At 50.6% G+C, this 57,671-nt stretch carries 46 protein-coding genes, 1 tRNA gene, 3 rRNA genes and 2 riboswitches (2 of these 52 cut by a window edge); of the genes, 20 read left to right on the forward strand and 30 right to left on the reverse strand.

Annotated elements, in window-relative coordinates; translation table 11 throughout:
• Both malF and malG read left to right on the forward strand, forming a co-directional pair.
• Positions 1 to 602: the final stretch of a maltose ABC transporter permease MalF gene (malF, locus tag J1C60_RS16950; RefSeq protein ID WP_128175741.1), read on the forward strand. The gene continues 934 nt to the left of window position 1, outside the view; only the last 602 of its 1,536 coding nucleotides appear in the window; its start codon lies off the left edge, out of view; it ends in the stop codon at positions 600 to 602.
• A 16-nt stretch (positions 603 to 618) separates the two neighbouring features.
• A complete protein-coding gene (malG, locus tag J1C60_RS16955) occupies positions 619 to 1,509 on the forward strand; it encodes a maltose ABC transporter permease MalG (RefSeq protein WP_128175743.1) in 891 nt (296 codons plus the stop codon).
• Between the two features lie 72 nt (positions 1,510 to 1,581).
• Here the strand turns inward: malG and psiE are convergent, their stop codons facing one another.
• From psiE to pgi, 6 genes are all read right to left on the reverse strand, one after another.
• Positions 1,582 to 1,980 carry a phosphate-starvation-inducible protein PsiE gene (gene psiE / locus J1C60_RS16960; protein WP_128175744.1) on the reverse strand — a complete coding sequence of 133 codons (399 nt, stop codon included), beginning with the start codon at positions 1,978 to 1,980 and terminating at the stop codon, positions 1,582 to 1,584.
• A 175-nt stretch (positions 1,981 to 2,155) separates the two neighbouring features.
• Positions 2,156 to 4,246: a YjbH domain-containing protein gene (locus J1C60_RS16965; protein WP_128175745.1), complete on the reverse strand. Its 2,091-nt coding sequence runs from the start codon at positions 4,244 to 4,246 to the stop codon at positions 2,156 to 2,158.
• On the reverse strand, positions 4,246 to 4,989 hold the full coding sequence (locus J1C60_RS16970) for a capsule biosynthesis GfcC D2 domain-containing protein (RefSeq protein WP_128175746.1): 744 nt from the start codon (positions 4,987 to 4,989) through the stop codon (positions 4,246 to 4,248). The genes J1C60_RS16965 and J1C60_RS16970 overlap by 1 nt, the downstream gene beginning before the upstream one ends.
• The gene (locus tag J1C60_RS16975; protein ID WP_128175747.1) at positions 4,986 to 5,633 is read right to left on the reverse strand and encodes a YjbF family lipoprotein; all 648 of its coding nucleotides are present in this window, start codon (positions 5,631 to 5,633) and stop codon (positions 4,986 to 4,988) included. The genes J1C60_RS16970 and J1C60_RS16975 overlap by 4 nt, the downstream gene beginning before the upstream one ends.
• 77 nt (positions 5,634 to 5,710) lie before the next feature.
• Positions 5,711 to 5,956 (reverse strand): exopolysaccharide production protein YjbE, encoded by a 246-nt coding sequence (gene yjbE, locus J1C60_RS16980; RefSeq protein ID WP_128175748.1) that lies wholly within the window; start codon positions 5,954 to 5,956, stop codon positions 5,711 to 5,713.
• Positions 5,957 to 6,493: 537 nt separating this feature from the next.
• Complete coding sequence (gene pgi, locus J1C60_RS16985; RefSeq protein WP_128175749.1) at positions 6,494 to 8,140, reverse strand: glucose-6-phosphate isomerase; 1,647 nt, start codon at positions 8,138 to 8,140, stop codon at positions 6,494 to 6,496.
• A 378-nt stretch (positions 8,141 to 8,518) separates the two neighbouring features.
• Positions 8,519 to 8,685, forward strand: a riboswitch (Lysine riboswitch).
• A 240-nt stretch (positions 8,686 to 8,925) separates the two neighbouring features.
• Between pgi and lysC the strand changes: the two genes are divergently transcribed.
• Together lysC and aqpZ are read left to right on the forward strand one after the other, a co-directional pair.
• Positions 8,926 to 10,281, forward strand: coding sequence for a lysine-sensitive aspartokinase 3 (lysC, locus tag J1C60_RS16990; RefSeq protein WP_128175750.1), 1,356 nt, complete (start codon positions 8,926 to 8,928; stop codon positions 10,279 to 10,281).
• Positions 10,282 to 10,504: 223 nt separating this feature from the next.
• Entirely contained in the window at positions 10,505 to 11,203 is a 699-nt protein-coding gene (aqpZ, locus tag J1C60_RS16995; protein ID WP_128175751.1) for an aquaporin Z, read from the forward strand.
• A 228-nt stretch (positions 11,204 to 11,431) separates the two neighbouring features.
• On the opposite strand, the gene J1C60_RS17000 is transcribed toward aqpZ, so the two are convergent.
• Positions 11,432 to 11,653 carry a hypothetical protein gene (locus J1C60_RS17000; RefSeq protein WP_128175752.1) on the reverse strand — a complete coding sequence of 74 codons (222 nt, stop codon included), beginning with the start codon at positions 11,651 to 11,653 and terminating at the stop codon, positions 11,432 to 11,434.
• A gap of 104 nt (positions 11,654 to 11,757) precedes the next feature.
• On the opposite strand from J1C60_RS17000, the gene panS reads away from it, so the two are divergent.
• A complete protein-coding gene (panS, locus tag J1C60_RS17005) occupies positions 11,758 to 12,675 on the forward strand; it encodes a ketopantoate/pantoate/pantothenate transporter PanS (protein ID WP_128175754.1) in 918 nt (305 codons plus the stop codon).
• A gap of 53 nt (positions 12,676 to 12,728) precedes the next feature.
• On the opposite strand, the gene J1C60_RS17010 is transcribed toward panS, so the two are convergent.
• The 6 genes from J1C60_RS17010 to J1C60_RS17035 form a co-directional block, all read right to left on the reverse strand.
• Positions 12,729 to 14,354: a Na/Pi cotransporter family protein gene (locus tag J1C60_RS17010; protein WP_128175756.1), complete on the reverse strand. Its 1,626-nt coding sequence runs from the start codon at positions 14,352 to 14,354 to the stop codon at positions 12,729 to 12,731.
• A gap of 138 nt (positions 14,355 to 14,492) precedes the next feature.
• Positions 14,493 to 15,485 (reverse strand): ABC transporter ATP-binding protein, encoded by a 993-nt coding sequence (locus tag J1C60_RS17015; protein ID WP_128175758.1) that lies wholly within the window; start codon positions 15,483 to 15,485, stop codon positions 14,493 to 14,495.
• Positions 15,486 to 15,487: 2 nt separating this feature from the next.
• Positions 15,488 to 16,273, reverse strand: coding sequence for an ABC transporter permease (locus J1C60_RS17020; RefSeq protein WP_128175790.1), 786 nt, complete (start codon positions 16,271 to 16,273; stop codon positions 15,488 to 15,490).
• Complete coding sequence (locus J1C60_RS17025; RefSeq protein WP_128175760.1) at positions 16,273 to 17,115, reverse strand: ABC transporter permease; 843 nt, start codon at positions 17,113 to 17,115, stop codon at positions 16,273 to 16,275. The genes J1C60_RS17020 and J1C60_RS17025 overlap by 1 nt, the downstream gene beginning before the upstream one ends.
• A complete protein-coding gene (locus J1C60_RS17030) occupies positions 17,112 to 17,933 on the reverse strand; it encodes an alkaline phosphatase family protein (RefSeq protein ID WP_128175762.1) in 822 nt (273 codons plus the stop codon). The genes J1C60_RS17025 and J1C60_RS17030 overlap by 4 nt, the downstream gene beginning before the upstream one ends.
• Before the next feature lie 14 nt (positions 17,934 to 17,947).
• A complete protein-coding gene (locus J1C60_RS17035) occupies positions 17,948 to 19,009 on the reverse strand; it encodes an ABC transporter substrate-binding protein (RefSeq protein ID WP_128175764.1) in 1,062 nt (353 codons plus the stop codon).
• A gap of 205 nt (positions 19,010 to 19,214) precedes the next feature.
• On the opposite strand from J1C60_RS17035, the gene J1C60_RS17040 reads away from it, so the two are divergent.
• Positions 19,215 to 19,922 carry a UTRA domain-containing protein gene (locus J1C60_RS17040; protein ID WP_128175766.1) on the forward strand — a complete coding sequence of 236 codons (708 nt, stop codon included), beginning with the start codon at positions 19,215 to 19,217 and terminating at the stop codon, positions 19,920 to 19,922.
• Positions 19,923 to 19,933: 11 nt separating this feature from the next.
• On the opposite strand, the gene metH is transcribed toward J1C60_RS17040, so the two are convergent.
• The 8 genes from metH to J1C60_RS17080 form a co-directional block, all read right to left on the reverse strand.
• The gene (metH, locus tag J1C60_RS17045; protein WP_128175768.1) at positions 19,934 to 23,617 is read right to left on the reverse strand and encodes a methionine synthase; all 3,684 of its coding nucleotides are present in this window, start codon (positions 23,615 to 23,617) and stop codon (positions 19,934 to 19,936) included.
• A 145-nt stretch (positions 23,618 to 23,762) separates the two neighbouring features.
• On the reverse strand, positions 23,763 to 24,692 hold the full coding sequence (gene metA, locus J1C60_RS17050; protein ID WP_128175769.1) for a homoserine O-acetyltransferase MetA: 930 nt from the start codon (positions 24,690 to 24,692) through the stop codon (positions 23,763 to 23,765).
• 271 nt (positions 24,693 to 24,963) lie between these two features.
• Positions 24,964 to 26,049, reverse strand: coding sequence for a porin (locus tag J1C60_RS17055; RefSeq protein ID WP_375139781.1), 1,086 nt, complete (start codon positions 26,047 to 26,049; stop codon positions 24,964 to 24,966).
• A 387-nt stretch (positions 26,050 to 26,436) separates the two neighbouring features.
• A complete protein-coding gene (gene tnpA / locus J1C60_RS17060) occupies positions 26,437 to 26,871 on the reverse strand; it encodes an IS200/IS605 family transposase (protein ID WP_182611452.1) in 435 nt (144 codons plus the stop codon).
• A gap of 168 nt (positions 26,872 to 27,039) precedes the next feature.
• Positions 27,040 to 27,155 (reverse strand): 5S ribosomal RNA (rrf, locus tag J1C60_RS17065).
• A gap of 100 nt (positions 27,156 to 27,255) precedes the next feature.
• A 23S ribosomal RNA gene (locus tag J1C60_RS17070) occupies positions 27,256 to 30,163 on the reverse strand.
• A 215-nt stretch (positions 30,164 to 30,378) separates the two neighbouring features.
• Positions 30,379 to 30,454 (reverse strand) — tRNA-Glu (locus J1C60_RS17075).
• Between the two features lie 105 nt (positions 30,455 to 30,559).
• A 16S ribosomal RNA gene (locus tag J1C60_RS17080) occupies positions 30,560 to 32,101 on the reverse strand.
• Together the 16S, 23S and 5S rRNA genes with 1 tRNA gene alongside form the textbook arrangement of a ribosomal RNA operon.
• A gap of 599 nt (positions 32,102 to 32,700) precedes the next feature.
• Here J1C60_RS17080 and purH point away from each other — a divergent pair.
• Both purH and purD read left to right on the forward strand, forming a co-directional pair.
• Positions 32,701 to 34,290 carry a bifunctional phosphoribosylaminoimidazolecarboxamide formyltransferase/IMP cyclohydrolase gene (gene purH, locus J1C60_RS17085; protein ID WP_128176738.1) on the forward strand — a complete coding sequence of 530 codons (1,590 nt, stop codon included), beginning with the start codon at positions 32,701 to 32,703 and terminating at the stop codon, positions 34,288 to 34,290.
• Positions 34,291 to 34,311: 21 nt separating this feature from the next.
• On the forward strand, positions 34,312 to 35,592 hold the full coding sequence (gene purD / locus J1C60_RS17090) for a phosphoribosylamine--glycine ligase (RefSeq protein ID WP_128176740.1): 1,281 nt from the start codon (positions 34,312 to 34,314) through the stop codon (positions 35,590 to 35,592).
• A gap of 61 nt (positions 35,593 to 35,653) precedes the next feature.
• Here purD and J1C60_RS17095 read toward each other — a convergent pair whose 3' ends face one another.
• From J1C60_RS17095 to nudC, 6 genes are all read right to left on the reverse strand, one after another.
• Positions 35,654 to 36,301, reverse strand: a complete 648-nt coding sequence (locus J1C60_RS17095) for a DUF1481 domain-containing protein (RefSeq protein WP_128176742.1) — start codon at positions 36,299 to 36,301, stop codon at positions 35,654 to 35,656.
• A gap of 161 nt (positions 36,302 to 36,462) precedes the next feature.
• Positions 36,463 to 36,735 carry a nucleoid-associated protein HU-alpha gene (gene hupA, locus J1C60_RS17100; RefSeq protein WP_002438605.1) on the reverse strand — a complete coding sequence of 91 codons (273 nt, stop codon included), beginning with the start codon at positions 36,733 to 36,735 and terminating at the stop codon, positions 36,463 to 36,465.
• Between the two features lie 187 nt (positions 36,736 to 36,922).
• A complete protein-coding gene (locus J1C60_RS17105) occupies positions 36,923 to 37,513 on the reverse strand; it encodes a YjaG family protein (RefSeq protein WP_128176744.1) in 591 nt (196 codons plus the stop codon).
• Between the two features lie 65 nt (positions 37,514 to 37,578).
• The gene (gene nfi, locus J1C60_RS17110) at positions 37,579 to 38,247 is read right to left on the reverse strand and encodes a deoxyribonuclease V (RefSeq protein ID WP_128176746.1); all 669 of its coding nucleotides are present in this window, start codon (positions 38,245 to 38,247) and stop codon (positions 37,579 to 37,581) included.
• 2 nt (positions 38,248 to 38,249) lie between these two features.
• A complete protein-coding gene (gene hemE / locus J1C60_RS17115) occupies positions 38,250 to 39,317 on the reverse strand; it encodes a uroporphyrinogen decarboxylase (protein ID WP_128176748.1) in 1,068 nt (355 codons plus the stop codon).
• An 88-nt stretch (positions 39,318 to 39,405) separates the two neighbouring features.
• Positions 39,406 to 40,179, reverse strand: coding sequence for an NAD(+) diphosphatase (nudC, locus tag J1C60_RS17120; RefSeq protein ID WP_128176750.1), 774 nt, complete (start codon positions 40,177 to 40,179; stop codon positions 39,406 to 39,408).
• Between the two features lie 287 nt (positions 40,180 to 40,466).
• Here nudC and rsd point away from each other — a divergent pair, with 287 nt between their 5' ends.
• From rsd to thiH, 7 genes are all read left to right on the forward strand, one after another.
• Positions 40,467 to 40,973: a sigma D regulator gene (gene rsd, locus J1C60_RS17125; protein ID WP_128176752.1), complete on the forward strand. Its 507-nt coding sequence runs from the start codon at positions 40,467 to 40,469 to the stop codon at positions 40,971 to 40,973.
• 77 nt (positions 40,974 to 41,050) lie between these two features.
• Positions 41,051 to 41,151, forward strand: a riboswitch (TPP riboswitch).
• A gap of 92 nt (positions 41,152 to 41,243) precedes the next feature.
• Positions 41,244 to 43,178 carry a phosphomethylpyrimidine synthase ThiC gene (gene thiC, locus J1C60_RS17130; protein WP_128176754.1) on the forward strand — a complete coding sequence of 645 codons (1,935 nt, stop codon included), beginning with the start codon at positions 41,244 to 41,246 and terminating at the stop codon, positions 43,176 to 43,178.
• Positions 43,175 to 43,819 carry a thiamine phosphate synthase gene (thiE, locus tag J1C60_RS17135; protein ID WP_128176756.1) on the forward strand — a complete coding sequence of 215 codons (645 nt, stop codon included), beginning with the start codon at positions 43,175 to 43,177 and terminating at the stop codon, positions 43,817 to 43,819. The genes thiC and thiE overlap by 4 nt, the downstream gene beginning before the upstream one ends.
• Positions 43,809 to 44,558, forward strand: coding sequence for a HesA/MoeB/ThiF family protein (locus J1C60_RS17140; RefSeq protein ID WP_128176759.1), 750 nt, complete (start codon positions 43,809 to 43,811; stop codon positions 44,556 to 44,558). Before thiE ends, J1C60_RS17140 begins: the two co-directional genes overlap by 11 nt.
• Positions 44,555 to 44,755, forward strand: a complete 201-nt coding sequence (thiS, locus tag J1C60_RS17145; protein ID WP_128176761.1) for a sulfur carrier protein ThiS — start codon at positions 44,555 to 44,557, stop codon at positions 44,753 to 44,755. The genes J1C60_RS17140 and thiS overlap by 4 nt, the downstream gene beginning before the upstream one ends.
• A 1-nt stretch (position 44,756) precedes the next feature.
• Complete coding sequence (locus J1C60_RS17150) at positions 44,757 to 45,533, forward strand: thiazole synthase (protein WP_128176762.1); 777 nt, start codon at positions 44,757 to 44,759, stop codon at positions 45,531 to 45,533.
• Position 45,534: 1 nt separating this feature from the next.
• Complete coding sequence (thiH, locus tag J1C60_RS17155; protein WP_128176764.1) at positions 45,535 to 46,662, forward strand: 2-iminoacetate synthase ThiH; 1,128 nt, start codon at positions 45,535 to 45,537, stop codon at positions 46,660 to 46,662.
• A 767-nt stretch (positions 46,663 to 47,429) separates the two neighbouring features.
• Here thiH and uraH read toward each other — a convergent pair.
• Positions 47,430 to 47,846: a hydroxyisourate hydrolase gene (gene uraH / locus J1C60_RS17160; RefSeq protein WP_128178947.1), complete on the reverse strand. Its 417-nt coding sequence runs from the start codon at positions 47,844 to 47,846 to the stop codon at positions 47,430 to 47,432.
• Between the two features lie 648 nt (positions 47,847 to 48,494).
• Here uraH and J1C60_RS17165 point away from each other — a divergent pair.
• From J1C60_RS17165 to J1C60_RS17180, 4 genes are all read left to right on the forward strand, one after another.
• Complete coding sequence (locus J1C60_RS17165) at positions 48,495 to 48,755, forward strand: hypothetical protein (RefSeq protein WP_128178946.1); 261 nt, start codon at positions 48,495 to 48,497, stop codon at positions 48,753 to 48,755.
• 18 nt (positions 48,756 to 48,773) lie between these two features.
• Positions 48,774 to 50,171 carry a ShlB/FhaC/HecB family hemolysin secretion/activation protein gene (locus tag J1C60_RS17170; RefSeq protein WP_128178945.1) on the forward strand — a complete coding sequence of 466 codons (1,398 nt, stop codon included), beginning with the start codon at positions 48,774 to 48,776 and terminating at the stop codon, positions 50,169 to 50,171.
• Positions 50,172 to 50,454: 283 nt separating this feature from the next.
• Complete coding sequence (locus J1C60_RS17175) at positions 50,455 to 50,664, forward strand: filamentous hemagglutinin N-terminal domain-containing protein (RefSeq protein ID WP_164877303.1); 210 nt, start codon at positions 50,455 to 50,457, stop codon at positions 50,662 to 50,664.
• Positions 50,665 to 50,702: 38 nt separating this feature from the next.
• Positions 50,703 to 51,668, forward strand: coding sequence for a two-partner secretion domain-containing protein (locus J1C60_RS17180; RefSeq protein WP_235859181.1), 966 nt, complete (start codon positions 50,703 to 50,705; stop codon positions 51,666 to 51,668).
• 113 nt (positions 51,669 to 51,781) lie between these two features.
• Here J1C60_RS17180 and J1C60_RS17185 read toward each other — a convergent pair whose 3' ends face one another.
• Positions 51,782 to 51,922, reverse strand: coding sequence for a hypothetical protein (locus J1C60_RS17185; protein ID WP_154325459.1), 141 nt, complete (start codon positions 51,920 to 51,922; stop codon positions 51,782 to 51,784).
• Between the two features lie 103 nt (positions 51,923 to 52,025).
• Here J1C60_RS17185 and J1C60_RS17190 point away from each other — a divergent pair, with 103 nt between their 5' ends.
• Positions 52,026 to 56,072 carry a coiled-coil domain-containing protein gene (locus J1C60_RS17190; protein WP_128178942.1) on the forward strand — a complete coding sequence of 1,349 codons (4,047 nt, stop codon included), beginning with the start codon at positions 52,026 to 52,028 and terminating at the stop codon, positions 56,070 to 56,072.
• 216 nt (positions 56,073 to 56,288) lie between these two features.
• Here J1C60_RS17190 and rpoC read toward each other — a convergent pair whose 3' ends face one another.
• Positions 56,289 to 57,671, reverse strand: the 3' portion of a protein-coding gene (gene rpoC, locus J1C60_RS17195; RefSeq protein WP_128178941.1) for a DNA-directed RNA polymerase subunit beta'. It continues 2,838 nt past the right edge of the window; 1,383 of the gene's 4,221 nt are visible here — the last part of the coding sequence; its start codon lies beyond the right edge, outside the window; the stop codon is at positions 56,289 to 56,291.

The raw sequence follows: 57,671 nt of genomic DNA on the forward strand, positions 1-57,671 counted from the left end.
GCGCGGTTTATCGGCTACTTCTCATTTTGCCTTATGCCGTTCCGGCCTTTATTTCAATATTGATTTTCAAAGGCTTATTTAATCAAAGCTTCGGTGAAATTAACCTGATGCTCGGTAGCCTGTTCGGGATTAAACCGGCGTGGTTTAGCGATCCGACGATGGCACGCACAATGCTTATTATCGTCAATACCTGGCTGGGTTACCCCTATATGATGATTCTGTGCATGGGCCTGCTCAAAGCGATTCCTGACGATCTGTATGAGGCATCAGCCATGGATGGCGCGACGCCGTTTCAAAACTTCTTCCGTATTACGCTACCGCTGCTGATCAAACCGCTAACACCGCTGATGATCGCGAGCTTTGCATTTAATTTTAATAATTTCGTGCTGATACAGCTGTTAACCAATGGCGGGCCAGATCGGCTGGGAACAACGACGCCGGCAGGCTATACCGATTTACTGGTGAGCTACACATGGCGCATCGCCTTTGAGGGCGGCGGCGGTCAGGACTTTGGCTTGGCGGCAGCAATCGCGACGCTGATTTTCCTGTTGGTGGGGGCGCTGGCTATCCTCAATTTGAAAGCCACACGCATGAAGATTTAGTAAAGGAGCGTCATATATGGCTATCGTACAACCAAAATCACAAAAGCTGCGTCTGGCGATCACGCATTTGCTGCTGTTGGGATTTATTGCACTGATAATGTATCCACTACTGATGGTGGTGGCCATTTCTTTGCGTCCCGGTAACTACTCCATCGGTAGCCTGTTTCCGGAGCAAATTTCATGGGATCACTGGCGCCTGGCTCTGGGTTTCCCGGTACAAAATGAAAACGGCAGCGTCACGCCGCCACCGTTTCCGGTACTATTGTGGCTATGGAATTCGGTAAAAGTGGCCGCCATTACCGCTATTGGTATCGTTGCGCTTTCCACCACTTGCGCCTATGCCTTTGCCCGCATGCGCTTTCGCGGGAAGGCCAGTTTATTGAAAGCCATGTTAATTTTTCAGATGTTCCCGGCGGTGCTTTCGCTGGTCGCTCTTTACGCATTGTTCGACCGGTTGGGCCAGTACATTCCGTTTATCGGCTTAAATACGCATGCAGGGCTGATCTTTGCCTATCTGGGCGGCATCGCCCTGCATGTCTGGACCATTAAAGGATATTTTGAAACCATCGATGGCTCGCTTGAAGAAGCGGCTGCGCTTGATGGTGCCACGCCCTGGCAGGCCTTCCGACTGATCCTGCTGCCGCTATCGGTGCCTATCCTGGCCGTGGTATTTATTCTGTCGTTTATCGCTGCCATTACGGAAGTCCCCGTAGCCTCGCTGCTGCTACGCGACGTAAACAGCTATACGCTGGCCGTTGGTATGCAACAGTATCTGAATCCTCAGAACTATTTATGGGGCGATTTCGCCGCCGCTGCCGTACTTTCTGCCTTACCCATTACCCTTGTTTTTTTGCTGGCACAACGCTGGCTGGTTAATGGTTTAACGGCGGGAGGCGTCAAAGGCTAAGGTTTCATTGTTGTTATTTGCCACTGCTATTGCTGTAACTGTGTTTAGGCGGCCCTTTATCGGCCGCCTTTTTTATTCCCGTTTTAAGCGATTACTGTTTGCCAACCATAGCGTTATCACCAAAACCAGAATCGCCCCAGCGTAGCACAGCGTATCGAAAGGGTTTTTATGATCGACAATGATCAGACGGATGATGGCAGTAATACCGATGTAAACGAAATAGCGTAACGGGAAATGATAACCAGACTGGAAATACTTCACGATAAGCGCAATGAATTCGAAATAAAGGAAGTAGATAACAATCCCTTCAACCAGTAAATAAGCGGACGCCTCTTCCCCGGTATTCAGTAGTACATTGGCTAAATGCACCGTCTCTTTGCCCAGAAAGATGATCAGAATGACCGCGAGAATAAGTAAGCCAATGTTCAGCACCATCTGCAACACTGTTGCAATGCGGATGCCAGTAATCATGTTCACACCTCAGAAAAGTTATCGTGCTGCCTCGGCAGCGCCATAGCTTTAGTGTGACAGCGATCACAATAAAATGATATACGCTCAAAATAATGAGCATCGCAGCGGGATAAAAGAACAAGTTGGTGTATGGACCGGCCCATCCATGGGCCCTGAGTCATCCGTTGTCTGGGGATTATTTAAAGTTAATATCCCGTTCTGAGGTCATATCATACAGCTGATATTTACGGCCCAGCATCTGTCCGCCATCACGCGTTAACGGCGTCCAGTTCACCTGAGCACGCCCGCGCGTCGGTGTTACGGTCAACAGATCCATTGGGATAGAGATGTAGAAACCTTTGGTGAAATCGCCCTCACCAAACTCTTCCGCAGAAACGTTGGTGCGCGTAGCATAAGCTCCAACAATCACGCCACTGTCGAACTGTTTAGAAACATCAACGGTACCGCCTTTATCTTTCGCAAGATATTGACCCACGCTCATTTTCACCAACACACCATTCATAAACGATGGTCTGTAGTAGGCGGTTAAATTACCGGTCGCCGCTTTGTAATCGGTAAACTTCATCATGTTGTCCCAATCACGCTGTTTCACGTAGTTCGCATCGACACCAAATGCCCACTGCGAATCCACAGGGCGGTAAATGACTTCGCCACCGACGCCACCATACATGGTCTCCAGATAACCACCGTAGACCTGACCATAGAAGCCATTGCCAAAATACTGCAGGTAGTTGGCTTGCAGATTGTTGACATAAAAATCGTTTTTAACGTAATCACGAACATGGGTGCGCACCCGTGGCAATGTCGAATCTGCTGGTGCACCATCAAAGTTAAACTTATCGTAATTATTCGCGACGTTACCAAATAAACCACCCGCGACCACCAGGTGATTGGTCAGCCAGTAATCAGCATTAGCCATTACGCCCAACTGATACATGTAGAAGCTTTCCGGCCCCCCCACAGACTGGTTCAATACCGGTGACAGGCTGTAATTCAGGCTGTCTTTCTCAATGTAATAGCCCTGCTCTGTTTTGCCGGGATCAACCGGATTAACACGCTGCTGATCCAGCGGCTGCTCATGGCCTAACGGATAGCCTTCCAGCTGTTGGCGCAGACTACTGACTTTGGTTACCGTCGTCACCTGAGGCAGGTTATAACGCGTCTGGGTAACATTCAGCGTATCAATATTTTCCGGTAGGTTATTGATTAAAATACGATTAGCACGATCGACGCCTTCCCGGGTATCGCGGTATTTATATTGCTCCCCCGTGAGGTACATCGTATTGCCTTTGACCTGCAGGTTGGGTGCATCAAAACCTGCATTGTATTTCAGGTCGGTCAATTGATTAGCAACCACCGTATGCTGCAGTATTGGCGATTGTGCTTGCGGCCGATAGGCGGGTTCAGGAACATCAATGTGTGACGGATGCAGTTCGTCAAAGTTCGTGCGCAACGTAAAGCCCGCCATCAGGGTATTACCGCGCTCATAACTGACGTTGATATCGGCCCAGTCGGTAATTCGATAAATGGCACCGACGTTAACTTTACTGTCCTGTTTCAATTTGCCAGCAAAATCGCCCTGATAATCATTACCTTCATACTCCAGTTTCAGGCGTAGTGGCTGCCAGGGCGTTTGATACTCAACCCCGCCAAAGAGCGCGGTGGGGCCATGGAACATATCTTTTCCGCTAATGGCACCTGCGCTTCTGCTTCCACCTCGGTCACAATAGCTGTCTTTCGCCTCACAGAATGGGTTCTTAATGGTGCCACTATTACCGATATAGCCCCAACCCATACCGAGGGTGAAATCCAGCGGCCCCCAGGCTTTCGTGGCAACTACGTATTCGCTGTCAAACAGGCCGGTGCCGCCAAGATCGCGGGTCCCGACAGACACTTCAGGTAGCCAAAATCCCTCTTCCCACAGACGGAACTTTAGGTCAAAAGCCTTATCTTTATAGGTCTGCTTGCCACTGAACCCTTCGTCTCCACTGAATAGACGGGTTCGAACATCGGTATAACGGACGCTGGCCTCCATCCATGGGAAAAGTTGAACCGACGTGGAATAGAAACGGTATTGATCGTTCCAGCGATAGTTAAAGCTGAATTCACCCTCTTTGGCCATACGCGCAGTGGGTACCTGCAGCAGACCAGCGCCGCCAAAATCTGACTGAGAAGGCCCAATCGGATCGGAATACGTTGCCGCCTGAGCCTGACAGGCGCAGGCAACGGAAATGGATAATAGGCTGAACAGATAACGTTTTTTCATCAGTCAGGGATCCGGTGCGTCAAAACAGAAATGATTTGTTGGTTGAGGTCTTCATACTCACTCGGCAACGACCACGAAGAGAAACCGATATAGAGAATGCTCCCCGGCTCCATTTCCGCATGGCGGTGGTTCCAGTACGCAACAGGAACTTCACTTACCGCGCCCAACGGTGAAATAACCACCGCGATGTTACGATCGCCACCGTCCAGACGACGATGGCCGCTCAGGTAATCACGCGTATCAAGTCCTGGCTGCCAGCTTATCTTTCCGGCCCCCTCAATCGCACCAAATAACGTGACAGACGTTGGCGGTTGTAGGGTATATACGCTGTACTCCCCGGACAAACGCCGGTTAGCTCCGGGACGCAGACGTATCCAGTCGGGGTCAAGGTTAGCTATCTGACGGCCCGTGACATTAACCGCAGATAGCTGCTGGATAACGTTATTAATTGCAGCCGCTTTATCCCCGTCGCTGGCAGCAGCATAAGCTTTAAGCCTTGCCATTACCTGCTGATATTGCTGCTGTGCACTGGCCGTTGCCAGCTTCTCAGCGATAATGGTACCGGGCCACCAGGTTTTACCGTTCAGCGCCGGGCTCGCTACCAACTGGGCGATATTCTCTGCACCGCTAACAATGGCTTTCTCACTCTTCCCAGGGTAGTAAACCGTGACCTGGCTGCTGGCTAGCGCGCTAAACGACAGGCAGGCCGATATCCCTGCGAGCAAAAGTTTATTTTTTTTCATGATTTTGCGGGCTTCAAGAGTGTGGTTTCCACAGAGATATAGTCGGCTCCGAGAGACTGTTGTCCCTGACGAACCTGTCCTGTGCTGGCATCAACCCAGAACGTGTTTTCCCATGACTTGCCGTCAGCGGCAATTTCAACTTCTTCACGATAGACGCGGCAGGGAACTGCCCTTCCAGCAATAGTCAGGACTTCATCTTTAGCGCGGGAAAAATGTGATACTGCTGTCCCCGAACGCAGGCGCCCGTTTTCTGTCCAGCTCAGCGTGCGTGTCCAGCGAGAGCTTTCCGTTATCTGCAGTGCATTAATCAACGGGTCTTGTTGAAGGTTATTTACATCACGCAAATTATCACTCAGCCCCAACGTTTTGACGATGCGCCCGTGCTGCGTGACCACCATCGCTTTATCCTGCGTAATCCATTTCTGTTGGCCCTGCTCGTCATAGCCCAACACGGTAAAGATACGCTGCCCCCCGTTAAGCCGCAGATACATACTGGCGTAAGGCATTTCCTGCACCTGTTCATCCGTTAACGCGACATCATCAACGCCCAGAAAAACATATTTGATCGTTTCTCCAATCCCTTTTTGGGTTTGGGTACAGGCCTGAAGTAACAGGCAAAGTAGCAGCAATGGAATATGGCGCACCTGTGTATCCCTGAGCAAATCCCGACGGAGTCAAAAAATAACCACACGAGTGTGTGGTTATGATTAATGGTTTCAACTTAACGAGAGGTACTCGTTGTTGTTGTGGTAGTTGTACCGGTATTTGAGCCGTCGCTATTAGAGGTTGCCAGCGCAACGCCCAATAATGCGCCCAGCGCGCCAATACCAACAGCCGTTGATGCGCCTTCAGAGAGCGTATCTGCCTCGGCACCGGCTGCTGCGCCAGCGTCACCCGGCGCGGCGAACGCGGCAGATGCGGCAGCGAAGTACATTATGGCTGCAGTAGCACATAACACTTTTTTCATAGCTTACTTCCCTTCATTAGATGAATGGATAACGAGCCTGGATGGTTTCAGGCTCGTTCAGTATAGGGCAACAAATTACCAGAAATCAGCGTGCGGGAGGTTCTTAAAAAGCCAGATACGATATATGCCATTTCATAAAAAAACAGCGAGCATTGAAAACATAAGACTGAATGCAACAAAAAAACGACATACAATGAAGAAAACTAACAGCTTAGTAGTTTAATATTCTATAAAGATGCAATTCTTTGCGATAGGGGAAAAAAAGCGAGGTCTTTAAGAAAGGATAACATTTAATATGATTAAAATCATAGGGTTAACTCTACATAATGCGTTAACAGCCATGCCTATCCGTTAAGGGCAATTCAGATTAATCCCGTGTGAAAAGTTCATCTTAGCCTGGCTTTTCGGATAAAACTGAATACGACATTGTATGATTTTACCAATTATCCATACAAAATTTGCGAGATCCGTCGCGTAAAAAACGTAGCTGATAAAATAAGGACGGGTACGGTACCCGTCCTCCAATAACAATTACGCTCAGCGCCAGGATTTATAGCGGTTAATTAAACCATTGGTGGAGCTATCATGGCTGGTCACAGCCTCGCTGCTTCCCAACTCTGGTAGGATCCGATTGGCCAGCTGTTTGCCTAGTTCCACACCCCATTGATCAAAGGTGAAGATATTCAGAATCGCTCCTTGGGTGAAAATCTTATGCTCATAAAGCGCGATCAGCGCACCCAGGCTAAATGGCGTAATATCACGTAGCAGGATGGAGTTAGTCGGCCGGTTTCCCTCAAACACTTTGAAAGGCGCGACATGCTCAACGGATTTCGCATCTTTACCTTGCTCGGCAAATTCCTGCTCGACCACTTCACGCGATTTACCAAATGCCAGGGCTTCAGTTTGTGCAAAGAAGTTAGACAGCAATTTTGCGTGGTGGTCGCTGAGTGGGTTATGCGTGATGGCCGGTGCAATAAAGTCACAAGGTATCAGCTTGGTGCCCTGATGGATCAGTTGATAAAATGCATGCTGACCATTAGTTCCTGGTTCTCCCCAAATGATTGGGCCCGTTTGGTAATCAACCGGATTGCCGGTCCGATCAACATACTTACCGTTAGATTCCATATTCCCCTGCTGGAAATAGGCCGCAAAACGGTGCATATACTGATCGTAAGGCAGAATCGCTTCGGTTTCAGCACCGAAGAAGTTGTTATACCAGATACCGATCAGAGCCAGCAGAACAGGCAGGTTCTTCTCTGCAGGGGTTTCCGCAAAGTGTTTGTCCATTGCGTGAGCACCGCTCAGCAGCTTTTCAAAGTTCTCAAAGCCCACGGAGAGAATGATTGATAAGCCGATCGCTGACCACAGTGAATAACGTCCGCCAACCCAGTCCCAGAATTCGAACATATTGTTGGTATCGATACCAAACTCACCAACGGCTTTCGCGTTGGTAGAAAGCGCCGCGAAGTGTTTCGCAACGTGTTGTTCGTCACCGGCAGTGTTCAGGAACCAGTCACGCGCGCTATGTGCGTTGGTCATGGTCTCCTGCGTAGTGAACGTTTTAGAGGCCACAAGAAAGAGTGTGGTTTCCGGGTTAACGGTTTTCAACGTTTCAGCAATGTGTGTGCCATCAACGTTGGAAACAAAATGCATAGTCAGGTGATTCTTATAAGGACGCAGCGCTTCGGTCACCATAAACGGACCTAAGTCAGAACCACCGATACCGATATTCACGACATCAGTAATCGTCTTACCGGTGTAACCTTTCCACTCGCCGCCGATCACGCGCTCGGAAAAAGCCTTCATCTTATCCAGCACCGCATTAACTTCCGGCATCACATCTTTGCCATCAACGTTAATCGGGGTGTTGCTACGGTTACGCAGCGCAATATGCAATACCGCACGATCTTCGGTACGGTTGATCTTCTCGCCGGAGAACATCGATTTGATGGCACCCTGCAAGTCGGTCTCTTTAGCCAGCGCCTGAAGCTTATCAAGCGTTTCACTGGTAATACGGTTTTTTGAAAAATCCACCAGCATTTGATCGTCGAAGGTGGCAGAGAATTTTGCAAAACGCTCGCCATCCTGAGCAAACAGATCGGCGATCTGTACATCTTTCATCTGTTCAAAATGCTGCTGCAGCGCTTGCCAGGCAGCGGTTTGTGTCGGATTGATATTTTTCATAACAACACTCTTTTTTTATTTGAGAACCGTGTTCAGATCGGATGTCATCTTACCTGCTGCGCGAGATGAGCTCCTCTTTTCCTGCAACAGGCGATAACTATCATATACCTGTCATACGTCAAGTGGCAGGATGCCAGACATGCGTTTCAGTATGGCAATTGTTCGTCGCTAAAGGAAAAAGATTATAACGTGTGAAACACAGGCCTGAATTGACGCTTATGGTCTTATTAGGTTGTTCTTTACATTCTCAGCTTAAAAAGCGCGCTTAAACGGCTAAAAAAAAACCAGCGAGAGAAAGTTGAGGAATCATCAAACGGCATACATTGACAGCACGCCTGGAAACCGATATTTGTATGCGGCTACTTGCACACTCGTGTGCAAGCCAGAAGAGGTGCGTCGCCCAGGTAATGTGTCAGAGGAACCGTATCCAATGAAGACACATGAGGGGGAGCAACGCCGAGGTATCACGCACGCGGAGTGCCATATATCGACTACAGAGGCTGAATCCTCTGGGTTGTCACCAGAATCGTTCGGCTATCGGATGATTCATACCCAACGTTAACTGACATTGCAGTAAAGCGGCAATCTCCTGCTCCCGGCGCGCCTACTCAGTAGGAGGAACGACGAGCAATGAGAACCAACGCACATGCAACATAAAGTATGACGGGTATATACAAGGTGGGGGGCTTCTGGGTGTATCGTAGTCACGCCTTTCTACGTCTGCCCCGTTTCCACTTCTACCTTGTGCCAAAGCTGATGGAATATATCCTGACACGAGGTTTTGAATGTCTCAATCTACTCTTATCGTCGCGAAATTCGGTGGCACCAGCGTTGCTGATTTTGTCGCCATGAGTCGCAGCGCCGACGTGGTGCTGGCCGATACAAATGTACGTTTAGTGGTACTCTCCGCTTCTGCCGGGGTGACAAACCTGCTGGTGTCACTGGCCGAAGGCCAGGAACAGGTGCAGCGTACTTTTCTTCTGGATGAGATCCGCCGTATCCAATACGCCATTCTCGATCGTCTCCAACAGCCGGATGTCATCCGTGACGAAATCGATCGCATGCTGGAAAACATCACGATGCTCTCAGAAGCCGCATCGTTGGCTACGTCAACAGCCTTGACTGATGAACTGGTTAGCCACGGCGAACTGATGTCGACGCTGCTATTCGTTGAGGTACTACGCCAACGGGGCGTCTCGGCTGAGTGGTTTGACGTACGAAAAGTAATGCATACCAACGATTACTTTGGTCGAGCCGAACCGGATATCGCCAAATTATCTGAACTGGCTAACGGCCTGTTAAAGCCGCGGTTGGATGATGCGTTGATTATTACCCAGGGCTTTATCGGCAGCGAAGAGAAAGGGCGGACGACTACGCTTGGACGTGGCGGCAGCGATTATACCGCTGCGTTGTTGGGTGAAGCCTTGCACGCTAAGCGTATCGATATCTGGACGGATGTACCGGGCATCTACACTACCGATCCTCGCGTAGTCCCCGCGGCAAAACGTATTGACGAAATCACCTTTGAAGAAGCGGCGGAAATGGCAACATTTGGTGCCAAGGTTCTGCATCCTGCCACTTTGTTGCCTGCCGTGCGCAGCGATATCCCGGTTTTCGTTGGCTGCAGTAAGGATCCCTCAGCAGGCGGAACAATGGTATGCAATAAAACGGTAAATCCACCGCTGTTTAGAGCACTGGCGCTGCGTCGTAGACAAACGCTGCTAACATTACATAGCCTGAATATGCTGCATGCACGTGGCTTCCTCGCTGAGGTTTTCAATATTCTGGCGCGACATAATATGTCGGTGGATTTGATTACCACGTCGGAAGTCAGTGTCGCACTGACGCTGGATACCACAGGCTCGACTTCAACTGGTGAGGGCCTACTCACCCAAGCGCTGCTAACCGAACTCTCTTCGTTATGTCGCGTGGAAGTGGAAGAAAATCTGGCACTGGTCGCGCTGATTGGTAATCAGCTCTCACAGGCCTGTGGCGTTGGTAAAGAAGTGTTTGGCGTGCTTGAGCCGTTCAATCTGCGTCTGATTTGTTACGGTGCCAGCAGCTATAATCTCTGTTTCCTGGTGCCGGGTGGCGATGCTGAACAAGTGGTACGGACCCTTCATCAGAATTTATTTGAGTAGGTGATATACCGCTATATTCGCCGCTAACCGCCACATACTGGCAGCGCTGGATCCTGCAAAAGAGGATACCAGCGCTCAGATTCTGCTGACATTATATCGAAGAAATATCTTAAATATCCCTTTTTCACCCCTTTTTATGCGCTAACTCTACGTTATCAATTGTATTTCATCCTGTGGCATAGATAATTCACGCCGTTAAATAACTATATACTAAGGACGGGTAATGCAAAAATTAGTGGCAGAGTTTTTAGGGACATTTGTACTGGTATTCGGCGGCTGTGGTAGTGCAGTACTGGCAGCCGCATTTCCTGAGCTGGGTATTGGCTTTGCCGGCGTAGCGTTAGCATTTGGTCTGACCGTATTAACGATGGCATATGCCGTCGGACATATTTCCGGCGGTCATTTTAATCCGGCCGTTACGCTAGGGCTGATGGCCGGCGGACGTTTTCCGCTGAAACAGGTACCGTGCTACATCATTGCCCAGGTTATCGGCGGGATAGCTGCGGCTGCGGTACTGTATGTCATTGCCAGCGGCCTGCCGACCTTTGATGTTATTAGCAGCGGCTTCGCTTCCAACGGTTACGGCGAACACTCACCAGGCGGCTTTTCACTGCAATCAGGGATCGTTATCGAAGTGGTGCTGACGGCAATATTCCTGGTCATCATCATGGGTGCCACGGACAAACGTGCGCCCGCAGGATTCGCACCTATTGCCATTGGCCTGGCATTGACCTTGATTCATCTGATCAGCATCCCTGTGACCAATACCTCGGTAAACCCGGCTCGCAGCACCGGTGTTGCACTTTTTCAGGGCGGATGGGCCATCGATCAGTTATGGATGTTTTGGGTTATGCCCATTATCGGCGGCATCATAGGTGGTCTGATTTATCGTTGCCTGCTTGAGAGTAAGGCAAAAGCATAAGTAAGTATTCCTCATGCGGATGGCTACTACAGCATCCGCAGCATCAGACCTGTCTTACTTCTCTCCTCTTCTCTTTTCCTTTACGCCGCCCATTGCATGATTTCGGACCCGCTTTTGCCAGCACTGTTGCAAATGAGCAAGCTTACGACGCTATAAAACTGACATTTTAAACACCCTATTAAACGGACCTGTCTGGCTGAACAAATTCGCACTGACAGAACACGTCAATCAGGACGATAGCGGTTTAGCCTGTAGGGTATTAGGAAGGCTGAGCTGGTAAAGCAAATTGCCAGCCTGATGAGCTCCAACGAATTTGTAGAAGTGATCGACCGTGCGAAAGTCATGGCACCGACGACTCAGGGCCTGCACAACGAAAGCGTAGCGATCTGCTTCAACCAGGCTAGCCTCGACGCTGCCCATCGCATCATAGACCAGATCCAAGCCAGGCATGCCGTAACAGCATTGCCCTTTTACCTCCGTTCCCGGTAAAGTGTGGCCTTGTTTTATGGCAATCAACAAATAAAAACACAACATCCTTATAAGGAAGTCTGGCTATGCTCGCCTCAATTACCCGACTGTTCCCACTCTGGGCAGTCCTGCTCTCCGTCGCCGCCTATTATTCACCGGGTACCTTTGTCGGTATTGGTCCCTGGGTAACGTATCTGCTGATGCTGATTATGTTTGGAATGGGCGTAACGCTAAATATCGCCGATTTTAAACGCGTTCTCACTCGTCCTGCACCGGTGATTGCGGGAACCTTCCTGCACTATCTGGTGATGCCGCTGGCCGCATGGGGATTAGCAAAACTGTTCCATATGCCGCCGGATCTTTCCGCAGGTATGATTCTGGTCGGCAGCGTTGCCAGCGGTACCGCATCTAATGTGATGATTTACCTGGCAAAGGGGGACGTGGCGCTTTCCGTAACCATCTCTTCCGTTTCAGCGCTGGTCGGTGTGTTTGCCACGCCATTGCTCACGCGCCTGTATGTTGATACCCATATTCAGGTCGATGTCGCGGGTATGCTGCTGAGTATCGTTGAAATTGTCGTCGTCCCCATTGGGCTCGGCCTAATCGTTCACCACGCCATGAATAAGCTGGTTAAGCGTATTGAGCCTTGGTTACCCGCGTTCTCCATGATCTGTATTTTATTGATTATTAGCGCCGTAGTGGCCGGTAGCCAGCGCTTTATTGGTTCCGTTGGCCTGGTGGTCATTGCTGCCGTGATCCTGCATAACGCCATCGGTCTGCTGGGCGGCTATTGGGGAGGTAAATTGTTTGGCTTTGATGAGTCAACCTGCCGCACGCTGGCACTTGAAGTCGGTATGCAGAACTCTGGCCTTGCGGCGACGCTGGGTAAGATCTACTTTTCGCCGCTAGCCGCGCTGCCAGGCGCGCTGTTTTCGGTCTGGCATAATCTTTCTGGCTCACTGCTGGCCGGTTACTGGTCAGGAAAACCAATTAAGAAAAAATAACACGCCGGGCTAGCTTCTGCCACGGGGTGAATATTGGTTCACCCCGTCACCCCTCACTCCTCGCCACGCTCATCATCCTGTTGCTCAAGCACTCCATAAGCAACAGCACAGAATAATGAATTTAAACGTTTCATATCACCCAGTAGCCCCAGATGTAACGAGCTGGTTTCGATACTTTGTACGTTCTGTTGATGTAATCGATCGACATGCGCATGGGAGTAGCGTCGATTGGTGATACGGAATCGGTGCTTTGCGCGACGTAAACGCCTGGCACTGGTCATATCGCGTGACAGAAAAACGGATAGTGCAAGGCGCAGGTTGTTCAACAACTGCTGTTGCAGCGTTTGTAATTCCTTTATACCTTCGGCAGAAAAGGCGCGTCGCGTTGCCAACGATTTGTCTGCTACATCGCCACTCATGCGCTCAATGATATCCCCCGCCTGTTCAAGGTTAAGCGCCATTTCGATAATCTCAGCCCAGCGGCGTGAATCTTCTCCGGGCAGGTCCTCTTTAGGCATACGTGCCAGGTAAAGCTTGATGGCGGTATAAAGCACATCCACATCATCGTCAAGCCGACGAATTTTTCGTTCCTCGCGCGGCGCACCCAATATGACGTTATTAAAAGTCAGTAGCATCTGTTCCAGTACATCGCCCATCCGCAGCGTTTCCCGCGATGCATTGGCCAGTGCGAGCGCTGGCGTATCCAGAGCGCTTGCATCAAGATGACGCGGCTTTAGATGAAAATCGGTTTCTGGCTCATCGTGAATCAACCGCTTACATAGCCGGGCCATAGGTTCAGCAAACGGTACCATCAACACACAGCGAATCAGGTTGTAGAAGACATGGAAAAAGATCACCAACTCTTCATCATTGACCGGCAACCGGTCAAGTCCAGTTGCCAGCAGCCGAACGAACGGCAGGACGATCAAGCAGCCAATAAATTTGAACAGCAAACTCCCTAGCGCTACGCGTTTCCCGGCGGCATTTGCGGTGCTGTTATTGAGCATGGCCAGTAATCCACTGCCGAGGTTAGCGCCGATGACCAGACACAAGGCGACCTGAAACGAAATCACTCCCGTCGCGGTCAGCGTCGCGGTAATCAATACGGCCGCAAGGCTGGAGTAGCTGATAATGGCAAATACCGCACCAATTAACGCATCCAGCATAATGTCACCGGTCAGTGAGGAAAAGATAACCTGCACGCCAGACGTCTGGGTAATCGGACGCGATGCCTCAACGATCAATTGCAGCGCCAGCAGAATCAAGCCCAGCCCAATACTTGCTCGTCCTAATTGACCCGCGCGCGTTTGCTTACGGCCGAGAAAGAAAACTACGCCAAAAAAAATGAACAGGGGCGATAGCCAGGAGAGATCGAAGGTCAGGATACGGGCCATCAGCGCGGTCCCCACATCCGCGCCGAGTATCACCACAAGCGCAGGCGTTAAGCCAACAAGTTCTTGCGAGACAAATGAGGTCACCAACAGTGTTGTTGCATTGCTACTTTGAACCAGGGTGGTGACACCAATACCGGCAAGAAAAGCCATTGGCTTCTTTTCTACGCTACGGCTCAATACGCGGCGCAGATCGGCACCATAAACACGCATGATGCCGGTTCGAACGATGTGTGTGCCCCAAACCAGCAGCGCGACGGCAGAGAGCAAATTAAGCAGAGTTAGCACCGAATAACGACCTCACTTACAGCTGAAACACAATGGAGAGGAGTCACGCTGAGTTGAGAAATTTCAACTCAGCGGGTGGGTTTCAGTTTAGTCGAACTCGGGAAAAATGTGCTTAATCAGCGCGATAGTTCAGGAGAATCAGGCAACTTCGCACAACGTCATGGTATCGATGTGTAAGCCGATCGATCGACCCGCAGGATGTAAATCCGCTACCGAGCGGTTCAATACATCAACCTGTAGCTCAATGTCATGCACGCTTACGCGATAGCGAATCACGTTGCCCAACAGGCTATGGCTAACAATAGTGGCAGGAATACCCTGTTCAGGTGAACAAATGACGATCGCTTCCGGACGAATGGCAACCTGCCCGGAATAAGCCCGCTGCGTCAGGCGCATCGCCTGCTCCGGAGAAAGAAGATTATAATTTCCCATAAAACCGGCCGCGAACCGATCCACCGGCTGCGTGTAAAGCGACTCTGCATCACCACTCTGGACGATCTTACCTTTGTTCATCAGGACGATACGGTCAGACATCGTCAGCGCTTCTTCCTGATCGTGCGTGACAAAGATAGTCGTCAGATTCAGCTCTTTTTGAATGCGGCGGATCTGATCGCGCAGATGACGGCGAATACGTGCATCCAGTGCGGAAAGCGGCTCATCCAGCAATAACAGACGCGGACGCGTTACCAGTGAGCGCGCCAATGCAACGCGCTGACACTGCCCTCCGGAAAGCTGGTGTGGGTAGCGTTTAGCATACTCGTTAAGCTCCACAAGCATCAGCACTTCGGCCACGCGATCGCGGATTACCTCAGTGGACAACTTCTGCATCTTCAAACCGAAGCCCACATTCGCTTCCACCGTCATATTCGGAAATAGTGCATAGCTCTGGAACACCATGCCAATTGAGCGCTTCTGCGGTGTTAAAGGCACGATATCCTGTCCCTGCAGCATAATTTGCCCACTGTCGACCGAGGTTAACCCTGCCAGGCAGCGCAGCAACGTCGACTTACCGCAACCACTTGGCCCCAGTAACGTCACGAATTCGCCTTCATTAGCGGTGAAATCAATCTGCTGGAAAATCGTTGTTGGGCCGTAACTTTTATTCAGCTGTTGGACGTTAAGATAAGACATAGTCAGCCCCTTTTACGATTCAGGGTATTCGCCAGCCAGGTAACCACCAGCACGACGAGGAAATAGGAGATTACCAACGCACTGGTAAAGTGACCGCTGCCGCTGCGCATATTGTAAAGATAAACCTGCAATGTCTCATAACTGGTACCGGTTAGCAGGTTAGCGAATACAAACTCACCTATTAGAAAAGAGAACGAGAGCAGCACGGCAATACTCGCTCCTTTACGCAAATTAGGCAGAACTACCAGCAAAGCCGCTTGCCCGGTGCTTGCACCGAGCAGATGCGCAGCATCAATCAACTCTTTAAGATTGATAGCCTGCATATTGTTGGCAATCGCGCGGTAGATAAATGGCAATGCAATAGTGAAATAGCAACCAATAAGGATCCATGGCGTGCCGGTCAGCATCAAAGGAGGCGCGGAGTATAGCTGAAGCAGGCCGACCGATGAGACAACCGGGGGAATAGCAAATGGCAACAGGATCAGAATATTCATCACCGCTTCAAGTCGAGGAAAGTAGTAAGCGATTACAAACATGGCAGGCAGCATCAGTACAAGGGAGAATGCAAGCGCACCAAAACAGATAAGCAGTGAATGCCCCAGAGCAACGAGGAAACGTGGATCGCTCCATAAATTTTTCATCCACTGCAAAGTGAAGCCGCTGGGTAAAATCGTGGCCCCCCACTGTGTCGCCAAAGCATACAAAAGTGTGACCAACAGCGGTAAGGCCAAAATCGTAAACACCAGCCAGACAACGATTCGGTGATAAACGCGTTCAGTGCGCGACATCATGACCTCGCATAGTGATAGCTCCGCCGTATCAGCCATTGATGAATGACAGTAATTATCGTCATAATCGCCACCAACAGCATCGCCAGCGCACTTCCCGTATTGGGATCGAGTGAGATATCGCCGGAAACCAATGCGGCGATACGAACGGGGATGACGTTAAAATTACCCGTCGTCAAAGCGTAGATGGTGGCATAAGCGCCAAGGGCATTAGCCAGCAAAATCACAAAAGTACCGATGAGTGCAGGTGTCAGAATCGGTAGACCGATGTGCATCCAATAGCGCAGACGGCTAGCCCCCAGCAGAGCAGCAGATTCCTGCCATTCGCGCTTCAGACCATCAAACGCAGGATAGAGCAGCAACAGACCGAGCGGGATCTGAAACCACGTATAAACAATAATCAATCCGTTGGAAGAGTAGAGATTGAAACCCGTCAACAGCCCATACTTACGCATCAGTAACGTCAGGCAACCGTTCAGCCCCAGTAAAATAACGAAGGCAAAAGCTAGCGGCACGCCAGCAAAGTTACTGGTCATATTGGTGAAAGACATAAAGAAACGATGCAGTTTCCCTTCCCCTGACTGATGCAGAGAATATCCACCTAATAACGCGATCAGCAGTCCATATACACTCGACCAGAAAGCAATATTCAGCGAAAAGCGAATGGCCTGCAGATAAAAAGGCGAGGTGAGGATATCGCGATAATTTGCCCATCCCCAGCTCTCTTCCATGCCACTGTAGAAACTATTAATCGCAATCCACACCAGTGGGGCGATTTGAAAGGCTATGTAGAACAGCGCAAAAGGCAGCAGGCACAGTAGCGCGATCCATTTGCCTCTCATCGCACCTTCTCCTTACCGGAAAGGTTTAATAGCGCCTGACAGACGGGTTTGTCATGTGCGATAGCCAGGATTTCACACAGAGTGCCGCATAGCTCCGTTTGTAACGGCTCCGCATCCTGCCGTGAGAAAGACTCACCGAAGACAAACAGCGGCACCTCCCTCTCTTCCGGTAAAATACCGCCATGACTACGATCGTCGTTCATACCGTGATCGGAGGTCACAATAACCTGATATCCCTCTTCCAGCCAGACAGGCATCCAGCGTGAAAGAGACTCATCTGCCTTACGCGCACGGTTACGATATTGCGATGACGAAAGGCCATGCTGATGACCGGCATAATCAATATTCATTGGATGAACCAATAAGAAGTCAGGCTGGTAGCGCAACCGCAGGCTTTCCGCATCTTCAAACAGATGCGAATCAGGGTAAGTATCGTCAGAGTAGAAGTGACCGTACTGAATTGGCAACGAAGGGGCTTCAGTATGTCGGTCACGCGCCGGTTCAAATGGCGTACGGTTATACAGCTCACTCACCCAGTGAAACGCGGCCGCCGCGGTGGTTAACCCACCATCACGCGCATAATGAAACAGACTACGCTCTTTGCTCAGCCGACTAACCGCATTATGCACAATGCCACTTTTTACCGGCGTGATACCGGTAAGAATGCATTCATACAGCGGACGCGAATGCGAAGGGAGCTCACACGTAAGCGGATACAAGCGCCCGTTACCGAGCGCGCATTCAGCATGTAAGTATCCCATTGCATCATAGGCAACCTGATAGCTAAGCCCATCCAGAATGACTAAAATGACTTTCATTCGATACTCCCGATCTACTGCTGCATATTAATAATGACGTTTTCCTGCCACAGACGTGGCAACATTTTAGAGGTCTTTTCCCATGCGGCCTGATCGGCAATCGGACGCGCATTTTTATATTCTGTCGCAGGCAGCAGTTTCGCCTGAATATCGGCAGGTAAAGTCAGATGCTCGGCACGAATAGGACGAGCATAGCCTTTCGCCAGATTCGTTTGGCCTGCATCGGAGAAGATGTATTCGCGGGCCAGCTTCGCTGCGTTAGGGTGTTTAGCAAATTTGTTAATGATCGTGGTATAGCCTGAAATGACGGAACCGTCAGAAGGGATCAGCACTTCAAAACGGCTTTTATCGATCTGGTCGCGATAGTTAAGACCGTTGAAATCCCAAACCACCGCTACCTGAATTTCACCCTTTTCGATATTGGCAATAGTTGGGTCGGTCAAACCTAAACGTCCGGCTTTGGCCAGCTCACCGAAAAAAGTCAGTGCAGGTTTGACGTTTTTATCATCCCCGCCAAACGCATAGTTTGCAGCTAATACGCCGTTCGCTGCCTGCGCGGCAATACCAACATCGCCGATAGTAACAACGTAATTTCCTTTTTTCAGGTCGGCCCAGCTATGGGGAATATCTTTCACCTGCTGCTTATCAACGATGAATGCGATCGTACCGGTATAAGCAAGCGCCCAGTGGCCATCTTTATCTTTAGCCCAGTCAGGAACCTGATCCCAGGTGCTGGGTTTGTACGGCTGAGTCACCCCTTTTTGCACGGAAAGCGGGCCAAACGCGGCGCCGACATCGCCGATATCCGCGCTAGCGTTACTCTTCTCTGCCGCGAATTTGGCAATTTCCTGTGCCGAAGACATATCAGTATCACTATGTTTTATATCGTACTTCGTGCTGATGTCGTTCCAGGTATCTTTCCAGTTAGCCCAGCTATCAGGCATCCCAACGCTGTTCACCTGGCCTTCGCTGCGCGCGGCTTTTTCAAGTACGGCGAGATCGCCATCAGCGGCGTGGACCGAACTCAAAGAGAGAGCAATGGCGCTGGCTAACACAGATGCGAACAAAAATTTCATAACTGATGCTCCAGATGGTAGGGTTAACAAATTTTCTGGACTAGACCAGAAAGAGTTGAGTCAATCTAGCCTGTAAGTGTGACGGTTATATGTCAGCGAAACGGAGAGGTTGTCTTGCAAACCAGCTCTCACGGTAAGAGACTAATCGCAAAGCCGTGTCGATTGGAGAAGGGGCGAGATAAGTGCCCAAACGAGGCTTAATGGAATGAAGGCAACACCCAAAACTGCCGAAGTAATTTGTCAGGTTTTAACCGAGCGTATTATGCAAGGGGATTTCAGCGCGTCAGGTAGGCTTCCCTCAGAGCGTAGCCTCAGCGAGCAGTTTTCCACCACACGCATTACGCTACGCGACGCGTTGGGCCAGTTGGAATCACAGGGAATGATTTACCGTGAGCTGCGTCGCGGCTGGTTTATCGCTCCACCGCGTCTTAGCTATAACCCGTTACATCGTAGCCATTTTCAGGCGATGGCAGAACGTCAGGGCCGGGAAGCCCTGACTCTGGTACTGGATGCACGGCAGATAAAGGCAACAGCCTCACAGGCTGAGAAGCTGGGTATGCAGGAAGGTGAAGAAGTGTATCGGATCAGGCGGGTACGCCATATTGACGGGCGTGCAGTACTTTATGTGGAACATTATCTGAACCCAGCCTACTTCCCGGGGCTGTTGCAGTTAGATCTCACGCGCTCGTTAACGCATCTTTATCAGGAGCATTACGGCATTCTCTATGGTCATGCGCGTTTTACTATGATGCCAACGACGCTACCCGCATTAGCCGCGTCAGAATTGAAAACGGCTGCGGGAAGCCCTGCACTCTTTATTACACGCATCAACCGCGATCAATATAACCACATTATCGACTGCGATTGCGAATTCTGGCGCTATGATGCGCTATATATTGATATAGAGGCCTGATGGCCGCTGCATTAATCCGCATCATAGCCCAGGTTTGGTGCCAACCAGCGCTCAACCTCGCTTACCGGCATGCCTTTACGCACAGCATAATCTTCAATCTGATCGCGCTGCAGCTGCGCGACGGCGAAATACTTACTGTCCGGATGGCTAAAATACCAGCCGGAAACCGCTGCGCCAGGCCACATGGCAAACGACTCAGTTAATCGCATGCCCGTGTGCGTTTCAACATCCAGTAACTGCCAGATGGCGGCTTTTTCCGTATGCTCAGGGCAGGCGGGATAGCCAGGGGCCGGGCGGATTCCCTGATAATTTTCCCGAATCAGCTCTTCATTACTGAGGTTTTCATTAGCAGCATAACCCCACATGACTTTACGCACACGCTCGTGCAGATACTCGGCAAAGGCTTCCGCTAAGCGATCTGCCAGGGCTTTAACCATGATTTTATTATAATCATCATGTTGTGCATCAAAAGCCTCTGCCAGCGTGTCTTCTTCAAGACCGCCAGTTACCGCAAATGCCCCCAAATAATCGGCTTTGCCACTGGATTTCGGCGCGACAAAATCGGCAAGACAATAATTGGCAAATCCTGTTTTCTCTGTTTGCTGGCGTAAGTGATGACTCACTTTTATAACCTGAGCCCGCGATTCATCTTGATAGATTTCGATATCATCGCCTACGCGGTTAGCCGGAAAAATACCGACCACGCCACGAGGGTTTAAGGCACCTTCTGCGTGTAAACGATCCAGCATCGTATTAGCATCAATAAAAAGTCGCTTCGCCTCTTCGCCAACAACCTCATCCTCAAGGATTCGTGGGTATTTACCGGCCAATGACCAGGTCATAAAAAATGGCGTCCAGTCGATATAATGGCGTAATGTTTCAATACTGGCCTCAACCTTGCTGATGCCTAAACGATGCGCGACCGGTGGCGTGTACTGCGCCCAGTCGAATGCCAGATCGTTATCACGCGCGGCCTGCAAAGTAATCGGTGGCGTACGCGGTTTTTTACGGGCGTGCTGTATCCGTACGGTGTCATACTCTTTACGGGTGCGGGCAACGAAGTCATCATACTGTGTTGCTGACAGCAGCGCAGACACAACACCTACAGTACGCGAAGCGTTTTGTACATAAACCGTCGGACCACTGTAGTTCTGTTCGATTTTCACCGCCGTGTGTGCTTTCGATGTGGTTGCGCCACCGATTAATAACGGAATGGTGAAGCCCTGACGCTCCATCTCTTTCGCCACATTGACCATCTCATCCAGTGACGGCGTGATCAACCCGGAAAGGCCGATGATATCCGCGTTTACCTCACGTGCAGTTTTCAAAATCTTCTCGCCCGGCACCATAACGCCAAGGTCAATGATCTCGTAGTTGTTACATTGCAATACCACACCCACGATATTTTTACCGATATCGTGCACATCACCTTTTACCGTCGCCAGCACGATTTTACCGTTAGTTTGGCCTTTCTCTTTACTGGCTTCGATATAAGGTTCCAGATATGCCACCGCCTGCTTCATAACCCGTGCTGACTTGACCACTTGGGGCAGAAACATTTTACCTTCACCAAACAGGTCACCGACCACGTTCATCCCCGCCATTAGCGGGCCTTCGATGACCTCAATAGGACGAGATGCTTTTTGGCGAGCCGCTTCGGTATCTTCTTCAATAAACTCGGTAATCCCTTTTACCAGAGAATATTCCAGACGTTGTTCTACCTCCCAGCCACGCCATTCAGCCTGCTGTTTGGTACTCTCTTCACTGGATTTATTGCCCTTATATTTTTCCGCAAGCTCAAGCAGGCGTTCGGTGCTGTCATCCCGGCGATTGAGCACCACATCTTCGACAGCATCACGCAGCTCATTGGACAAATCATCATAAATCGCCAGTTGTCCGGCGTTGACGATCCCCATATCCATCCCTTTACGGATGGCATAGTAGAGGAACACCGCATGGATCGCCTCGCGCACCGGGTCATTACCCCGAAACGAGAAAGAAACGTTCGAGACGCCGCCCGAAATCATCGCGTGAGGCAGTTCGCGTTTAATATCCTCACAGGCACCGATAAAGTCCTGTGCATAATTGTTATGCTCTTCGATACCGGTTGCCACCGCGAAGATATTTGGGTCAAAAATAATATCTTCAGGTGGGAACCCCACTTCTTCGGTCAGAATTTTATAGGCACGCCGGCAGATTTCGGTTTTCCGCTCGCGCGTATCCGCCTGCCCGGCCTCATCAAAGGCCATCACGACCACGGCGGCACCATAACGACGAACCAGCCGCGCATGATGAATAAATGTGTCAACACCCTCTTTCATTGAGATGGAGTTAACGATGCCTTTACCCTGGATGCACTTCAGTCCTTTTTCGATCACATCCCATTTAGAAGAGTCAATCATGATCGGGACGCGGGCAATATCCGGTTCACCAGCAATCAGATTAAGAAAGCGCACCATTGCCGCTTCCGCATCCAGCATTCCTTCATCCATATTGATGTCGATGATCTGCGCGCCACTTTCTACCTGCTGACGCGCAACATCCAACGCTTCATTATATTTTTCTTCCTTAATCAGCCGCTTAAATTTCGCAGATCCGGTGACATTGGTACGCTCACCGACGTTAACAAATAATGATTCAGCGGTGATATTAAGAGGTTCCAGACCTGAAAGACGGCAAGCTACTGGCAGATCAGGCACCTGACGCGGCGTAACGCCGGCCACCACATCCACAATAGCGGCAATATGTGCTGGTGTGGTGCCGCAGCAGCCGCCAACAATGTTAAGAAACCCCGCGCGTGCCCATTCACCAATCTGTTCGGCCATGATCTCAGCATCAAGATCGTACTCACCAAAGGCATTAGGCAATCCTGCATTCGGATGGGCTGTAACATAGCATTCCGCCATACGTGACATTTCAGCGACGTATTGACGCAATTCATCCGGACCTAACGCACAGTTAAGGCCAAAGGATAACGGTTGAGCGTGCCGTAAGGCGTTATAAAAGGCTTCGGTTGTTTGACCTGAAAGTGTACGTCCCGACGCATCGGTGATGGTGCCAGAGATCATCAGAGGCAGATTCACACCCAGCGCTTCGAATTCGGTCTGTACCGCAAAAACCGCTGCCTTCGCGTTCAGAGTATCAAACACGGTTTCAATCATGATTAGATCGGCCCCGCCCTCCACCAACGCACGCGTCGATTCGCGGTATGCTTCAACCAATTGATCAAATGTGACATTACGATATGCCGGATCGTTAACATCCGGAGAGATAGAGCAGGTACGGTTAGTTGGACCGAGCACACCGGCAACATAGCGCGGGCGATCGGGTGTTTTGGCCGTCCACTCATCGGCACAAGCGCGTGCCAGCTGTGCAGCAACCCGATTAATCTCTGCTGATAACGACGCCATATGATAGTCAGCCATCGCGATAGTAGTAGAGTTGAAGGTGTTGGTTTCCAGAATATCCGCGCCGGCTTCAAGATAAGCGTTATGAATAGCACTAATCACATCAGGCCGGGTGAGCACCAACAAATCATTATTCCCCTTCAGATCGCTCTGCCAGTCCGCAAAGCGCGCACCGCGAAAATCGTTCTCTTCCAGTTTATAACTTTGGATCATAGTGCCCATCGCACCATCCAGTACCATGATGCGTTTTGCGAGCTGCTGATGCAGCCTTTCTATTCTGTTATTCACACTTGCCTCTTCAACGTCTTTCTGCGGCAGAAATATCAGCAGAACATACTCGCACAACTTTTGCTTCGCAAGCTGGCGGGAAAGAAAGGTATTTTAAACCGAATGGGGAGAACACCCTGAATAACCAGGGAGCGTCGGCAGCGTTTTATTCCAGTGTAGGATTCATACGGCGCAGATCGAACGGCGTGATCTGATAAACATAATAGTTCAGCCAGTTAGAAAACAGCAGATTACCATGGCTACGCCAGCTGGCACGTGGTGGTAGTTCAGGATTATTTTGCGGAAAATAATTAAATGGCACATCAGGGTTTAACCCCGCCTCATAATCCCGATGGTATTCACCTGATAAAGTCAGCGCATCATACTCGGGATGCCCGGTGACAAATGCCAGCCGCTTATCCTTACTGGCGAACAGGTAAGCGCCGGTTTGTTCCGATTCGGCAAAGATCTCGAGGTCGGTATAGTCACGTAACAGCTGGGTGGGAAAATCGGCATAGCGCGAATGAGGCGCCAGAAAATTATCGTCAAATCCACGGGTCAACAGGGCATGCGGATGCAGAATTCGATGTTCGTAGACACCGGATAACTTATTCTCCCGCGTCTGTTTCGGAATACCATAAAGAATATTCAGCGCCGCCTGTACTGCCCAGCAAACGAACAGGGTCGAGGTTACGTGTTCATTTGCCCAATGCAATACCCGCTGAATTTGTGGCCAGTACGCTACATCATTAAAGTCAACTAGTCCAAGCGGTGCGCCAGTTACGATCAGCCCATCAAAATTATCATTCTGAATATCTTCAAAATCACAGTAGAAATTATTGAGATGCTCCATTGGTGTATTACGCGATTCACGGCAGTCAATTCGTAATAGCTGGATATCAATTTGCAGAGGGGAGTTTGAAAGCAAACGCAAAAACTGATTCTCAGTTTCAATCTTTTTTGGCATCAGATTCAGCACCAGCACCTTCAGCGGGCGAATTTCCTGAGTGCTTGCGCGCGAAGAAGTCATGACGAAGACATTCTCGTTACGCAGAAAACTCACGGCCGGTAATTCATCGGGTACCCTGATTGGCATAGCCTCTTTTCCTCACGATATACTTTTATACGTTTAGACATCCAGATGCCCAAAGATACTATTTCAGTGTCGTGATGTCGAGGTTTTAGAAGTATGTTGAAAATATTTCAGGGCGCAAAAAGTCAGGATTAATAAGCAGCTCATGCATGCGGGAGCGGAATAATATCATTAATTTTCAGGGATATAATTTATATACCCCTGAAGTGACTGAATATTAATACTGACCTGACATTTTACTCACAACGTAACTGATGCACTATTTGACAGTACATCAGAAGTCGTAGAGCAGTCTGACGAGATTCATATCCCCTAAGTTGTCCGTGCTGGAAGTAAAGACATGTTCGTAATCTATACGGAAGCCATAATCAAACTTGAAGGTAATACCGAGACCGTTATCAATACGCTGATAATTACGTCCAGTCGTATATTCTAAGCGGTCGCCCATCACATAAGGCCGCACCGATTGCAGACCTGTATAAGCAACCGGAATAGTGTAACCCGCAAAATATTCTATGCCCCAGGCATCCCCAGCAAAGTAGTTGTTTGTCTGGCGCACCTGCGTTCTCAGGAAGTTCTTGTACCAGCCCCCGCCAAAAGAAAAAGTCCAGTTATCTGGCTTCCAGCTAAGAGCCGATCCCAGAATGTGCTGATCGTATTTCTTATCATCACCTAAGCCCGGATGCTTAACCACTGCACGCGTTTCATTCCAGGCAGCCCCCCAACTGAGATCTTTCGTCAGGTGGTAATCGACACCGAGAGAACCACCACCTTTACGGCGATAGTGCACGCCATCTGCCGATGAAAGTTCGCTATCAGGCAGCAGCCAGGCGCCGTAGACGTCAGCTTTGCCGTACGTGTTTTTGAATTTGATTTGTTTACGAGCACGATACGAACCATCATAGTCGCCATTAACACCATTGCCTGGCGCCTGACCTAGCATGTCGTAATCCCAAATATCGGTTTTTGCCCCAACGGTATCGTAATAAACACTATTCTGCTGGCCAATGGTGAGCATACCCAGCTCATCACTTTTGAAGCCAGTGTAGAGCATGCGTTTCTGAGTATTCGAGGCTCCCGGGGCATAGTGGTTGTCCCAGTCGAAAACTGCCGGAATATTCACTCCAACTTCATAGTAGGTGTACCAACTTACGCCATCACGCAGGTAGTAGTCTGCGGCAAAGCGGAAACGCGTTCCTCCGTCAAAACCATTACGTTTATAGGATCCTTTATCGCCATCGCCAGTCATGTTGTTAAATTGTGGGCGAATACTCCCACCAACAGTGAAATTAAGCCGGCTGAGCCAATCCGGATTTTCACGGTCTTGCTGTAATAAAGTGATCTCCGCGCGGGCATCCATCGCCCATAGAGAGAGTCCCAGAATGCCGCTTAGCAGCGCCCCGTTTCTTATTTCGTTTCTCATACGTTCCCTTGCGTTTAAATCGGGTTAGTTTACTGGTTATTTTTCTATTATTCCGCAAGGATAAATTGTGCGAGAGAGAAAGAAAAAAAAAGGGTGATTTTGTGCGTTATTTTCTTCAACCGCTCTTTTTGAATACTATTTTCCAGGAAGGCAAATACGGAGAGAATAATCAGCATGTTAGTCGTAACAATTATGGCGTGCTCAGAGGGGGGAGGTGGCATTTCCCGCGGTTAACTCAGGAGCCCCAAAGTAAAAGACCACCTTCTTAGAAGGTGGCTTTTGAGAATGCCCCCTGTAAGGGGGGCTATTGTCACTTTCCGTTTACTACTCTAGCAATTCCATCTGCTGTTCATGCGTTTGTTCCGTTTTCTCCTGATGCCTCACATATCTTCTGATTATTTCTTCATTCACTCCCACCGTATCGACGAAGTAGCCTCGGGACCAAAAATGGTTTCCCCATAGCTTCTTTCTTATGTGTGGAAAACGATTGTAGAGCCTGATCGCGCTACGGCCTTTCAGATGTCCCATCGGGGTTGATATCGAGATTTTTGGTGGGATGATTACGACTAGATGTACATGATCTGGCTGAACATTTAACTCCAGAACCTCACAATCCTTTATTCCGCAGAGAATGTAGATTGTCCTGTAGAGTTCCTTGCCCAGCTTATCTCTCAGGATCCTGAAACGGTACTTAGGCGTCCAGACTATGTGGTATTTGCAACGCCAATATACATGTGATGAACTCCTGTAAAGCCCCATGTCGGTTTGTCTCCTTTTACTTGTGGTGAGTAAGCAGAGATATTCCAACATGGGCATTCTTCAGGCTATAGCCTTACAGGATCAATCACCACCTCCCCAGGAGGTGGTTTAGGGGTGACAACAAAAAAAGCCCCCCGCTTTCGCAGGAGGCTTCTTTCTTTATTTGATGCCTGGCAGTTCCCTACTCTCGCATGGGGAGACCCCACACTACCATCGGCGCTACGGCGTTTCACTTCTGAGTTCGGCATGGGGTCAGGTGGGACCACCGCGCTAGTGCCGCCAGGCAAATTCTTTTCGTGACGCTCATTCTGCGCCACTGATTCTTTATCCGTTTACAAGCCGAAAATCTTTATCGTCTCTCTACCAAAACGCCTCTGGCGTTGTAAGGTTAAGCCTCACGGGTCATTAGTACCGGTTAGCTCAACGCATCGCTGCGCTTACACACCCGGCCTATCAACGTCGTCGTCTTCAACGTCCCTTCAGGACTCTCAAGGAGTCAGGGAAGACTCATCTCGAGGCAAGTTTCGCGCTTAGATGCTTTCAGCGCTTATCTTTTCCGCACTTAGCTACCGGGCAATGCCATTGGCATGACAACCCGAACACCAGTGGTGCGTTCACTCCGGTCCTCTCGTACTAGGAGCAACCCCTCTCAGTCTTCCAGCGCCCACGGCAGATAGGGACCGAACTGTCTCACGACGTTCTAAACCCAGCTCGCGTACCACTTTAAACGGCGAACAGCCGTACCCTTGGGACCTACTTCAGCCCCAGGATGTGATGAGCCGACATCGAGGTGCCAAACACCGCCGTCGATATGAACTCTTGGGCGGTATCAGCCTGTTATCCCCGGAGTACCTTTTATCCGTTGAGCGATGGCCCTTCCATTCAGAACCACCGGATCACTATGACCTGCTTTCGCACCTGCTCGAGCCGTCACTCTCGCAGTCAAGCCAGCTTATGCCATTGCACTAACCTCACGATGTCCGACCGTGATTAGCTGACCTTCGTGCTCCTCCGTTACGCTTTAGGAGGAGACCGCCCCAGTCAAACTACCCACCAGACACTGTCCGCAGCCCGGATAACGGGCCTACGTTAGAACATCAAACGTTAAAGGGTGGTATTTCAAGGTCGGCTCCACGCAGACTGGCGTCCACGCTTCAAAGCCTCCCACCTATCCTACACATCAAGGCTCAATGTTCAGTGTCAAGCTGTAGTAAAGGTTCACGGGGTCTTTCCGTCTTGCCGCGGGTACACTGCATCTTCACAGCGAGTTCAATTTCACTGAGTCTCGGGTGGAGACAGCCTGGCCATCATTACGCCATTCGTGCAGGTCGGAACTTACCCGACAAGGAATTTCGCTACCTTAGGACCGTTATAGTTACGGCCGCCGTTTACCGGGGCTTCGATCAAGAGCTTCTCCTTGCGGATAACCCCATCAATTAACCTTCCGGCACCGGGCAGGCGTCACACCGTATACGTCCACTTTCGTGTTTGCACAGTGCTGTGTTTTTAATAAACAGTTGCAGCCAGCTGGTATCTTCGACTGGCTTCAGCTCCGGGAGCAAGTCCCTTCACCTACGCGCCAGCGTGCCTTCTCCCGAAGTTACGGCACCATTTTGCCTAGTTCCTTCACCCGAGTTCTCTCAAGCGCCTTGGTATTCTCTACCTGACCACCTGTGTCGGTTTGGGGTACGATTCAGTGTTACCTGGAGCTTAGAGGCTTTTCCCGGAAGCAGGGCATTTGTTACTTCAGCACCGTAGTGCCTCGTCATCACGCCTCAGCCTTAAAGCACCCCGGATTTGCCTGGGATGCAAGCCTACACGCTTAAACCGGGACAACCGTCGCCCGGCTAACATAGCCTTCTCCGTCCCCCCTTCGCAGTAACACCAAGTACGGGAATATTAACCCGTTTCCCATCGACTACGCCTTTCGGCCTCGCCTTAGGGGTCGACTCACCCTGCCCCGATTAACGTTGGACAGGAACCCTTGGTCTTCCGGCGAGCGGGCTTTTCACCCGCTTTATCGTTACTTATGTCAGCATTCGCACTTCTGATACCTCCAGCAACCCTCACAGGCCACCTTCAACGGCTTACAGAACGCTCCCCTACCCAACAACGCATAAGCGTCGCTGCCGCAGCTTCGGTGCATGGTTTAGCCCCGTTACATCTTCCGCGCAGGCCGACTCGACCAGTGAGCTATTACGCTTTCTTTAAATGATGGCTGCTTCTAAGCCAACATCCTGGCTGTCTGGGCCTTCCCACATCGTTTCCCACTTAACCATGACTTTGGGACCTTAGCTGGCGGTCTGGGTTGTTTCCCTCTTCACGACGGACGTTAGCACCCGCCGTGTGTCTCCCGTGATAACATTCTCCGGTATTCGCAGTTTGCATCGGGTTGGTAAGCCGGGATGGCCCCCTAGCCGAAACAGTGCTCTACCCCCGGAGATGAGTTCACGAGGCGCTACCTAAATAGCTTTCGGGGAGAACCAGCTATCTCCCGGTTTGATTGGCCTTTCACCCCCAGCCACAAGTCATCCGCTAATTTTTCAACATTAGTCGGTTCGGTCCTCCAGTTAGTGTTACCCAACCTTCAACCTGCCCATGGCTAGATCACCGGGTTTCGGGTCTATACCCTGCAACTTAACGCCCAGTTAAGACTCGGTTTCCCTGCGGCTCCCCTATACGGTTAACCTTGCTACAGAATATAAGTCGCTGACCCATTATACAAAAGGTACGCAGTCACCCCATTAAAGAGGCTCCCACTGCTTGTACGTACACGGTTTCAGGTTCTTTTTCACTCCCCTCGCCGGGGTTCTTTTCGCCTTTCCCTCACGGTACTGGTTCACTATCGGTCAGTCAGGAGTATTTAGCCTTGGAGGATGGTCCCCCCATATTCAGACAGGATACCACGTGTCCCGCCCTACTCTTCGAACTCACAGCAGGTGCATCTTCGTGTACGGGGCTTTCACCCTGTGTCGCGCGACTTTCCAGACGCTTCCACTGATGCACAAGCTGATGATGGTTCCGGGCTCCTCCCCGTTCGCTCGCCGCTACTGGGGGAATCTCGGTTGATTTCTTTTCCTCGGGGTACTTAGATGTTTCAGTTCCCCCGGTTCGCCTCATGCCACTATGTATTCATGACATGATAGTGCAACGGATTGCACTGGGTTTCCCCATTCGGGTATCGCCGGTTATAACGGTTCATATCACCTTACCGGCGCTTATCGCAGATTAGCACGCCCTTCATCGCCTCTGACTGCCAGGGCATCCACCGTGTACGCTTAGTCGCTTAACCTCACAACCCACAGGCGTTTTGCAACGCATACGTGTCGTGATAATTTGAGAGACTCGAACACACCGCCTTCATTCTTTATTACGGAAGAATGACGCGACGTGTCGTTTCAATTTTCAGCTTGTTCCGGATTGTTAAAGAGCAATATCTTAAAACCTGACTCGCGAAAGTCAGCTTTAAGCTATTTTTTGATAACGTCTTTCACTCGTTATCAGATATGGCGTCCCCAAGGGGATTCGAACCCCTGTTACAGCCGTGAAAGGGCAGTGTCCTGGGCCTCTAGACGATGGGGACACGAAATTTGCTTAACCGGCAACCGGTAAGCAAACGGCAATGCAATTGCTCATTACATCTATCAGACAATCTGTTGTGGACACTGCGCCGGAAAGTATCTTCAGGTAAGGAGGTGATCCAACCGCAGGTTCCCCTACGGTTACCTTGTTACGACTTCACCCCAGTCATGAATCACAAAGTGGTAAGCGCCCTCCCGAAGGTTAAGCTACCTACTTCTTTTGCAACCCACTCCCATGGTGTGACGGGCGGTGTGTACAAGGCCCGGGAACGTATTCACCGTGGCATTCTGATCCACGATTACTAGCGATTCCGACTTCACGGAGTCGAGTTGCAGACTCCGATCCGGACTACGACGCACTTTATGAGGTCCGCTTGCTCTCGCGAGGTCGCTTCTCTTTGTATGCGCCATTGTAGCACGTGTGTAGCCCTGGTCGTAAGGGCCATGATGACTTGACGTCATCCCCACCTTCCTCCGGTTTATCACCGGCAGTCTCCTTTGAGTTCCCGGCCGAACCGCTGGCAACAAAGGATAAGGGTTGCGCTCGTTGCGGGACTTAACCCAACATTTCACAACACGAGCTGACGACAGCCATGCAGCACCTGTCTCACAGTTCCCGAAGGCACCAATCCATCTCTGGAAAGTTCTGTGGATGTCAAGACCAGGTAAGGTTCTTCGCGTTGCATCGAATTAAACCACATGCTCCACCGCTTGTGCGGGCCCCCGTCAATTCATTTGAGTTTTAACCTTGCGGCCGTACTCCCCAGGCGGTCGACTTAACGCGTTAGCTCCGGAAGCCACGCCTCAAGGGCACAACCTCCAAGTCGACATCGTTTACGGCGTGGACTACCAGGGTATCTAATCCTGTTTGCTCCCCACGCTTTCGCACCTGAGCGTCAGTCTTCGTCCAGGGGGCCGCCTTCGCCACCGGTATTCCTCCAGATCTCTACGCATTTCACCGCTACACCTGGAATTCTACCCCCCTCTACGAGACTCAAGCCTGCCAGTTTCAAATGCAGTTCCCGGGTTGAGCCCGGGGATTTCACATCTGACTTAACAGACCGCCTGCGTGCGCTTTACGCCCAGTAATTCCGATTAACGCTTGCACCCTCCGTATTACCGCGGCTGCTGGCACGGAGTTAGCCGGTGCTTCTTCTGCGGGTAACGTCAATGAAAAAGGTTATTAACCTCTCTCCCTTCCTCCCCGCTGAAAGTACTTTACAACCCGAAGGCCTTCTTCATACACGCGGCATGGCTGCATCAGGCTTGCGCCCATTGTGCAATATTCCCCACTGCTGCCTCCCGTAGGAGTCTGGACCGTGTCTCAGTTCCAGTGTGGCTGGTCATCCTCTCAGACCAGCTAGAGATCGTCGCCTAGGTGAGCCGTTACCCCACCTACTAGCTAATCTCATCTGGGTTCATCCGATGGTGTGAGGCCCGAAGGTCCCCCACTTTGGTCTTGCGACGTTATGCGGTATTAGCTACCGTTTCCAGTAGTTATCCCCCTCCATCGGGCAGATCCCCAGACATTACTCACCCGTCCGCCACTCGTCACCCGAAGAGCAAGCTCTTCTGTGCTACCGTTCGACTTGCATGTGTTAGGCCTGCCGCCAGCGTTCAATCTGAGCCATGATCAAACTCTTCAATTTAAAGTTTGATTTGCTTCAACTCGTGAAGCGATGCTCAAGGAAAACGTCGTAATGAATTTATTACGTGTTCACTCTTAAGACTTGATATTTTTTACGTCCGGAGACGTTGATATCAATCCTGCGAGTGCCCACACAGATTGTCTGATAAATTGTTAAAGAGCGGTGCAGTCAGCGGCTTCGCCTGCTGCTGCGAGGTGGCGTATATTACGCTTTCCTCTTTCAGAGTCAACCCCTTAAATCAGGAATTTTCTCTTTATCTTTCAGCCGCTGAGCGTTTGCTCTGCTGCCGTTCGATGGAGGCGCATTATAGGGACTTCCGCGCAGGCCGCAACAGCTAATTTACGATAAATTGACTGTTTGCTGCATTCCACAGCAAAAGGGCACCTTATACGCAGTTATGCACAAACTTATCCACATTCATTCATAATCCGCAATTTTGACGAGCATCACGCAAACGTTTTCGCTACAATGCCCGGCGACAAAATGGCCTCTCCTTTGGGGTGTTACATGAAGCTTTGCTCTCCTTTTACTCATTAAGGAAAAGCTAAACTTGATGTAACGCTCTCTATTTTGCGAACCAAAGCCAAGGGATAAACCTCATGCAACAACCTCGTCCTGTACGCCGCGCGCTGCTCAGCGTGTCTGACAAAGCCGGTATCCTCGAATTCGCTCAGGCACTCTCAAGCCGTGGTGTGGAACTGCTTTCTACCGGCGGTACTGCACGTCTGCTGGCTGATGCTGGTCTGCCCGTGACGGAAGTCTCTGACTATACCGGTTTCCCGGAGATGATGGATGGCCGCGTAAAAACACTACATCCGAAAGTGCATGGCGGTATTTTAGGGCGGCGCGGCCAGGATGACGCCATTATGGCAGAACACAGCATCTCTCCGATTGATATGGTCGTCGTTAACCTCTATCCCTTTGCCCAGACGGTCGCCCGCGAAGGATGCTCTTTAGAGGACGCGGTTGAAAATATTGATATCGGCGGCCCAACGATGGTCCGTTCTGCGGCAAAGAACCATAAAGACGTTGCGATTGTTGTAAAAAGTAATGATTACCACGCCATCATTAACGAGATGGATACACACGCCAACGGACTGACGCTTGAGACGCGTTTTGATCTGGCGATCAAGGCGTTCGAGCATACTGCCGCCTATGACAGTATGATTGCTAACTACTTCGGTAGTCTGGTTCCCGCTTATCATGGCGAAACCAATCAACCAGCCGGACGCTTCCCACGTACGCTGAATCTCAACTTTATTAAGAAGCAGGATATGCGCTACGGTGAAAATAGCCATCAGGATGCTGCCTTCTATATAGAAGAGAATCCAGGAGAAGCCTCTGTAGCAACTGCACAGCAAGTCCAGGGTAAGGCACTCTCTTACAATAATATCGCCGATACCGATGCCGCTCTCGAGTGCGTTAAAGAGTTTGACGAACCCGCCTGCGTTATCGTAAAGCATGCTAACCCCTGCGGCGTTGCCGTTGGCGAGAGTCTGCTTGATGCTTACGATCGCGCCTATAAAACCGATCCAACCTCTTCCTTTGGCGGCATTATTGCCTTTAACCGCGAACTGGACGAAGCCACAGCGCAAGCCATTATCAGCCGTCAGTTTGTTGAGGTAATCATTGCGCCTTCTGCCAGCACAGCCGCGCTGAAAATCACCGCGACCAAACAAAATGTGCGTGTCTTGACCTGTGGGCAATGGCAGCAACGTCAGTCAGGTCTGGATTTCAAACGTGTTAACGGTGGTCTGTTGGTTCAAGACCGTGATTTAGGTATGGTCACTGCCGGACAGCTGCGCGTGGTCAGTCAGCGTCAACCTACAGAGCAAGAATTACGTGATGCGCTATTCTGCTGGAAAGTGGCGAAGTTTGTTAAGTCTAATGCCATTGTCTACGCACGTGACAATATGACCGTGGGTATTGGCGCTGGCCAAATGAGCCGCGTCTACTCAGCCAAAATCGCCGGCATTAAAGCGGCAGACGAAGGACTGGCAGTCGAAGGCTGTGCGATGGCCTCCGATGCGTTCTTCCCGTTCCGTGACGGTATTGATGCCGCCGCCGCCGTGGGTGTGAGCTGTGTTATCCAGCCAGGCGGATCCATTCGTGACGATGAAGTTATCGCCGCGGCTGATGAGCATGGTATCGCTATGATCTTTACCGACATGCGTCATTTCCGCCATTAATTATCCTACGGAGACTTCCTGATGAAAATTTTAGTTATCGGTAATGGCGGGCGCGAGCATGCGCTGGCCTGGAAAGCCTCGCTGTCGCCTCTGGCAGATACCGTGTTTGTGGCACCGGGCAATGCCGGCACGGCTCTGGAGCCCGCGCTGCAAAACGTGGCGATTAGCGCCACTGACATTCCAGCACTGCTGGACTTCGCACTGAATGAGAAAATCGATCTGACGATTGTTGGGCCGGAAGCGCCACTGGTCATTGGCGTCGTCGATACCTTCCGTGCTGCCGGCCTGAAGATTTTTGGCCCGACACAAGCTGCCGCACAGCTTGAAGGTTCGAAAGCCTTTACCAAAGATTTCCTCGCACGTCATCACATCCCGACAGCGGAATATCAAAATTTTACCGAGGTTGAGCCTGCACTGGCTTGGGTTCGTGCAAAAGGTGCGCCCATCGTCATCAAAGCCGATGGGCTGGCCGCGGGTAAAGGCGTGATCGTTGCCATGACACTGCAGGAAGCAGAAGACGCCATTCAGGATATGCTGGCAGGTAATGCCTTTGGTGACGCCGGCCACCGTATCGTGATAGAAGAATTCCTCGACGGGGAGGAAGCCAGTTTTATCGTGATGGTCGACGGTGAAAATGTATTGCCTATGGCCACCAGCCAGGACCATAAACGCGTAGGTGACGGCGATACCGGCCCTAATACGGGCGGAATGGGTGCTTATTCGCCTGCCCCCGTTGTCACCGATGAAATTCATCAGCGCGTGATGGATGAGGTGATCTGGCCGACCGTACGCGGTATGGCCGCGGAAGGGAATGTCTATACCGGCTTCCTGTATGCAGGCTTGATGATCGATAGTAACAATCAGCCCAAAGTGATTGAGTTCAACTGCCGCTTTGGCGATCCCGAAACGCAACCGATCATGCTGCGACTCCAGTCCGATCTGGTGGAACTTTGTCTGGCTGGCTGCGAAGGTAAGCTGGACCAAAAAGTGTCAAAATGGGATCCCCGCCCTTCTCTTGGCGTCGTGCTGGCTGCGGGCGGCTATCCGGGCGATTACAACACCGGCGATACCATACACGGTCTGCCGCTTGAAGAAGTGCCTGACGGGAAAGTTTTTCACGCGGGTACTAAAATGCAAGATGACCTTGTGGTAACAAATGGGGGCCGCGTGCTGTGCGTTACCGCGCTTGGCGAGGATGTCGCCGCCGCACAAAAACACGCCTATGCGCTTATGCAGCCTATCTCCTGGAAAGGCAGTTTCTGCCGCCGCGATATTGGCTACCGCGCGATTAATCGCAAGTAATATGATCGGGGCAGAATCTGTTCTGCCCTGAACTCTTCCCGCCGTTGAGCATCACTGCCGACTAAAAGTCAGCTTCTTTGGGTTCCCACTTACAGTAATCCTCATCCGCAACCAGCAATAGCTGAGTACCTTCTGGTGCGTCCAGCCAGGCAATACTTAGTGTCTGACGCGATGCTGACTGCCGCTGCAGGATATGCTGTCTGTCACTGTTTTCAAAACGCGGTTTGACCACGGTTCCCTGGCAGGTTTTTACTGTGCCATCGGATAACCAGTGTCCCTGTTTTAGCATTACTCGACCTGAAGCCAGCGTATCACTCACTTTCAACATACGTTGGGCATCGAATTTATATAGATCAACGGCATCATTTGAAACCGCTTCCCGGCGCCCCGCAAGCTGGCGCTGCATAAAGCTCAGGCTACCGTCATGGTCGAAACGCAATGTAACATCGTCAGGTTTGCCGCCTCGGATATGCCGCTCAACCGCAACCAGTTTGCCATTCTGCCAGTTGTAATCGGTTATTTCGGTGGCATCACCATTAAATGGGCTAAAGACCGTCATCAGATGTGCAACCTGTTGCTGGTTCTCTTTGCGCCATATGCGAACAGCGCCACGATCGGCAAGATAGCCACTCGCAGTGAAATCAGGCAAAGGAGAGTGGGAGCTGCAGCCCACAAGAATCACAGCAAAAACGAGGAGCACGTATTTCATAAATCCTCGCACAGAGGTTTAGCCGCTATAAGCGCTGATATGAAGGCCTAAAAATATGGACATATGCATACCACCTGTACATCGCTGCACATGCCTCTGCAACAGATCAAAACAAGAGGGGCGAATATCGCCCCCCTGTTCAAACCTTCACCGTAACGCTATTACTTGACAGCGTCTTTCAGTGCCTTACCAGATACAAATGCCGGTACGTTCGCAGCAGCAATTTTGATCTCTTTGCCTGTCTGCGGGTTGCGGCCAGTACGCTCAGCACGGTGGTTAACTTTAAAAGTACCAAAACCAACCAGTTGTACAGCATCACCTTCTTTAAGAGACTCAGTAATCGCAGCCAGGGTAGATTCCAGAGCAGCTTTAGCCTGGGTCTTAGACAGGTCTGCTTTGTCCGCAATTACATCAATCAGTTGAGTCTTGTTCATAAGTTATCCTTACAGTGTATTTATCGCTTGCTAAGCATCAAGTGCGAGGGAAAAGCCGTATTCGGCACTCTTCAGCCAGCACGCACCGATAGCCACATTTTTTAGCCCCCCAAATGTAGACCAGAGAGGGGGCGGATGTGAAGCCTTTAGGCATGACAAATCAGGCGTTAAGTCACGTTTTATCGCCTCATTGCTCAAATTTCATACCGATGTTACTGATTCCTGACTCTCGCAGGTCAGATCGCAACCCTTTGATCAGGTCCAGGTCACGCTCTTCACAGGCTGCCAGCAGGCGGAAAATTTCCCACTGGATATCCCATTCCTCCTCCACCGCAGGGTTCTCTTTAAGCTCTTCATCGGTCATTTCACGACCGGCCTGAGTCATTTCAAGAATCGCCACGGTAGTAATCGAGGTTTCGCTTACTTCAATGGCCTGGGCGAGCGTTTCACCGCTTAACAACGCATGCAGTAGATCGCTTAGCGCGACACAGGCATCGATGGCAGGATGAACACCATAAACGTCGTAATCCTCAGAAACAGGAATGATCTCTTCAAGTTTCTCCAACTGGCTATCAAAATTTATTTTGGCTTCTTTTACTACCAGCGTTTCCCAAACAAGGTCGAGGATGCGGCGGTAAATCTGGGGCTCGGCAAAACCGGTTTGCTGGCAAAATGCCCAGTAATTAGGGTACATACGCTCGCACAGACAAGCCATGAAGGTCAGATGCTGCCAGCTTTCTAGTTTTTCCAGCCGCAGGTGAATCGGATTACGTAACATGTTGGGATCTCATAGGCAATAACGCACGGCGTGCAGTGTACCCGAAAAGTGCACAGCGAACATCGTTAACCCTGCTGCTGCCAACGCACAAAGGCGCTGCGCTGCGAAGCCACGGCATCCGCCCAGCGTGTAGGTTCTGGCAGACGATAGCCCGCCATGCATTTTTCTACCCACTGCAGCGCGCTGTCCATGCCGACACGGTGTCCGGTAGAGATAAATAGCGGGTTGCAACGCTTCTTACTGCGCCATACCCAACCGATGGCCTCGCCTTTATCCAGCAGCGGTTGGCGGGCGCCGACCTCATCACTCAAGGGCTCAAACTTGCCACACAGACGACGCTTAGCCACGCCGATCGTGGGCACATTAACTAACAGCCCAAAATGGCTGGCAACACCAAGACGGCGCGGATGAGAGATACCATGCCCATCGACAAACAGTAAATCCGGGCGATGTTCTAACATCTGCCATGCCGCTATCAGCGCCGGATATTCACGAAACGAGAGAAAACCGGGGATATAAGGCAAGGTGGTGGCAATGCGCGCCACCTTGTATTCAACCAGCTTCAGTGAAGGATATTCAAGGATCACCAGCGCTGCGCGCGTCACCTCTCCCTGTTGTTCAAACCCGACATCCGCCCCGGCAATCAGACGCGGAGGAAAAATATCGAAATCATCGTGCCGAACCACTTCGGTTGCGCGTGCGATTTGCTCAGCACGCAGCGCCTGCATATCCATGACTACTCCTGATGATATTGACGTGACAGTTTATGCACCGCCTCGACAAACACGCCTGCATGTTCCGGTGACACATCCTGGTGAATACCGTGGCCCAGATTAAAGACATGCCCTTCACCCTGGCCAAACCCTGACAATATAGACGCCACTTCCTGTTCAATGCGCTCAGGAGAGGCATACAGCATAGAAGGATCCATATTGCCCTGGATCGCAACTTTATCGCCCACACGGCGACGAGCTTCAGCAATATCCATCGTCCAGTCGAGGCCAAGCGCATCACAACCTGTTTCCGCCATCGCTTCCAGCCACTGACCGCCGCCTTTGGTGAATAAGGTTACCGGTACGCGTCGACCGTCATTTTCATGCAGTAGCCCATCAACAATTTTATGCATGTAATACAATGAAAAATCGAGATAATCCCGCCCTGTCAGCACGCCGCCCCAGGTATCAAATATCATGACTGACTGCGCGCCGGCGCGAATCTGTGCATTAAGGTAAAGCGTGACGCTGTCCGCCAGTTTATCCAGCATCAGATGCAGGATTTCAGGCTCGGCGTACATCATTTTTTTAATCTTCGTAAAAGCTTTACTGCTACCGCCTTCCACCATGTAAGTCGCCAGCGTCCACGGACTGCCCGAAAAGCCGATAAGCGGCACAGCGCCGTTAAGGTTCTTACGAATGGTACGCACCGCATTCATCACATAACCTAATTCCTGTTCGGGATCGGGAATCGGAAGCTTTTCAACATCGGCACGGCAGGTAACTGGAGAGGAAAAACGTGGCCCTTCTCCCGCCTCAAACCACAGGCCGAGCCCCATTGCATCGGGGATCGTCAGGATATCCGAGAACAGGATTGCCGCATCAAGCGGATAGCGACGCAACGGCTGTAGCGTCACTTCACAGGCCAGTTCCGCATTTTTGCACAGCGACATAAAGTCACCAGCCTCCGCACGTGTCGCTTTATACTCTGGCAAATAACGCCCTGCCTGTCGCATCATCCATACCGGCGTCACATCAACCGGCTGGCGTAATAAAGCGCGTAAATAACGATCGTTCTTCAATTCGCTCATGATAAAACTCTCTAAAACACAGGCACGTAGTGTATACCCAAACCAGATTAGGGTGCAGTAAGGCCGCAATATCTATATGCAGCCACTCTCACTCTGCTTCAGCACGACATAACGCGACCGTGTCCTCAATTAAGCGGCGCGCTACCGTCCCCGCCGGTGGTAGCTGAGGTAAATTATCGTACCGGTACCAGCCAGCATCAATAAGCTCTTTCTCATCATGCTTCAGCTCACCTTCGTCATACTCGGCCATAAATGCCATCATTAATGAGTGCGGGAAAGGCCAGGGTTGCGAAGTCACATAGCGAACATTTTTAACTTTGATATTGCTCTCTTCCATCACTTCGCGTGCTACCGTCTGCTCAAGCGTTTCACCGACTTCGACAAATCCTGCCAGTACCGTATGGATCCCGTTACGGTGACGCTGATGCTGGGCCAGCAAAATTTCATCACCGCGCCGGATAGCCACAATGATACAAGGTGCTATTTGCGGATAATAACGCTGATGGCAATGACCACACAGACAGGCATTTTCGCTTTTACTCAAGTGCATTTCATGGCCACAGTAGCCGCACCAGCGATGGGAGCGATAGAATTCAGCCAGCTGTACACCTCGCCCAACCAGTTGAAAAAGTCCGGCATCTCGATCGATGATCTGCCTCACCGATCCCATATTTTCTTCGCGATTTTCACGGATCAACCAAACGGTTTCACCCTGCCAACTGCCAATCACCGATCCACGGGCCCCTGCAAGGCCGAATGCTTCAGCCGGGCCATGTGGTAACTCTCCCTGCGGTAACCAAAGTTTTTGTTCATGGCTGACAACCCACCAGCCAGCGTCTATGCTTGAAATCTCACGTTCCATAAAAAGGGTCATCCTTTGCTTCAGCAGGTAATTTGTAGTACTGATAGTTGGTGTTATATACCCTGAATAGTTCAAGCTACGAGCAACGGCAAGCTCGGGAGCCATCGGGATGACTGAACGCAGTCAACAAGCCTGCAACCTGAAGTACGACGGGTATAAAAATTGATATGTCGTGTTTAAAACTATATACCCAAAATAATTGGCATTGCATCAAAGTAACATGAGTACGTATCCCACATTGATGTAATGCCAGATATGAAGGGAATATCTCTCATAGGGAGTTGATCATGCTTAACCAGTTAGACACGTTAACCGAGCGCTTCGGAGGCAGTAATGAACTGGTCGATCTTTGGCTGAATGCGCGCCGACATTTGCTAGTTGCTTATTATGAGACGGTGGGGATTAAACCTCACAAGGATGCCCTCACAACGCTCGACGAAGAAGCGTTAGATCATTTTTGCCAGCGATTAGTCGATTACCTTTCGACCGGACATTTCAATATTTATGAGCGAATTATTGACGGACTAGAGGGAGATAGCCCATTAATCGCGGCATCACAGATTTATCCCGCGCTACAAGCTAATACTGAACGGATCATGGAGTACTACGATACCCATTTAGAAGCCGCTATCGACCATGATAACTGCCTGGAATTCCAGCAGGCGCTCTCTGGCGTGGGCGAAGCGTTGGAAGCACGCTTTACGCTGGAGGATAAGCTGATTCAACTGGCTTTCGTTCACCATCTTTCTCCATTATCCGTTGCAAATGAGTCTGCATTGGCACGGCCTGCGTAAGCATTATTCGCTGCCCGCCGCTTGTAGTTTCATTAGCCCCCCTTTATGCTGAAGTTGTAGCGACAGCGTTGCTGTGCGCTTTCTTGTCGGAGTGCCCCTCGGGGCTGAGACCGTTTATTCGGGATCCGCGGAACCTGATCAGGTTAGTACCTGCGAAGGGAACAAGAGTAAAGATACACTAACGGCGCTCTGTTATTTTCGTCGCACTGTTTGTTACTCCCTCCGAGCTCCAGACAAGCCATTTTCCTTATCAATTTCAGGATATGAGCGATGTCTACTACTGTAAATAAACCCAACCGCCGTGAGCAGCGTGCACAGGCACAGCATTTCATTGATTCCCTGCAGGGGACGGCCTTTCCCCGATCTAAACGTATCTACCTTCAAGGTTCACAGGACGATATTCGCGTCCCCATGCGAGAGATCCAGCTCAGCCCCACATTAACAGGCGGGACGAAAGACCATCCGACGTTTGAGGATAACGAACCTGTGCCGGTATACGATACGTCCGGTCCGTATGGCGATCCCGACGCGGCAATCGATGTGCATACCGGTCTGGCACGGATACGAGCAAACTGGATTGAGCAGCGTGGCGATACGGAATCTATCGGACAACGCAGCTCACTCTACACGCAGCAGCGTCTGGCCGATGAAGAGCTTGATCACCTGCGTTTTGAGCATGTTCCACAGCCCAAACGCGCGCTTTCCGGACATTGCGTCACGCAGCTACACTACGCGCGCGCCGGTATCATTACACCTGAAATGGAGTTTATTGCCCTGCGTGAAAATATGGGGCGTGAACGCATTCGTAGTGAGGTGTTATTACAGCAGCATGCTGGCAATAGCTTTGGTGCCAGCTTACCCGAGAATATCACCCCGGAATTCGTTCGTCAGGAGGTCGCTGCCGGACGCGCCATCATTCCAGCCAATATCAATCATCCCGAATCCGAACCGATGATTATCGGTCGCAACTTTCTGGTAAAAGTTAACGCAAATATCGGCAATTCTGCGGTCACCTCATCGATTGAGGAAGAGGTCGAAAAACTGGTGTGGTCAACCCGCTGGGGCGCTGACACGGTCATGGATCTCTCTACCGGCCGCTACATCCATGAAACACGGGAATGGCTGTTGCGTAACAGCCCCGTTCCCATCGGCACCGTTCCCATCTATCAGGCGCTGGAGAAAGTGAATGGCGTGGCGGAAAACCTTAACTGGGAGATGTTTCGCGATACGCTGCTGGAACAGGCTGAGCAGGGCGTCGATTACTTTACTATTCACGCGGGGGTGTTACTGCGCTATGTGCCGATGACGGCAAAACGTCTGACCGGTATTGTCTCTCGCGGTGGCTCCATCATGGCGAAATGGTGCCTTTCGCACCACCAGGAAAACTTTCTCTATCAACATTTCCGTGAAATTTGTCAGATCTGCGCCGCCTATGATGTCTCACTTTCGCTGGGCGACGGGTTGCGTCCGGGCTCCATCCAGGACGCCAATGATGAAGCCCAGTTCGCTGAGTTACATACGCTGGGCGAATTAACCAAAATCGCCTGGGAGTATGACGTGCAAGTGATGATCGAAGGCCCAGGACACGTTCCCATGCAGATGATCCGCCGTAACATGACGGAACAGCTGGAACACTGCCATGAAGCCCCCTTTTATACGCTAGGGCCTTTAACAACAGATATCGCCCCGGGCTACGATCACTTTACCTCCGGAATCGGCGCAGCAATGATTGGCTGGTTTGGCTGTGCAATGCTCTGTTACGTCACGCCGAAGGAACACCTTGGCCTGCCGAATAAAGAAGATGTGAAACAAGGGTTGATCACCTACAAAATTGCTGCGCACGCTGCCGACCTGGCAAAAGGGCATCCCGGCGCACAAATTCGCGATAATGCTATGTCGAAAGCGCGCTTTGAATTCCGCTGGGAAGATCAATTTAACCTGGCACTTGATCCCCATACCGCACGTGCTTATCACGATGAAACCCTGCCGCAGGAGTCAGGCAAAGTCGCCCATTTCTGCTCGATGTGTGGCCCTAAATTTTGCTCGATGAAAATCACACAGGAAGTCCGTGAATACGCGGCAAAACAAGCTAACGAAGCACGCCCGATTGAAATTGGCATGGCACAAATGTCCGATGCGTTCCGCCAGCGTGGTGGAGAGCTTTACCATCAACCCGCCGAGCTGGCGCACAAGGATAATCTATGACAACACCTTTCCCGGCCACGGCTAAAAAGCTGGGGCTTTATCCGGTAGTGGATAGCGTTGAATGGATAGCCCGCCTGCTGGACGCGGGCGTACGCACCATCCAGTTACGCATCAAAGACCTGCCGGAATCAGAGGCTGAGCCTGCCGTGGCCGAAGCGGTGGCGTTGGGCAAGCGCTATCAGGCCCGCCTGTTTATCAATGATTACTGGAGACTGGCAATAAAGTATGGCGCCTATGGCGTACATTTAGGCCAGGAAGATCTGGATACGGCCGATCTGGTGGCTATCCGGCAGGCAGGACTGCGCCTTGGGCTATCAACCCACGATGATGCTGAGCTGGATCGCGCGCTGGCGGTGAAGCCCTCGTATATTGCACTCGGCCATATCTTCCCCACGCAAACCAAAGCAATGCCTTCTGCGCCGCAAGGCCTGGCCGAACTGCGTCGTCACCTCACCCGCCTGAAAGATATTTCCACTGTCGCCATTGGCGGTATCAGCATCGAACGCGCACCTGAAGTATTAGCCTGCGGTCCGGGCAGTATTGCCGTCGTCAGCGCAATAACCCAGGCAGAAAACTGGCGCGAAGCAACCCAAATATTGCTCGCGCTGGCTGAGCCACCGGGAGAAAATAGTGCTGAATGATAATGACTTTCTTCGCTACAGCCGTCAGCTGCTGCTGGAAGAGTTCGGTATTGAAGGACAACAAAAACTCCAGCAGTCCAGCGTACTGATCGTCGGTCTGGGAGGGCTGGGCTCTCCCGCTGCACTTTATCTGGCCGCCGCTGGTGTGGGCAAACTGTTGCTGGCGGATGATGACACGCTTCATATCAGTAATTTACAGCGGCAAATACTGTTCCGTACCGATGAAGTTGGACAATCCAAGGTCGCGCTGGCGCAAAAACAGCTTCAGGCGCTAAATCCGCAGATTGAAGTGATTGCGCTGGAACAGCGTATGGATGAGACGACGCTAACGACGGCCATACAACAAGCCGATCTGGTGCTGGACTGCAGCGATAACATGGCAACCCGTCATGCGATTAACGCTGCCTGTGTGACCAATGATACCTCACTGGTTAGCGGCAGTGCGGTTGGGTTTAGTGGTCATCTGATGGTGATTACGCCGCCCTGGCGACAAGGCTGTTATCGCTGCCTGTGGCCGGATGACGTGGAACCAGAGCGTAACTGTCGCACCGCCGGGGTATTAGGTCCAGTCGTTGGTGTGATCGGTACGCTACAAGCCCTGGAGGCGCTGAAATTACTGGCCGGACACCCATCCGCTCTCAATGGCAAACTGCGGCTTTTCGATGGCTATCAGCACAGCTGGCGAACGCTGGATCTGGAACGGGCACCACACTGTGAAATCTGCGGAGGTAAAGCATGAAAATTGTGGTTAATGATGAACCCGTGACGCTGGATACGCCACTGACGCTGACCGCCCTACTCCAGCAACTCTCACGCCACCAGCCGGGCACGGCCTTAGCCGTCAATCAGACTATCGTGCCGCGCGCACTTTGGGATTCTCATCTTTTACAGGAGGGCGATGACCTGGTTATTTTTCAGGCCATTGCCGGGGGTTAATATGTTACAGATTGCTGATAAAACCTTTTCATCCCGGTTGTTCACCGGGACCGGGAAATTCGCTAATGCGACGCTGATGCTGGAGTCGATTCGCGAATCAGGCTCTCAGTTGGTTACCATGGCGATGAAACGTGTCGATCTTAAAGGTGGCGAGGACGGAATTCTGGCACCGCTTCAACAATTGGGCGTGCAGCTCTTACCGAATACCTCGGGAGCAAAAACCGCCGCCGAAGCGGTGTTTGCAGCGCGACTGGCGCGTGAAGCGCTGGGAACGCACTGGCTTAAGCTCGAAATCCATCCCGATGTCCGTTACCTGCTGCCCGATGCGATCGAAACACTGAAAGCCGCGGAGCAATTAGTCAAAGAGGGTTTTGTGGTGCTGCCCTACTGCGGAGCCGATCCCGTGCTGTGCAAACGACTGGAGGAAGCCGGGTGTGCCGCAGTGATGCCGCTGGGTGCGCCGATTGGCAGCAATCAGGGGTTGAAAACCCGCGATCTGTTGGAAATCATTATTGAACAGGCAAACGTGCCGGTGGTCATTGATGCCGGTATTGGCGCTCCCAGCCACGCCAGCGAAGCGCTGGAAATGGGGGCTGATGCCGTACTGGTCAATACGGCTATTGCCGTGGCACGCGATCCCCGGCAGATGGCGCGGGCGTTTCGCCTTGCCGTTGAAGCTGGCAGGCTGGGTTATCAGAGCGGTTTGGGACAACGGCATCAGCAGGCTGTGGCCTCCAGCCCATTAACATCATTCCTGCAGCACAGCGAGGAGCTATAAAATGAGTAGCTTTGTGACGAATTGGGAAGCGCTGGACTGGGATGACATCGGGATGCGCATTAACAGTAAAACGGCAGCGGACGTTGAGCGGGCCTTAAATGCCCCTCGCGTTGGCCGGGAAGAGCTGATGGCCCTGCTCTCACCTGCGGCAGCGGCATGGCTTGAACCGCTAGCCCAAAAAGCGCAAAGGCTCACGCGTCAGCGCTTTGGCAATACGGTTAATTTTTTCGTCCCCCTCTATCTTTCCAACCTTTGCGCCAATGACTGCACCTACTGCGGCTTTTCGATGAGTAACCGTATTAAACGAAAAACGCTGGATGGAGAGGAGATCGCCCGCGAATGTGCGGCGATCCGCGCGATGGGATTCGATCATCTGCTGCTGGTCACTGGCGAGCATCAAACAAAAGTGGGTATGGACTATTTCCGTCAGCATCTGCCCGCCATTCGCCAGCGCTTTAGCTCACTGATGATGGAAGTGCAGCCGCTGCAGCAGCAGGAATATGCCGAGCTAAAAACGCTTGGGCTGGATGGTGTGCTGGTTTATCAGGAAACCTATCATCAGGCGGTGTATGCCCAACATCATCTTAAAGGCAATAAGCAGGATTTTTTCTTTCGACTGGAGACGCCGGATCGCCTCGGCCGCGCCGGGATCGATAAGATCGGTTTAGGGGCGCTGATTGGTCTGTCTGACAGCTGGCGCACCGACTGCTTTATGATGGCAGAGCACCTGCTGTACCTGCAAAAAACATACTGGCAGAGTCGCTACTCAGTGGCTTTCCCCAGGTTACGACCATGCGCAGGGGGGATTCAACCGGCCTCACTGATGAGCGAAGCTCAGTTGTTACAAACGCTGTGCGCATTCCGCCTGTTTTCACCCGAACTTGAACTGTCGCTTTCCACGCGCGAGTCACCGCATTTTCGCGATCATGCGGTACCACTGGTGATTAACACCGTCAGCGCCTTCTCCAAAACACAGCCAGGCGGCTACGCTGAAAATGTACCAGAGCTGGAACAGTTCGCTACGCATGATAACCGTACACCGTCGCAGGTCGCAGCAGCCCTCTCGAGTGCCGGTTTACAACCAGTCTGGAAAGACTGGGACGGTTATTTAGGGCGCAACACGCAATAAAAATATATGGCTCTGCAACGGAAACGGAAAGTCAGCGGGGCATTACGCAATACGATGATCCACCGCTGGTTCTTGCACTAGCTGCCTTTATAGTAGCGCTGTCGCCAGCAATTCCGCTGCCGTCCAGGGCCAGCTTTATACCCTCTTGCTGGCCCTGCCCTCACGCTTTACCGAATAATACAAAACATACGCTATGACATAGTGTGCACGGAATCATTCCCATAGCAGTCAACAAACCTGCAGCGCGGAGTATGATGATAACTGCTCTAAATAATTCGTGTTGCAGGGCGGCGGCAAACGCGTAAATCCCCGGGAGCATAGCCCCATAGCCCACTATGTGACCGGGATGAACGCGTGCAGCCAACAAACCTGCGGCGCGAAGTATGACGATAACTGCTCTAAATAATTCGTGTTGCAGGGCGGCGGCAAACGCGTAAATCCCCGGGAGCATAGCCCACTATGTGACCGGGGTGAACGCGTGCAGCCAACAAACCTGCGGCGCGAAGTATGACGATAACTGCTCTAAATAATTCGTGTTGCAGGGCGGCGGCAAACGCGTAAATCCCCGGGAGCATAGCCCACTATGTGACCGGGGTGAACGCGTGCAGCCAACAAACCTGCGGCGCGAAGTATGACGATAACTGCTCTAAATAATTCGTGTTGCAGGGCGGCGGCAAACGCGTAAATCCCCGGGAGCATAGCCCACTATGTGACCGGGGTGAACGCGTGCAGCCAACAAACCTGCGGCGCGAAGTATGACGAGCAGGTTAGTTACCGCGGTAGGTTGAGTACCCATACTGACTCAGCAGTAACGGAATATGAAAGTGCTGACCACTTTTCTCTACGTGGAAGATCACCGGAATTTCTGGGAAGAAACTGTCCTTACCATTTTTCTTGTAGTAGTCACCCGTTTTAAACGTCACTTTGTAATCGCCTGCCGTAATGCTTTTCCCGGCAGGATACAATGCACCAATACGCCCGTTTTGATCGGTGCTCGCTGTGGATAGTTTCACCCACCGCTCCTGCTGCTTCTGCTCCAATTCAACCTCAACGCCTGGCGTAGGAACGCCCGTTTGGAGATTCAAGACATGTACGCTTACAGGGTTAATCGCTTGTTCGGCCGCAACAGCTGATACTGAAGCGACCATCAGCGAAGATAGAAAGACTATTCTTACTAATTTCATTATTTTTCCTCAGGGTTAATCACTAATGGAAAATATAGATAATGGTAATTAGGAACAAATTTTCTTTAAAAAATACGAAAATTCCGAGCTTATTGACCTTGGCAACCTCATAGTTTCACCTAAATAATTTGAACTAAAAATATATGCCAATCAGTCAATCTTCAGATGAAAAGATAACGACAGGAATCGCTACACTTATGTCCCATTAGCTCTTCATTCCTCATCGTAAGTCCCTCCTATGCAATTGATTTATAAACAACATCATATAACACTATGTATAATGGTGATTGCTTTTATCAGACTAAAAACAATGATATACGCACAATGTAAAACGCCAGCTTTTAGTTAGCACACTTATAATACCCACATAATTTACTTAAAAATAATAAGTTGACGCTTTAAGTAATTATATTTATCTTAAGAAATAACGGATGATATTAGAAATGGACTTTAATTTACCCTGACAATCGTGGATGTATTTCTAAGAGATATCTTAACTAATTCAAGTTACAGAATGCATGCAGTTCTGTCACTCCCATGAACATAAATGATTACGTAATTGGGATGTACACTGCCGCCAAATTCATGGCTTGAAGTAAGGCAGATCTCGGTCAGGGTGATTAAGTTTCAGCATTGTGAAACTTTAAAATGAAAAATATTTACATTGTGCCAATAGCAGTACTACTTATACTTCAAGCGAATGTAGAAGCAAGTAATGTTGCGCCATCAGTACAGTTTGATCAGGAAATCACAAATCAGCAACAGCAAGAGAAAAGTCAGAAAAAATTGCTGACACCTGATTACAAGAAAGCAGATGTCAAGAATAACGACACGTCTGTTGAATTTAACATTCCTGCAGAGGAAGAATGCTGGATCATTAATAACATTACTGTAAATAGTCCTTCATAAAAGCTTGATCTTCATTTTCTGGACCGACTAGCAAAACAAGCAGAAAAAAAATGTATAGGGCTAAAAGGGATCAAGGCCCTTGCTTATACAATGCAAACGAAGATACTTCAAGAGGGTTACATTACCACCAAAGTATCAATACCCGCCCAGGATCTCACCCGTGGAGAATTAACGGTTTCTGTTATTCCAGGTACCGTAGATAACATTTCAACGTCGGGAAAAACATCTTATACCAGCTTATGGAATACACTCCCCATGGAAACCGGGGAGATTATTACGTTGTCTGCATTAGAGAGAGCCAGTGAAAACCTCCAACGTGTTGATGGATCACAAGCAAGAATTTTTATTCAGCCAACCCTAAACGGTAAAAGCGATATTCTTATTGATCGCTCGCAGCAAAAGTACTGGAAGATCAGTACTTGGGCTAACGATGCTGGAACACGTAATCTCGGGCGTTATCAGGGTGGCGCGGCATTTTATCTCTTAAATCCCACGTCATTAAATGACACGGCTTATGTTTCCTATGCGCAAAATATCCCCACAGCTAAAAACACGCACCGTGGCTATCAAAACTATTCATTTTACTATTCCGTTCCATTGCAGTTTTGGGCAATAGATATTTTTCATAGCCGCAGTAAAACTGAGCAGGCTCTTCATGGCTATTACAATGATTGGTCATATAAGAACAATTATCACTACAGCAGCATCCAATTTAATCGGTTACTCACTTATAATGCAAAGGAGCGTTTAACCGCTGGCCTACAATTCTTTGATAATCAGGCAAATGCTGTCATCGAAGATGTGGCACTTCCGCAGCAGGAGAAACACAGCAGTGGATGGAAAGCGCTACTTAACTATCAGTTGAACTATACAAATACGACAATTAATACGGCACTGAGTTATCAGCAAAAAGCACACTGGTTTGGTACCGCTCCCGAAGAAAAAATCGGGGATGTGAGCCGGAAAGGTCGCGTACTCAGTCTGGATATAGATGCCAATGTTAACTTTATCTGGATGAAGCAGATAATGACTTATGCACCCAAGTTAAAAGTACAGCTGACGCCTGACAGGTTAACTACGCTCGATCAATTTTCTCTGGGTAATCGCTGGACGGTACGTGGTTTCGATGGTCAGCAAAATCTTACGCGCGATAAGGGATGGTTTCTACAAAACGAACTGCGCTGGAATCTTCCGTCCATCACCCACCAGCTTTATGCAGGTATCGACATGGGGCAAGTTACTGGTAAAAGCGATCAACCCTATAATAAAAACAGGTTAGTTGGCAGTGTCATTGGCCTCCGGGGATGGGCTGGAAACGCAGGCTATGAGTTATTTTCCGGTATACCATTATACAAACCGGATGATTTTAAAACGGATAAGATAAATCTTGGACTTAGTCTTCAGTGGCAGTACTGAGGGAATAATACAGGTGCAAATTCATTCATGTTGCATTCAGGCGATTGTCAGTTACGCATGGATAGATAGTTTTATTATGTCATCGTTGCGAACAGGGAGAATCAAAAAATACAACAGAAAATGCCATGTATTAATATCCTGAATAATTCTTCCTGCAGAAAAAGCAAGTCAGGAAATTCACACCAGTAAGGGGAATATGCCGACATCGCTAATAAATCTGCAGTTTGAAATATGAAGGATATATACTGCAAAAAAAATTATCTAACACAAGGACATGTTATTTATGAAAAAATTTAAACTATCTCTTATTTTTACTGCAACCGCAGCCATTTTGGCTAGCAGCAGCCTTTATGCCAGCAGCGCAGATGTTATTAACATTGCCAAACCGAATGGGAAAGGCATCTCTGTTAATAATTATAATGAATTTAATGTCTCGAAAGATGGCATGATTCTTAATAACAGCGGTAAAAATGTTGCGACTCAGCTCGGCTGATCATTAACCAAGTCCGCCCGGGCAGTAGCAAAAGTCAATTGAATGGGCAGATCGAAGTTGCTGGTCAGAAAGCTGATGTGATTGTCTCTAACCCTAATGGCATAACCTGCTCGGGTTGTGGTTTCATTAATACGTCTTCAGCCTTGCTTACTACTCACAATGTAGATACTTCCTCAGGTACTGCTCGCATTGTTCAAACCGCAAAAGGGAATAATGGTACGGTCACATTTGAAGGCAAAGGGTTAGTCAATCCAGCGCTGGATAACCTGAAAATTGAAGCCGGTAAAATTATTGTCGACGCGCCAGTGCAGGCCAAAAACGTAACCATGAGCTCGGCAAGATCACAAGCTCAATATGGATATGATGTCACTCTTGATGTTACTGAGTTGGGCGCAGTCAAAGCTGATACCATTTATCTGGTGAGCGATGATTCTGTTGCACGCAACTCGGGTCAGTTAGACGCAAACTATAGTTTGAAAATCAAAGGAAAATCCATATTAAATGCAGCCGGTAATATGACGGCCAACGATATTGATCTGGATGCTGATAAAAACCTTATGAACGGCGGAGGCAACATTACTGCGCGTGATCAGTTGGTCATGAATGCAGGTTACCTTTATAACGATCAGGATGGAGAGATCAACGCGAAAGGAATGAAGGGCGATGTCCGTAGAGTGAATAACTTTGGTAATTTAACCGCCAAAAGAAATATCGACCTCCGCAGCGACTGGGTAACAAACCGCGGCAATATGGATGCCGGTGACACCTTAAGCATTCATTCTGATGACGATTATTGGGCTCCGGTCTTTACAAACTATGGCGGTAAGGTCAAGGCACAGACTGTGAAAGTGGGCGGTGAAAAAGTAGATAGCTATATTGCAAGCGATCTCTACGGTGGTGAGTTCGAATTCGTCTCAGCAGAACCATCAAATCGCTACGAAATGACCCCTGAAGATCTGGTGGACTTAGATGCTTTCATGCGCTGGCTGAATCGCTGGTCATAAAGATAATTCTGAGTTCTGTATAACGTACCCCTCACGACTGAAAGTGACTGAGTCGTCGTCCGGGAATTCGTTTCGGGGAAGACCAGTAACCTGGCTGAAGTGATACGAACGCGTTACAAACAGGTCTGCAATTCAAAGTACGATGGGGAAATACCTTCGGGTGATTCCCTTGCCAAAGCGGCATCATCCGGTGCCGCTTTCTCTTTAAAAGCACCACGTAACATCACTTTCCAGCCGCTGGCAAACCAGCGCATACTTGCTTCCCCCATTTTGCATCTGTCTATTGCTGAAATACGCAATTCGTTTATCAATACTGGACAGATATAGTGGTACGCAAAATTCCGTCACGGAGTAGCAATGAAGGTTCCGCGTTTTATAACACCCGCTGATATCCGGCACGAGCCGCCACATGATGGTACACCACCTTCCACAGACGACGTAAAGCAAGCGAACAAAGCGGCAACACATCAGCAGGTTTCGCCCAGCGCCGGCCAGCCGCCTTCCAGTAGCAGGCTTTCCCGAATGAAAGAAAAACTCTCTGCTCGCACGCAGGATTACACTCTTGGGATCCCGGGAAGCGGCACAACACGTGACAGACAGGAGCGCAGCGGCGTGCCACAGCAGGAGAGCGCCCGCAACCCGAATGCGCTGGCATTCCCGATGCTACACCGCAGCCACCAGCTATTACGCTATGCTGAATCCAGCGTCAAAACCCTCGAACAGAGTAAGCATACGCTCTGGGATCGACCCGCACCGGGTAAGTATCGACAGCGGCTCACCAAACTCTTTCCCTTCCTTGCGCCCGCCTCGTTAAAAAAGATCGCAACGTCCTATGGCGAGAATGTCAATAAAAGCGGTAGTGAGATGCGTGATGGCGTGATTCCTCATGAGGAGATCGCCCACGCGGCGGGTGAACTGCAACAAGCACTGCAGGACAAACGGACCCTGTTAGAAACCGCAACAGACGTACTGGAAAAATGCTATGAGCAACATGACAGGGCAATCCAACAACATGATCCCGATCGGGTAAAACAGCTACAGCAGCGAGTGAACCTGGCCGAACAGCAGGTGGCTTCCCGCCATGCCGAGCTGCTCAGCATGCTGGAAGACCCTGCAATGATGGCGCTTAGTCGCATGAGCGATCACGCTGACAGCGCCGACAAACAGTTGGCATTTTCCCGCCAACGGCTGGCAGAGCTTCACCAGGAAGCCAGTAAACTGGTGACAACCAGTGCCACACTGCGCGATGAAATATCCCAGCAGTTTACAGTCGGCGCGGAGAAAATCCGTAGCTTGATGGTTCTGGCAAGCAGTATGGAGAACGGCTATCGCCAACTGAATCTCGCAGGAGAGGAACTGGAGCGATTAAAGGCGCAGGAACCGGTCAGTGCAGGGAATGAAGAATCGCATCAGCAAGCAGTCATGCATCAACTGCTGGTGCAATCCGCCGCCCAAAGTAGCCTGATGGAGAATATTGCTCAACTGGAGACGCTGGATATTGATAGTTCCCAGGCACTGGAAGGAATTAACCAGGCATTAGAGAAACTGCAGGGCAAACAAATGATGCTGCTACAGCAGCGTGGGGTGGCACAACAACAGTGGATAAATGCCAACCAGGCCACCGCCTTACTGCGCCCCGCCCAAGGGGCCGGTCACCAAGAAACTATCCCGTATCAGGCAGAGCACACCAGCCAAAGCAGAACCCCGCTGACGAGTGGGAGCAAATTAAAAGACGAAATCAGCCCGCTTGTGGAGCAGGAAAAAACCGCGCTTAAAGCGATGAAAAACGAAGCGAATGCTGCCCGCATAGATACGCTCGAACGCCAGCAGGATAAACCATTAACCACACAGTTAAAGAACCTGATTGCCCGGCTGGATGCCAATCCTGCCCTGACCAAACAACCGGGCTGGCTGATTGTCGATGTAGTGCAAAATGCTCTGGCACAGTCGAGTGATGAACCCGGCATGGCCGGAAAAATTCTTGATGTACTGTCGGAGTATCCTGCACAGCACTGGGCCTCACAGACTGCTCCGCACGATAAACTCACCGCAGCCGCAGTACACTTTAATCATAAAATCAGCGCCCTGCCGCGCGGTGCAGATATGCTGCAACTGCTTTCCAGTAAAGGTGACGAGGTACCTGATGCAACAATCAGCAAGTCCCTTAGTACGTTCTGGAAGGCTGACAGAGCGCTTACAACAGAGCAGGACCCAACAGTGATCGGCTGGTTACAGGACGCACGCGCTGTTGCCGCCAGCAAGCTTGTTAGCGAAAGTGAAGTAACCCATTTCGATGATGTACAGCATGCTGCCTATAACGCCGTACGTAACGGCTATATCAGTAATGCACCCGGCTCGCCCTATGACGTGGATAATCAGCGCCTGATGAAAGCGACACATGAGTGGGTCTTTCGGGCAATGGCCTCGCCACCGCCAGCGCAGAAAGAGGGATTGCGTCTGCTACCGCATATGCAGAAAACGCCCTATACCCCGGAGGGACTGACCCGTGCAATGGACATTACCGATAGCATGGATATGACCTCACTACGCAGCCAGGGAGATAAGCAGGTTAATGAAAGGCTCATGCAACTCAAAGCGCTGATTGAACATATCGGAGATGAACATGGGCCGGAAGCTCAGTTGCTCGTGCGGGCAGCCAGCGCCCTGACGGAGAGTATGGAGACTTCAGCAGTGAAAGGTGGGCATCTTTCTCAACAGGTGCCTGGACGCAAAGAACGCCGTGCAGCCCTTCAGGCTCTGGCCCTGCTCCAGAACGCAGACAGCAAACCCGACAATAAGATTCGTTCCATATTTACATCAACCGAACTGCCTCCTGTACTGGAAACCATGTTTGAGCAGAGGCTTAGCAGCTTTGAGATGATCAACCGCCTGTATGAAGAACTGAATAATACGTTACCTGCGGATAAACGCCTGCCGTCACCTGAGCTGACGCCGGAATCAGAGCGGGCACTACAACTGTTGAAATCACGCTGTTTTCAGAGCAAAGACGATATCCTCACCTTTTTCCAGCCACTGATTGAGGGCAGTCGCCTGCGCGATCGCGTCAGATTAGGCGGCGGGGGAACGCTGGGGGTTGGGCTTCCCACGCTGCCTTATAATGTTCTGTTTCCGGTCGCGCCTACCGCCTCTTTTGAGCTGGCGCGAAGTGAGGAAGCCTGGGTACAACTGTTTATGCCGATTCTTGGTATGGAATTTTCATTTGGTAAAAGTAAAACTCACAGCGCTGAGGCCTCACTGGGTATCAGCGCAGGGGTACAACTGGATAATAATGTCAGCCTGCAGGGCGGCGTCCGCACTACACTGAGACAGCAACAGTCACACTCAGACGCCACGCTGATCCGCTTCTTCCGTCGCCGTTTTCAGGATGATGAGATGCGTCAGAAAATGTATACAGCCCTGGAGAGCGTCGTCCGCTGGGACAGTCTCGAACCGCAGCAGGGACGCAGTTTCAGCGGACCGCTGGAGGCCATTCTGGCACGTAGCCCGGATGTTTCAATGAGCCACGTGCACTCAGAAAGCACTTCCCGGGGTGTGACGGGAACGCTATATGGCAGGCTGCCCTTTGTCCGTCATGCAGGGCAAGCGATGACCGGGCAATATGCTTACGGTGAGTTTGCTGTTAGCCAGCAACATGACCAAACAAAGGACAAAAGGCAGGAGTCCGGCGGTACTGTACGCATCAATGGTTATCGGGGTGATACCACCACTCAGCGGGCCCGTGTGTCAGCAGGGATCGGCGGTTCGCCGCTCAGCAACACACCCACGAGTGAAGGACTCGGCGTCAGCGGCCGTTTTGGCTTGCCGGTACAACTTGGCATCACACGTGACCTCAGTTGGCATCAGCAGCGGCATGAGCTGTCACTCTACACCATCGAAGACAAACAGGATGCGGATATTGACCGCCACTATTCCACTGTGGCCGATATGCAGCAGGAACTTTCAGCCCACCGCGATGCATGGCTGATGCGCTGTATTGAGACGCTGGAACCAGATGCAGATAAGCGTGATACCCCCGATTTACGCAATCAGGCGATGGCGGTACTGGATGAGTTCGAACAGCAGTTGGGGAAACTTGCAGAACAATCTAACTACTGCCTGTACAACGTCAATTATTCGTTGCGCGGCGAAAGTGGTGCGGAAATTGATGGCTACCGTGCTCTGGCACAACTGGCGCGTGAACAGAATGATGAAATTCGTGCACAGGAAATGGAGGGTGCTATCAACACATTGTTGAGTACAGAGGGAAGCTGGCGACCATTGATGTTAATCATCCGTGAGCGTGCGCGCGAAAACACTACGACAGGTATTCGCACTGCTCTGCGGTTTCAGCATAATCGCAATAACGATGGACTACGCACCGTGGCACAATTCCCACCCCCATGATGAGGTAATAAGTCGCCGCAACGAACATCATCCCCTGCGTTGAACCTTATCCAGCAGGAATCAGCTCAATTTTTTTACCGTCAATAAAAAAGCACCGCCGATATAATCGGGCGGTGCTTTAAATCTTATCTTATCCAACTCTCCGTTCACTTCAAACCACATGGGAAGAAGTGAACGGCGTTATTGGCTAAGCAAGGTCTTTAAGGCTATACGAAATTAATCGTCGTTGCCACCAAGGCCAGCATTCAGCAACTCTGCCAGACTGGCAGACGCCTCATCTGCAGTAACCTGAGGTACAACAGGTACTTCGCCTGCAGCCTTACGACGCATACGATCCTGGTGGTAGGCGTAACCAGTACCAGCCGGAATCAGACGACCTACGATAACGTTCTCTTTCAGGCCACGCAGTTCATCACGTTTACCTGCTACAGCGGCTTCGGTCAGGACACGCGTGGTTTCCTGGAAAGATGCTGCAGAGATGAACGATTCGGTTGCCAGTGATGCCTTGGTGATACCCAGCAGATCGCGCATGTAAGTCGCTGCGATTTTGCCGTTGGCTTCCAGATCGCGGTTAGAAATTTTAACCCGCGAGACTTCAACCTGCTCACCATCAAGGAAATCAGAGCTTCCTGAACTTTCAATGGTCGCTTTACGCAGCATCTGACGAACGATAACTTCGATATGCTTATCGTTAATCTTAACGCCTTGCAGACGATAAACTTCCTGCACTTCGTTGGTGATATAGCGTGTTACTGCATGCACACCACGCAGACGCAGGATGTCATGTGGAGACTCAGGACCATCGGAAACCACATCACCACGTTCTACGCGCTCACCTTCAAACACGTTAAGCTGACGCCATTTTGGAATCATTTCTTCGTAAGGATCGCTGCCATCTACCGGGGTGATAACCAGGCGACGCTTCCCTTTGGTTTCTTTACCGAAGGAAATGATGCCGCTGATTTCAGCCAGGATTGCCGGCTCTTTCGGACGACGCGCTTCGAACAGGTCAGCAACACGAGGCAGACCACCGGTAATATCTTTCGTACCGCCGGATTCCTGAGGCACACGCGCCAGGGTATCACCCGAACTGATCTGAATACCATCTTCCAGTTGGACAATCGCTTTACCTGGCAGGAAATACTGAGCAGGCATATCGCTGCCAGGGATCAGTACATCGTTACCGTTGGCATCAACGATTTTCAGTGCCGGACGTAGATCTTTACCACCTGCTGTACGCTCTGCACTGTCCAGAACCACCAGAGATGACAGACCGGTCAGCTCATCAGTCTGACGCGTAATGGTCTGACCGTCGATCATGTCAGTGAAGCGAATAAAACCGCTCACTTCAGTAATGACCGGCATGGTATGCGGATCCCAGTTCGCAACGGTTTCGCCCGCAGCAACCTGCTCACCATCACCTTTCGCCATGGTAGAACCGTAAGGAACTTTATAGCTCTCTTTGGTACGACCAAATTCGTCGATCATTTTCAGTTCAACGTTACGCGAGGTAATAACAAGCTTGCCAGCGGAGTTGGTTACCGACTTGGCGTTGGTCAGCTTAATGGTACCTTTGTTCTTCACCTGAATGCTGGATTC

The organism is [Pantoea] beijingensis (assembly GCF_022647505.1).
GTDB classification, from domain to species: Bacteria; Pseudomonadota; Gammaproteobacteria; order Enterobacterales; family Enterobacteriaceae; genus Erwinia; species Erwinia beijingensis.

Bases quoted from the DNA above. Each gene is read 5' to 3' on its own strand.
- lysC (WP_128175750.1), top strand. From the start codon at position 8,926: ATGTCTCAATCTACTCTTATCGTCGCGAAATTCGGTGGCACCAGCGTT.
- psiE (WP_128175744.1), bottom strand. From the start codon at position 1,980: ATGATTACTGGCATCCGCATTGCAACAGTGTTGCAGATGGTGCTGAAC.
- panS (WP_128175754.1), top strand. From the start codon at position 11,758: ATGCTCGCCTCAATTACCCGACTGTTCCCACTCTGGGCAGTCCTGCTC.
- thiH (WP_128176764.1), top strand. From the start codon at position 45,535: ATGAGTAGCTTTGTGACGAATTGGGAAGCGCTGGACTGGGATGACATC.
- J1C60_RS17190 (WP_128178942.1), top strand. From the start codon at position 52,026: ATGAAGGTTCCGCGTTTTATAACACCCGCTGATATCCGGCACGAGCCG.
- J1C60_RS17105 (WP_128176744.1), bottom strand. From the start codon at position 37,513: ATGTTACGTAATCCGATTCACCTGCGGCTGGAAAAACTAGAAAGCTGG.
- hupA (WP_002438605.1), bottom strand. From the start codon at position 36,735: ATGAACAAGACTCAACTGATTGATGTAATTGCGGACAAAGCAGACCTG.
- rsd (WP_128176752.1), top strand. From the start codon at position 40,467: ATGCTTAACCAGTTAGACACGTTAACCGAGCGCTTCGGAGGCAGTAAT.
- uraH (WP_128178947.1), bottom strand. From the start codon at position 47,846: ATGAAATTAGTAAGAATAGTCTTTCTATCTTCGCTGATGGTCGCTTCA.
- J1C60_RS17055 (WP_375139781.1), bottom strand. From the start codon at position 26,049: ATGGATGCCCGCGCGGAGATCACTTTATTACAGCAAGACCGTGAAAAT.
- nfi (WP_128176746.1), bottom strand. From the start codon at position 38,247: ATGGATATGCAGGCGCTGCGTGCTGAGCAAATCGCACGCGCAACCGAA.
- J1C60_RS16965 (WP_128175745.1), bottom strand. From the start codon at position 4,246: ATGAAAAAACGTTATCTGTTCAGCCTATTATCCATTTCCGTTGCCTGC.
- J1C60_RS17025 (WP_128175760.1), bottom strand. From the start codon at position 17,115: ATGAGAGGCAAATGGATCGCGCTACTGTGCCTGCTGCCTTTTGCGCTG.
- J1C60_RS17000 (WP_128175752.1), bottom strand. From the start codon at position 11,653: ATGCCTGGCTTGGATCTGGTCTATGATGCGATGGGCAGCGTCGAGGCT.
- thiS (WP_128176761.1), top strand. From the start codon at position 44,555: ATGAAAATTGTGGTTAATGATGAACCCGTGACGCTGGATACGCCACTG.
- J1C60_RS17015 (WP_128175758.1), bottom strand. From the start codon at position 15,485: ATGTCTTATCTTAACGTCCAACAGCTGAATAAAAGTTACGGCCCAACA.
- J1C60_RS17030 (WP_128175762.1), bottom strand. From the start codon at position 17,933: ATGAAAGTCATTTTAGTCATTCTGGATGGGCTTAGCTATCAGGTTGCC.
- metA (WP_128175769.1), bottom strand. From the start codon at position 24,692: ATGCCAATCAGGGTACCCGATGAATTACCGGCCGTGAGTTTTCTGCGT.
- thiE (WP_128176756.1), top strand. From the start codon at position 43,175: ATGACAACACCTTTCCCGGCCACGGCTAAAAAGCTGGGGCTTTATCCG.
- purD (WP_128176740.1), top strand. From the start codon at position 34,312: ATGAAAATTTTAGTTATCGGTAATGGCGGGCGCGAGCATGCGCTGGCC.
- J1C60_RS17040 (WP_128175766.1), top strand. From the start codon at position 19,215: ATGAAGGCAACACCCAAAACTGCCGAAGTAATTTGTCAGGTTTTAACC.
- J1C60_RS17150 (WP_128176762.1), top strand. From the start codon at position 44,757: ATGTTACAGATTGCTGATAAAACCTTTTCATCCCGGTTGTTCACCGGG.
- thiC (WP_128176754.1), top strand. From the start codon at position 41,244: ATGTCTACTACTGTAAATAAACCCAACCGCCGTGAGCAGCGTGCACAG.
- J1C60_RS16970 (WP_128175746.1), bottom strand. From the start codon at position 4,989: ATGAAAAAAAATAAACTTTTGCTCGCAGGGATATCGGCCTGCCTGTCG.
- nudC (WP_128176750.1), bottom strand. From the start codon at position 40,179: ATGGAACGTGAGATTTCAAGCATAGACGCTGGCTGGTGGGTTGTCAGC.
- J1C60_RS17035 (WP_128175764.1), bottom strand. From the start codon at position 19,009: ATGAAATTTTTGTTCGCATCTGTGTTAGCCAGCGCCATTGCTCTCTCT.
- J1C60_RS17095 (WP_128176742.1), bottom strand. From the start codon at position 36,301: ATGAAATACGTGCTCCTCGTTTTTGCTGTGATTCTTGTGGGCTGCAGC.
- J1C60_RS17175 (WP_164877303.1), top strand. From the start codon at position 50,455: ATGAAAAAATTTAAACTATCTCTTATTTTTACTGCAACCGCAGCCATT.
- tnpA (WP_182611452.1), bottom strand. From the start codon at position 26,871: ATGGGGCTTTACAGGAGTTCATCACATGTATATTGGCGTTGCAAATAC.
- J1C60_RS17020 (WP_128175790.1), bottom strand. From the start codon at position 16,273: ATGTCGCGCACTGAACGCGTTTATCACCGAATCGTTGTCTGGCTGGTG.
- J1C60_RS17185 (WP_154325459.1), bottom strand. From the start codon at position 51,922: ATGCGCTGGTTTGCCAGCGGCTGGAAAGTGATGTTACGTGGTGCTTTT.
- J1C60_RS17165 (WP_128178946.1), top strand. From the start codon at position 48,495: ATGAAAAATATTTACATTGTGCCAATAGCAGTACTACTTATACTTCAA.
- aqpZ (WP_128175751.1), top strand. From the start codon at position 10,505: ATGCAAAAATTAGTGGCAGAGTTTTTAGGGACATTTGTACTGGTATTC.
- purH (WP_128176738.1), top strand. From the start codon at position 32,701: ATGCAACAACCTCGTCCTGTACGCCGCGCGCTGCTCAGCGTGTCTGAC.
- pgi (WP_128175749.1), bottom strand. From the start codon at position 8,140: ATGAAAAATATCAATCCGACACAAACCGCTGCCTGGCAAGCGCTGCAG.
- hemE (WP_128176748.1), bottom strand. From the start codon at position 39,317: ATGAGCGAATTGAAGAACGATCGTTATTTACGCGCTTTATTACGCCAG.
- yjbE (WP_128175748.1), bottom strand. From the start codon at position 5,956: ATGAAAAAAGTGTTATGTGCTACTGCAGCCATAATGTACTTCGCTGCC.
- malG (WP_128175743.1), top strand. From the start codon at position 619: ATGGCTATCGTACAACCAAAATCACAAAAGCTGCGTCTGGCGATCACG.